General features: G+C 59.2%; 53 protein-coding genes and 2 pseudogenes (1 of these 55 running past the window's edge). 26 read left to right on the forward strand and 29 right to left on the reverse strand.

Annotated features, from left to right (window positions below; all coding sequences use genetic code 11):
* From CLV41_RS03770 to CLV41_RS03795, 6 genes are all read left to right on the forward strand, one after another.
* Nucleotides 1–433, forward strand: the 3' portion of a protein-coding gene (locus CLV41_RS03770; RefSeq protein ID WP_103220898.1) for a cytochrome b. It extends 98 nt beyond the left edge of the window; only the last 433 of its 531 coding nucleotides appear in the window; the start codon falls outside the window, past its left edge; its stop codon occupies nt 431–433.
* Between the two features lie 246 nt (nt 434–679).
* A complete protein-coding gene (locus CLV41_RS03775; RefSeq protein ID WP_103220899.1) occupies nt 680–928 on the forward strand; it encodes an acyl carrier protein in 249 nt (82 codons plus the stop codon).
* Between the two features lie 3 nt (nt 929–931).
* The gene (locus CLV41_RS03780; protein ID WP_103220900.1) at nt 932–2,113 is read left to right on the forward strand and encodes an acyl-CoA dehydrogenase family protein; all 1,182 of its coding nucleotides are present in this window, start codon (nt 932–934) and stop codon (nt 2,111–2,113) included.
* Nucleotides 2,114–2,116: 3 nt separating this feature from the next.
* Entirely contained in the window at nt 2,117–3,025 is a 909-nt protein-coding gene (locus tag CLV41_RS03785; protein WP_103221521.1) for an amino acid--[acyl-carrier-protein] ligase, read from the forward strand.
* Between the two features lie 16 nt (nt 3,026–3,041).
* Nucleotides 3,042–4,067: a DUF1839 family protein gene (locus tag CLV41_RS03790; protein WP_103220901.1), complete on the forward strand. Its 1,026-nt coding sequence runs from the start codon at nt 3,042–3,044 to the stop codon at nt 4,065–4,067.
* Entirely contained in the window at nt 4,068–6,509 is a 2,442-nt protein-coding gene (locus CLV41_RS03795; RefSeq protein WP_103220902.1) for a glycoside hydrolase family 2 protein, read from the forward strand.
* On the opposite strand, the gene CLV41_RS03800 is transcribed toward CLV41_RS03795, so the two are convergent.
* The gene (locus CLV41_RS03800) at nt 6,506–8,602 is read right to left on the reverse strand and encodes a GumC family protein (RefSeq protein WP_103220903.1); all 2,097 of its coding nucleotides are present in this window, start codon (nt 8,600–8,602) and stop codon (nt 6,506–6,508) included. The genes CLV41_RS03795 and CLV41_RS03800 overlap by 4 nt on opposite strands.
* Nucleotides 8,603–8,970: 368 nt before the next feature.
* On the opposite strand from CLV41_RS03800, the gene CLV41_RS03805 reads away from it, so the two are divergent.
* Nucleotides 8,971–9,771, forward strand: a complete 801-nt coding sequence (locus CLV41_RS03805) for a WecB/TagA/CpsF family glycosyltransferase (RefSeq protein WP_103220904.1) — start codon at nt 8,971–8,973, stop codon at nt 9,769–9,771.
* Between the two features lie 22 nt (nt 9,772–9,793).
* Here the strand turns inward: CLV41_RS03805 and CLV41_RS03810 are convergent, their stop codons facing one another.
* Nucleotides 9,794–10,885 carry a glycosyltransferase gene (locus CLV41_RS03810; protein WP_103220905.1) on the reverse strand — a complete coding sequence of 364 codons (1,092 nt, stop codon included), beginning with the start codon at nt 10,883–10,885 and terminating at the stop codon, nt 9,794–9,796.
* A 316-nt stretch (nt 10,886–11,201) separates the two neighbouring features.
* On the opposite strand from CLV41_RS03810, the gene CLV41_RS03815 reads away from it, so the two are divergent.
* Nucleotides 11,202–12,089, forward strand: a complete 888-nt coding sequence (locus CLV41_RS03815) for a DUF6492 family protein (protein ID WP_103220906.1) — start codon at nt 11,202–11,204, stop codon at nt 12,087–12,089.
* Here CLV41_RS03815 and CLV41_RS03820 read toward each other — a convergent pair.
* Together CLV41_RS03820 and CLV41_RS03825 are read right to left on the reverse strand one after the other, a co-directional pair.
* Nucleotides 12,075–13,010 carry a glycosyltransferase family 2 protein gene (locus CLV41_RS03820; protein WP_103220907.1) on the reverse strand — a complete coding sequence of 312 codons (936 nt, stop codon included), beginning with the start codon at nt 13,008–13,010 and terminating at the stop codon, nt 12,075–12,077. The two genes, CLV41_RS03815 and CLV41_RS03820, sit on opposite strands and share 15 nt — an antisense overlap.
* A 40-nt stretch (nt 13,011–13,050) precedes the next feature.
* The gene (locus CLV41_RS03825; protein WP_235867046.1) at nt 13,051–14,427 is read right to left on the reverse strand and encodes an O-antigen ligase family protein; all 1,377 of its coding nucleotides are present in this window, start codon (nt 14,425–14,427) and stop codon (nt 13,051–13,053) included.
* 303 nt (nt 14,428–14,730) lie between these two features.
* Here CLV41_RS03825 and CLV41_RS03830 point away from each other — a divergent pair, with 303 nt between their 5' ends.
* From CLV41_RS03830 to CLV41_RS03840, 3 genes are all read left to right on the forward strand, one after another.
* Nucleotides 14,731–15,813 (forward strand): endo-1,4-beta-xylanase, encoded by a 1,083-nt coding sequence (locus CLV41_RS03830; RefSeq protein WP_103220909.1) that lies wholly within the window; start codon nt 14,731–14,733, stop codon nt 15,811–15,813.
* Nucleotides 15,813–17,228: an oligosaccharide flippase family protein gene (locus tag CLV41_RS03835; protein ID WP_268952598.1), complete on the forward strand. Its 1,416-nt coding sequence runs from the start codon at nt 15,813–15,815 to the stop codon at nt 17,226–17,228. Before CLV41_RS03830 ends, CLV41_RS03835 begins: the two co-directional genes overlap by 1 nt.
* Before the next feature lie 155 nt (nt 17,229–17,383).
* Complete coding sequence (locus CLV41_RS03840; RefSeq protein ID WP_170107105.1) at nt 17,384–19,156, forward strand: serine aminopeptidase domain-containing protein; 1,773 nt, start codon at nt 17,384–17,386, stop codon at nt 19,154–19,156.
* A 50-nt stretch (nt 19,157–19,206) separates the two neighbouring features.
* On the opposite strand, the gene CLV41_RS03845 is transcribed toward CLV41_RS03840, so the two are convergent.
* The gene (locus tag CLV41_RS03845) at nt 19,207–19,962 is read right to left on the reverse strand and encodes a cobalt-precorrin-6A reductase (protein ID WP_103220912.1); all 756 of its coding nucleotides are present in this window, start codon (nt 19,960–19,962) and stop codon (nt 19,207–19,209) included.
* Complete coding sequence (locus CLV41_RS03850) at nt 19,946–21,046, reverse strand: cobalt-precorrin-5B (C(1))-methyltransferase (protein WP_103220913.1); 1,101 nt, start codon at nt 21,044–21,046, stop codon at nt 19,946–19,948. Before CLV41_RS03850 ends, CLV41_RS03845 begins: the two co-directional genes overlap by 17 nt.
* Nucleotides 21,047–21,156: 110 nt before the next feature.
* On the opposite strand from CLV41_RS03850, the gene cobA reads away from it, so the two are divergent.
* Together cobA and CLV41_RS03860 are read left to right on the forward strand one after the other, a co-directional pair.
* Nucleotides 21,157–22,023 (forward strand): uroporphyrinogen-III C-methyltransferase, encoded by an 867-nt coding sequence (cobA, locus tag CLV41_RS03855; RefSeq protein WP_103220914.1) that lies wholly within the window; start codon nt 21,157–21,159, stop codon nt 22,021–22,023.
* Nucleotides 22,013–23,353: a cobyrinate a,c-diamide synthase gene (locus CLV41_RS03860; RefSeq protein WP_103220915.1), complete on the forward strand. Its 1,341-nt coding sequence runs from the start codon at nt 22,013–22,015 to the stop codon at nt 23,351–23,353. The genes cobA and CLV41_RS03860 overlap by 11 nt, the downstream gene beginning before the upstream one ends.
* On the opposite strand, the gene CLV41_RS03865 is transcribed toward CLV41_RS03860, so the two are convergent.
* The 11 genes and pseudogenes from CLV41_RS03865 to CLV41_RS28050 all read right to left on the reverse strand — a co-directional run.
* Entirely contained in the window at nt 23,350–23,979 is a 630-nt protein-coding gene (locus CLV41_RS03865; RefSeq protein WP_103220916.1) for a class I SAM-dependent DNA methyltransferase, read from the reverse strand. The two genes, CLV41_RS03860 and CLV41_RS03865, sit on opposite strands and share 4 nt — an antisense overlap.
* A 146-nt stretch (nt 23,980–24,125) precedes the next feature.
* Nucleotides 24,126–24,899, reverse strand: coding sequence for a precorrin-4 C(11)-methyltransferase (gene cobM, locus CLV41_RS03870; RefSeq protein ID WP_103220917.1), 774 nt, complete (start codon nt 24,897–24,899; stop codon nt 24,126–24,128).
* The gene (cobJ, locus tag CLV41_RS03875) at nt 24,896–26,782 is read right to left on the reverse strand and encodes a precorrin-3B C(17)-methyltransferase (RefSeq protein WP_103220918.1); all 1,887 of its coding nucleotides are present in this window, start codon (nt 26,780–26,782) and stop codon (nt 24,896–24,898) included. Before cobJ ends, cobM begins: the two co-directional genes overlap by 4 nt.
* Entirely contained in the window at nt 26,752–27,477 is a 726-nt protein-coding gene (gene cobI / locus CLV41_RS03880; RefSeq protein ID WP_208987256.1) for a precorrin-2 C(20)-methyltransferase, read from the reverse strand. The genes cobJ and cobI overlap by 31 nt, the downstream gene beginning before the upstream one ends.
* Nucleotides 27,474–28,673 (reverse strand): precorrin-6y C5,15-methyltransferase (decarboxylating) subunit CbiE, encoded by a 1,200-nt coding sequence (cbiE, locus tag CLV41_RS03885; protein ID WP_103220920.1) that lies wholly within the window; start codon nt 28,671–28,673, stop codon nt 27,474–27,476. The genes cobI and cbiE overlap by 4 nt, the downstream gene beginning before the upstream one ends.
* A complete protein-coding gene (locus tag CLV41_RS03890; protein ID WP_103220921.1) occupies nt 28,670–28,930 on the reverse strand; it encodes a hypothetical protein in 261 nt (86 codons plus the stop codon). Before CLV41_RS03890 ends, cbiE begins: the two co-directional genes overlap by 4 nt.
* 1 nt (nt 28,931) lies before the next feature.
* On the reverse strand, nt 28,932–29,600 hold the full coding sequence (locus CLV41_RS03895) for a precorrin-8X methylmutase (RefSeq protein WP_103220922.1): 669 nt from the start codon (nt 29,598–29,600) through the stop codon (nt 28,932–28,934).
* On the reverse strand, nt 29,597–30,709 hold the full coding sequence (locus CLV41_RS03900) for a sirohydrochlorin chelatase (RefSeq protein ID WP_103220923.1): 1,113 nt from the start codon (nt 30,707–30,709) through the stop codon (nt 29,597–29,599). The genes CLV41_RS03895 and CLV41_RS03900 overlap by 4 nt, the downstream gene beginning before the upstream one ends.
* A complete protein-coding gene (locus CLV41_RS03905) occupies nt 30,709–30,948 on the reverse strand; it encodes a DUF6732 family protein (protein ID WP_103220924.1) in 240 nt (79 codons plus the stop codon). Before CLV41_RS03905 ends, CLV41_RS03900 begins: the two co-directional genes overlap by 1 nt.
* 267 nt (nt 30,949–31,215) lie before the next feature.
* Nucleotides 31,216–32,091: pseudogene (locus CLV41_RS03910) on the reverse strand (PP2C family protein-serine/threonine phosphatase); the annotation flags it as partial.
* 72 nt (nt 32,092–32,163) lie between these two features.
* Nucleotides 32,164–32,778 (reverse strand): annotated as a pseudogene (locus tag CLV41_RS28050) (Tll0287-like domain-containing protein); the annotation flags it as partial.
* Nucleotides 32,779–33,028: 250 nt separating this feature from the next.
* Between CLV41_RS28050 and CLV41_RS03915 the strand changes: the two are divergent.
* The gene (locus CLV41_RS03915) at nt 33,029–33,547 is read left to right on the forward strand and encodes a glycine cleavage system protein R (protein WP_103220925.1); all 519 of its coding nucleotides are present in this window, start codon (nt 33,029–33,031) and stop codon (nt 33,545–33,547) included.
* 56 nt (nt 33,548–33,603) lie between these two features.
* Here CLV41_RS03915 and CLV41_RS03920 read toward each other — a convergent pair whose 3' ends face one another.
* Nucleotides 33,604–34,896, reverse strand: coding sequence for an Hsp70 family protein (locus CLV41_RS03920; protein ID WP_103220926.1), 1,293 nt, complete (start codon nt 34,894–34,896; stop codon nt 33,604–33,606).
* A gap of 140 nt (nt 34,897–35,036) precedes the next feature.
* On the opposite strand from CLV41_RS03920, the gene CLV41_RS03925 reads away from it, so the two are divergent.
* From CLV41_RS03925 to CLV41_RS03970, 11 genes are all read left to right on the forward strand, one after another.
* On the forward strand, nt 35,037–35,216 hold the full coding sequence (locus CLV41_RS03925; RefSeq protein ID WP_146048492.1) for a hypothetical protein: 180 nt from the start codon (nt 35,037–35,039) through the stop codon (nt 35,214–35,216).
* Between the two features lie 84 nt (nt 35,217–35,300).
* Nucleotides 35,301–36,098, forward strand: a complete 798-nt coding sequence (locus CLV41_RS03930) for an ABC transporter permease (protein ID WP_103220928.1) — start codon at nt 35,301–35,303, stop codon at nt 36,096–36,098.
* Nucleotides 36,095–36,754, forward strand: coding sequence for an ABC transporter ATP-binding protein (locus CLV41_RS03935; RefSeq protein ID WP_103220929.1), 660 nt, complete (start codon nt 36,095–36,097; stop codon nt 36,752–36,754). Before CLV41_RS03930 ends, CLV41_RS03935 begins: the two co-directional genes overlap by 4 nt.
* Before the next feature lie 32 nt (nt 36,755–36,786).
* The gene (locus tag CLV41_RS03940) at nt 36,787–38,112 is read left to right on the forward strand and encodes an RkpR, polysaccharide export protein (RefSeq protein WP_103220930.1); all 1,326 of its coding nucleotides are present in this window, start codon (nt 36,787–36,789) and stop codon (nt 38,110–38,112) included.
* A 52-nt stretch (nt 38,113–38,164) separates the two neighbouring features.
* A complete protein-coding gene (locus CLV41_RS03945) occupies nt 38,165–39,211 on the forward strand; it encodes a capsular polysaccharide export protein, LipB/KpsS family (protein WP_103220931.1) in 1,047 nt (348 codons plus the stop codon).
* A 170-nt stretch (nt 39,212–39,381) separates the two neighbouring features.
* A complete protein-coding gene (locus tag CLV41_RS03950; protein WP_103220932.1) occupies nt 39,382–40,311 on the forward strand; it encodes an N-acetylneuraminate synthase family protein in 930 nt (309 codons plus the stop codon).
* 1 nt (nt 40,312) lies between these two features.
* Nucleotides 40,313–41,488 carry an acylneuraminate cytidylyltransferase gene (locus tag CLV41_RS03955; RefSeq protein WP_103220933.1) on the forward strand — a complete coding sequence of 392 codons (1,176 nt, stop codon included), beginning with the start codon at nt 40,313–40,315 and terminating at the stop codon, nt 41,486–41,488.
* 6 nt (nt 41,489–41,494) lie between these two features.
* The gene (locus tag CLV41_RS03960) at nt 41,495–42,709 is read left to right on the forward strand and encodes a DUF6716 putative glycosyltransferase (protein WP_103220934.1); all 1,215 of its coding nucleotides are present in this window, start codon (nt 41,495–41,497) and stop codon (nt 42,707–42,709) included.
* A gap of 94 nt (nt 42,710–42,803) precedes the next feature.
* The gene (locus CLV41_RS27435) at nt 42,804–42,989 is read left to right on the forward strand and encodes a hypothetical protein (protein ID WP_146048493.1); all 186 of its coding nucleotides are present in this window, start codon (nt 42,804–42,806) and stop codon (nt 42,987–42,989) included.
* A complete protein-coding gene (locus CLV41_RS03965; RefSeq protein WP_103220935.1) occupies nt 42,986–44,032 on the forward strand; it encodes a DUF6716 putative glycosyltransferase in 1,047 nt (348 codons plus the stop codon). Before CLV41_RS27435 ends, CLV41_RS03965 begins: the two co-directional genes overlap by 4 nt.
* 168 nt (nt 44,033–44,200) lie before the next feature.
* Nucleotides 44,201–44,764 (forward strand): D-sedoheptulose-7-phosphate isomerase, encoded by a 564-nt coding sequence (locus CLV41_RS03970; protein ID WP_208987257.1) that lies wholly within the window; start codon nt 44,201–44,203, stop codon nt 44,762–44,764.
* Here CLV41_RS03970 and CLV41_RS03975 read toward each other — a convergent pair.
* Genes CLV41_RS03975 through CLV41_RS04020 form a run of 10 tightly spaced genes read right to left on the reverse strand, consistent with a single transcriptional unit; the run spans nt 44,757 to nt 55,155 of the window.
* A complete protein-coding gene (locus CLV41_RS03975) occupies nt 44,757–45,491 on the reverse strand; it encodes a nucleotidyltransferase family protein (RefSeq protein ID WP_103220937.1) in 735 nt (244 codons plus the stop codon). The genes CLV41_RS03970 and CLV41_RS03975 overlap by 8 nt on opposite strands.
* The gene (locus CLV41_RS03980) at nt 45,491–46,999 is read right to left on the reverse strand and encodes a PfkB family carbohydrate kinase (protein WP_103220938.1); all 1,509 of its coding nucleotides are present in this window, start codon (nt 46,997–46,999) and stop codon (nt 45,491–45,493) included. The genes CLV41_RS03975 and CLV41_RS03980 overlap by 1 nt, the downstream gene beginning before the upstream one ends.
* 25 nt (nt 47,000–47,024) lie before the next feature.
* Nucleotides 47,025–48,101: a zinc-binding dehydrogenase gene (locus CLV41_RS03985; protein ID WP_103220939.1), complete on the reverse strand. Its 1,077-nt coding sequence runs from the start codon at nt 48,099–48,101 to the stop codon at nt 47,025–47,027.
* Nucleotides 48,102–48,148: 47 nt separating this feature from the next.
* Nucleotides 48,149–49,195, reverse strand: coding sequence for an alpha-ketoacid dehydrogenase subunit beta (locus CLV41_RS03990; RefSeq protein WP_235867048.1), 1,047 nt, complete (start codon nt 49,193–49,195; stop codon nt 48,149–48,151).
* Nucleotides 49,196–49,210: 15 nt separating this feature from the next.
* Nucleotides 49,211–50,182 (reverse strand): thiamine pyrophosphate-dependent dehydrogenase E1 component subunit alpha, encoded by a 972-nt coding sequence (locus CLV41_RS03995; RefSeq protein ID WP_103220940.1) that lies wholly within the window; start codon nt 50,180–50,182, stop codon nt 49,211–49,213.
* Nucleotides 50,179–50,838, reverse strand: a complete 660-nt coding sequence (locus tag CLV41_RS04000) for a class I SAM-dependent methyltransferase (RefSeq protein ID WP_103220941.1) — start codon at nt 50,836–50,838, stop codon at nt 50,179–50,181. Before CLV41_RS04000 ends, CLV41_RS03995 begins: the two co-directional genes overlap by 4 nt.
* A 37-nt stretch (nt 50,839–50,875) precedes the next feature.
* Nucleotides 50,876–51,982, reverse strand: coding sequence for a DegT/DnrJ/EryC1/StrS family aminotransferase (locus tag CLV41_RS04005; protein ID WP_103220942.1), 1,107 nt, complete (start codon nt 51,980–51,982; stop codon nt 50,876–50,878).
* Nucleotides 51,979–53,127 (reverse strand): DegT/DnrJ/EryC1/StrS family aminotransferase, encoded by a 1,149-nt coding sequence (locus CLV41_RS04010; RefSeq protein ID WP_170107106.1) that lies wholly within the window; start codon nt 53,125–53,127, stop codon nt 51,979–51,981. The genes CLV41_RS04005 and CLV41_RS04010 overlap by 4 nt, the downstream gene beginning before the upstream one ends.
* A 45-nt stretch (nt 53,128–53,172) precedes the next feature.
* The gene (locus CLV41_RS04015) at nt 53,173–54,162 is read right to left on the reverse strand and encodes a GDP-mannose 4,6-dehydratase (protein WP_103220944.1); all 990 of its coding nucleotides are present in this window, start codon (nt 54,160–54,162) and stop codon (nt 53,173–53,175) included.
* 42 nt (nt 54,163–54,204) lie between these two features.
* Nucleotides 54,205–55,155, reverse strand: coding sequence for an NAD-dependent epimerase/dehydratase family protein (locus CLV41_RS04020; RefSeq protein WP_103220945.1), 951 nt, complete (start codon nt 55,153–55,155; stop codon nt 54,205–54,207).
* Between the two features lie 160 nt (nt 55,156–55,315).
* On the opposite strand from CLV41_RS04020, the gene CLV41_RS04025 reads away from it, so the two are divergent.
* On the forward strand, nt 55,316–55,870 hold the full coding sequence (locus CLV41_RS04025; protein ID WP_103220946.1) for a D-glycero-alpha-D-manno-heptose-1,7-bisphosphate 7-phosphatase: 555 nt from the start codon (nt 55,316–55,318) through the stop codon (nt 55,868–55,870).
* Here CLV41_RS04025 and CLV41_RS04030 read toward each other — a convergent pair.
* Nucleotides 55,867–56,766 carry an NAD-dependent epimerase/dehydratase family protein gene (locus tag CLV41_RS04030; protein WP_103220947.1) on the reverse strand — a complete coding sequence of 300 codons (900 nt, stop codon included), beginning with the start codon at nt 56,764–56,766 and terminating at the stop codon, nt 55,867–55,869. The two genes, CLV41_RS04025 and CLV41_RS04030, sit on opposite strands and share 4 nt — an antisense overlap.
* Nucleotides 56,767–56,838 lie beyond the last annotated feature (72 nt).

The raw sequence follows: 56,838 nt of genomic DNA on the forward strand, positions 1-56,838 counted from the left end.
GATCCGGATCGGCGGCGGCCCGCTGCAGAACCAGCTCTTCGATTTCCATCGCTCCGTCGGCGTGGTTCTGATGATCCTGACGGTCATCCGGCTCGCTTACCGGCTCACCCATCCCCCGGCGCCTCTTCCGGCCGATATTCCCCCTGTGCAGCAGTTGGCGGCCAAGGCGACCCACGTCTTTTTGTATCTCTTCCTGCTCCTCAATCCGTTCATCGGATGGGTGGCGACATCCGCCTATGGCGCCTCGATATCGGTCTTCGGCGTGTTCACCATGCCTGCCATCGTTGCGAAGGACCGCGCTCTCTCGGAACAGCTTTTCGCGGTCCATGAAGTTCTGGGCCTGCTCTTCACGGCCGCTGTCCTGATGCACATCGCCGCCGCGCTCTATCACGGTATCATCCGCCGGGACGGCGTGTTGAGTCGCATGGTTTGAGTGCCGCAAAGGCACCTGAAAACACAAGCCAATAGATACTTGTCCTGATGCGCTGGAATTAAAGGCGACTTCCAGCGTGTGGTCATGGATGTTTACACTTTATTTACTTAATAAAATTTAACCAAAGTTGATTTGTAATTTTTTACCATGCCCCTTAAGTACAGTTTATTCTTTTTTTGCGAAAAATAGTTCTTCGGAACACAGTCACCGGTTCACGGTGAACCGGCAGAAGTGGCAAGGATTAACATGAAACAGGCTATTCGGACCCTCTTGGCGAAACACGGCAACCTGCCTGTGGCGATTGAAAGCATCGATGACGGTGCGGATCTTTATGATGCCGGCCTGTCTTCCTTCGCATCGGTTCAGGTGATGCTGGCTCTGGAAGAGGAATTCGATATCGAGTTTCCCGAGCATCTGCTGAACCGCAAGTCCTTTTCGTCCGTGGAGGCGATTGCGGCCGCGCTGGCTGAAATTCGCGAAGACCAGGCAGCCTGATCCATGACCGCCGCCAGCAGGATTACCGCCATGGGTCTGACCGAGCGCGCCAAGCGGGCTGCCGGGATCGCCGCTGAATTTGCCGATAAGGTGGATGTCGGAGGACGCTTCCCGTCCGAGGGCATGGAGGCGCTCAAGACGGAACGCCTGATGGGCGTCCTGATCCGTCCGGAACTCGGCGGCGAAGGGGCGACCATGACCGAGATCGCCGATGTATGCGCGATCCTGGGCCAGGCCTGCGCATCGACCGCCATGACCTATGCCATGCACCAGATTCAGGTTGCCAGTCTTTCTGACTATGCGATCGGCAGTGCCTGGCACGAGGCCTTTCAGAAACGGATCTGCGACGAGCAGCTCCTGATCGCATCCGCGACCAGCGAGGCGGGCATCGGCGGCAATCTCCGCAATTCCCTGTGCGCCATCGAGGTTGACGGGGAGACCGCGCGGCTGACCAAGGACGCGACCGTGATTTCCTACGGCGCGGAGGCGGACGCCATCATGGTCACCTCCCGCCGTCACCCGGACGCGGCCCATTCGGACCAGGTCGCGACGGTTTTCCTGAAGGACCAGTACACGCTGGAGCGGACAAGCGTCTGGGATACGCTCGGCATGCGCGGTACCTGCTCGGAAGGGTTTGTCTTCAAGGCTGAAGCCCCGGCCGGCCAGATCCTGCCGCGTCCTTTCGCGGAAATCGCCGCCCAGTCCATGCTGGCGGTGTCCCATCTTCTGTGGGGCGCGCTCTGGTACGGAATTGCCGCCGACGCGGTGGCGCGCGCCCAGAGCTTCGTGAAGGCGGCTGCCCGGAAATCTCCCGGCCAGATGCCGCCCGGCGCCCTTCGTCTGGCGGAAGCCTCAAGCCTGCTGCAACTGGTCAAGGCCAATGTGGTTGCCGGCCTCAAGCAGTTCGCGGATTGCAAGGGCGACGGCGATGCCCTGAATGCCATGAGCTTTTCCGTCGCCATGAACAATGTGAAGATCGGCACGTCGCAGACCATCCTGACAATCATCAATCATTGCATGCTGATCTGCGGGATCGCCGGCTACAAGAACGGCACACCGTTCAGCCTCGGCCGGCATCTGCGCGATGCCCATTCCGCTCAGCTGATGATTTCCAACGACCGGATCCTGGGCAACACGTCGACGATGCTGCTGGTCAACAAACAAGACACCAGCCTTTTGGGGTAAATGATGGACGTGCAAGTCTCTTTTCTGGATCAGCTCTTCTCCGAAGGCGTGCTGTACGATAGCGGTGTCGACGGCCTTTACGCCCGCAGCGGTGAATTCGAGGAGGTGATTTCGAGGTTCGAAACCTTTGCTCTTTCCTACGGCAAGGACGAAATTTCCGAAGCCATGGTCTTCCCGCCGGGCATGACCATGCAGAACTTCGAGACCAGCGGCTACATGAAGAGTTTCCCGCAGCTTGCCGGCACGGTTCACGCATTCTGCGGCAACGATCACGACCATATGGGCCTGCTGCAATGCATCGCCGCGGGTGACGACTGGTCGAAGCATCAAAAGCCGACCCAGGTCGCGCTCACGCCTGCCGCCTGCTATCCGCTGTATCCGATCCTCTCCCGGCGTGGCCCCCTGGGCGAAGACGGGGCCTATGTCGCCCTTCAGTCCTACTGTTTCCGTCATGAGCCCTCGCGGGATCCGGCACGGATGCAGATGTTCCGGATGCGGGAATATGTGCGCGCCGGATCTGCCGAGCAGACGATGGCTTTCCGGGAAACCTGGAAGAAGCGCGGCGAGGACATGATGAAGCGGCTGGAACTGCCGCATCACGTCGACGTCGCCAACGATCCCTTCTTCGGACGCGCCGGCAAGATCATGGCCTCCGGCCAGCGCGAACAGGAACTGAAGTTCGAAATGCTGGTGCCGATCACCTCGGAGGAAAATCCGACGGCCTGCATGAGCTTCAACTATCACATGGACAATTTCGGCAAGGTCTGGGACATCCGCCAGGCGGACGGGGCGCCGGCGCACACCGCCTGCGTCGGCTTCGGCCTCGAGCGGCTTGCCCTTGCCCTGTTCCGGCATCACGGCTTCGACACCGCCCGCTGGCCCGAAGGCGTCAGATCGGCCCTTTGGGGGTGAGAGGATCGAGCACCCCATGACAGAAGCCGTTGTCTTTGAAGCCTTGAGTGCGGCCGGCTATATACGCAGCCCGCTGCACGCGCTGGAGCGGGACTGGCCGGAAACCAATTGCTATCTCGATGCCTGGATCGAGGTGCTGCCGTCCCTTGGCCTGCCGCCGGAGGCCTGTCTGGCCTATTCGCTCACGCAGGATTTCGAGGGCGACCAGTTCACCTTCTTCAAGGTGCCGCTTGAGGATCTGGAAGCGCTCTACGGCCTGAAGGTCACGGAGCTGGCAATCTACGACCGGGTCGAAAACCACATTTTCCACCAGCTCGAACGCGGCCGCCTCTCCCTGGTGGAGGTGGACAGCTACTTCCTGCCCGACACGCAGGGCGTCGGCTATCACGAGCTTCACGGCAAGACGACCATCGCCATCAACCGGATGGATTTCGAAAACCGGACGTTGGAGTATTTCCACGGCCTCGGCCTGCACCGTCTTGAGGGCGATGACTTCGACGGCGTGTTCCAGCGTGGCGCGCACGAAAAACCCGTTGCTTTCCGGCCCTATACCGAGTTTGTGAAGTTTCCTGAAAAAGTGCCGTCGCGGGAGCAAATCCTGTCGGTTTCCGAAGACCTCCTCCGCCATCATCTGAAACGCCGTCCCGCCGAAAACCCGGTCGCAAGCTTTGCCCGTGTGTTCCCGGAGCAGGTGGAACGGGTGAGCGAGCGCGATTTCGATTTCTTCCATCTCTACGCCTTCAATACGCTGCGCCAGCTCGGTGCGAATTTCGAACTGTTCTCCTCTTATCTGCAATGGCTGGCCGCTCAGGGACGAACCGGGTTCGAGGAGGCTGTTGCCGAGGCGAAGACGATTTCGTCCACTTGCAAGATGGTTCAGTTCAAGCTCGCCCGGGCGGTGATGCGCAAGAAGTTTCAGGGGCTTGACGAAAGTTTGCTTCCGGCGGTGACCGCCTGGGACAACCTGATACTGCATCTTGACCGGCACTATGGTGACGGCGAGGCAGGCTTTGCGCCCGTGGTCAGCGCAGCCGGTGCCTGAATGGCTGATTTCAACGGAGCGCATTGGACCATCGCGTTATGCGCACCCGGCTCTGCGGACGCCGGGGACAGGCGTCTCGACGGTGTCCCGGCGAAGGTTCCCGGAACAGCAGCGGGTGCCCTTGCCACTGCCGGTCTATACGACCCCGAAAATCCGCAACCGCTTCATGACAAGGACGTCTGGTATCGGACGGAATTCGACACTGATCCGGGCCGGTACCGCTTGTCTTTCGGCGGGCTTGCGACGATTGCCGAGGTCTGGCTGAACGGCAAGCGTATTCTGGACAGCCGCAATATGTTCCGCAAATACGAAGCCGAGGCCGAGCTCTCCGCGAGCAACAGGATGGAAATCTGCTTCCGGGCGCTGGAGCCGCATCTGAACGTCAGGGGACCGCGTGCCCGCTGGAAGCCGCAACTGGCAACCTCGCAGGGCTTGCGCCTGATCCGCACGACCCTTCTGGGTCATATGCCTGGCTGGTGTCCGGACATTCATGCCGTTGGTCCCTACCGGCCGATCCGGCTTGAACCGGCCGATACGCCCCGGATCACCGACACGCACATCCTTGCCGATCTTGCTCCCGACGGCAGCGCGACCCTCACGGTTTCGCTGAAGCTGGAAAACGCCGGCGGCACGCCTGAGCTGTCCTGCGCGGGAACGACCGCCGAAATGACCCGGCAGGAGGACGGCACCTGGACGGCGGTGCTGAGACCGGTCGATGTCACGCCATGGATGCCGCATACCCACGGCGATCCCGCGCTCCATGACGTCACGGTCAAGGCGGGAGAGCGGCAGTTTTCTCTCGGCAAAACCGGCTTCCGCCGCATGGAAGTGGATCACGGTGCGGACGGCCAGGGCTTCGGGCTCAAGGTCAACGGCGTGTCCGTCTTCTGCCGAGGCGCCGTGTGGACCAGTGCCGACCTTCTCAACCTGTCTGGCGATGCGCAAACCTACCGGTCACTTCTTGAGGCGGCCCGCGACGCGGGCATGAACATGCTGCGCATCGGCGGCACCATGCTCTACGAGACCAGGGCGTTTTTCGAGATTTGCGACGAACTCGGTCTGCTGGTCTGGCAGGATTTCCAGTTCGCCAACTACGACTACCCGGTCAAGGACGAGGAGTTCGTCCACGAAATCCACGCAGAAATCCGCGACCAGCTTGCGGAAACGCAGGGCTGTCCGTCGCTGGCCGTTCTGTGCGGTGGCAGCGAGATCTATCAGCAGGGCGCCATGATGGGCCTGCCGGAAGATCGCTGGAAGGGTCCGCTTTGCGAGGAAATCCTGCCGGACCTGGCGGGCAGCCTCCGCCCCGACGTGCCCTATGTGCCGAATTCGCCGTCCGGCGGTGTGCTGCCGTTCTCACCGGGGGAGGGCATTGCCCACTACTACGGTGTCGGCGCCTATCTGCGCCCGCTGGAGGACGCCCGCCGCGCCAATGTCCGCTTTGCCGGCGAATGCCTGGCCTTTTCCAACATCCCCGAACAGCGCGGCCTCGACGAAGGCCTGCCCGGCATCAGGCCCGGCCACGATCCGCGCTGGAAGGCGCGCGTGCCGCGCGACCGTGGCGCGGGCTGGGACTTCGAGGATGTCCGCGACCACTACCTGAAAACGCTCTATGGGATCGATCCCACCGCCCTGCGCTACGGCGATCCGGACCGCTATCTGGATCTTGGCCGCGCGGTGACCGGCGAGATCATGGAACAGACCTTTGCCGAATGGCGCCGCGAGGGCTCGTCCTGCCGGGGAGCCCTGGTCTGGACCTTTCAGGATCTCGCCATGGGAGCGGGATGGGGTGTGATCGACGCCGCCGGCAGACCGAAGCCGGCTTTCTACGCCCTGAAGCGGGCCTTTCGTCCTCTCCAGGTCTCGGTGACCGATGAAGGCACCGGCGGCCTTGCCATTCATGTCATCAATGACCGGCCAGAGGAAAAGACGGTCACGCTCACGCTCGACTGCCTGAAGGACGGCCGGGTGCCGGTGGTTTCAGGGCGAAAGGATCTGACCCTTGCTCCGCACAGCGCCCGGACCCTCAACGCCGTTGAACTGACCGGAGCCTTTTTCGACGTGACCTATGCCTACAGGTTCGGTCCGCCCTCGCATGATGTCACGGTGGTGCGGCTTCTTTGCAGGGAGAGCGGGGAAAGTCTGGTGGAGGCTTTTCAGTTTCCGCTTGGTCCGGATTTGGCGGCGTGTTCCGCGACACTCGATACCAATCTCCGGCAGAGCGAGGATGGCGCCTGGTGGCTGGATCTGGAAACCGACCGGATGCTCCGGTCGGTGAATATCCACGTCGATCCTTTCCGGCCTTCGGACAACTGGTTTCATCTGGCCCCGGGAAAGAAGCGCCGGATTGAACTGCGGCCAGATCCGCGAACGGAGAGCCCGGCCCGGCCCATCGGCTTCGTTTCCGCGTTGAACCGCAATGGAAAAGTTACAGTCACCTAAGCGCTGAGAGCGGCTGACCGTTCAACGGACACGATCACATGATCCGCTGCATCCCGCAGTACGGCTTCGACCTGTGGCGATGCCATGGGAGATTCCGAAATCACAATGAGGTCGAATTCGGGATCCAGACCAGACCCGTTCAGGACCTGGTAGCTGTCTTTCGTGTCTTGCTGGTATTTTCTGCGGCCATGCGTCAGGCTCAGGAAATCGATGTCGAGATTTGCCAGTTTGACGGCGTCATTGAGATCCGTCGCCGGGTGCGGCCGGTCCAGCATTTTCGGCGAAAGCCGCTCGGCCGCCGCATTGTTGTCGACAAGCAGAACCCGGAAATTCTTCAGGCTGGCCGCCGCGAAAACAACCGACAGGGCCGCCATGCTGTGCCCGCCGTCGGTGCTGGTCACGATCACGGTGCTTGCGAAACCGTCGACGCGGTCGGACTGGAGCTTTTTGAGAATGGTGAAGACGGATTTCCAGTAAGGGCGCATTTCGCGGTCGGTCGCCCCGCTCTTGAAGTCCCAAAGCGACGTCAGCAGATCTTCCGTGTCCATGTCCTCCAGGCGCCCCTGGGAGGGCGGCCGGGGCAGATAAGACACCGCCAGCGCGGCCGGGGGCGCTTGCGGGGCGAGTTGAGGTGATCTCGGAGCCGGAATTTCCGGCACGGCGGGTGTGGCAAGATCGCCTGCCGATGCGTAGGCGACATCGGATCGTGGATATAGAAGATAGCGCATGCAAAGGGAGAACGCCGAGCGGCCAATCGCCAGCAGAGTGCCGATCATGCCGCCGAGAAAAAGCCCCAGCAGCACAAGCAGTTTCTTTTTCGGCCAGACAGGAGACGACGGCGGAATCGCCGGCGAGATGATCCGCGCGTTCGGAATGCTGATCTGATCGATCTCGGTGATTTCCTTCGTCCGGCTCAGCAGATTTTCATAAAGCGTCTTGTTGGTGTCCGCGTCGATCTGCAGTTCCTGCAATTCGATGCGCGATTGCTGGTCGAGATTCGACCTCGAGCGCACCGTATCGAGTTGGATTTCAAGCTTGGCGACGCGATCGCGCAGAACATCCGCTTCAAGTTGCGCGGTACTGGCGATCCGGCGTATTTCGCTTTCGATCTGTCCGCGGATTTCCCGCGTCTGGGCACGGGCCCTGATCAGGTCCGGATGAGACGGCAGCAGTTCGGCGGAAAGGTTTGCCTCGGCGCGGGCGACGGTCGCATATTGCTGGCGCAGATTGGCAATCGTCGTGGACGCGGTCACATCGGTGAGCGCATCGAGATCCGCGCCCGAGTCGATCATCCGCCGAATTTCAGAGGCCTTTGCCTCGGCGGCGGCAAGCGCGGCCTTCTGCTCAGTGAGCTGGGTATTCAGTTCCGCCAGCTCCTGATCGGTCAACAACCCGTTCTGGTCGGTCGATTGCAGATTGTTTTTGGCCTTGAAGGCCTCGACCCTGGCTTCGGCCTCGCGAAGCTGACCTCTCAAAATCTTGAGCCTGTCCCCGACCTTCTCCTCGACCGTGCGGCCGACATTGGACACCTGACCCGCCTGGTCGGTGATATAGGTTTCGACAATGGCGTTGGACAGGATCGCGGCCTGTATCGGCGATCCCGCATCGACCGAAACGTTGATGACGAAGGTGAGGCCCTCGCGGTCGACCGACATGGCATCGCGGAGCGCTTCCACGGAACTGTTCGCGGATGCCTCCTGGGTCTCCGGAGAGCCTTTCCCGGACCCGCCGAAAAGCGAAGTCAGAATTCCCTGACTGGCCGGCTGGTCGCCGAATTCCGGATCTTCCGTCAAATTGAGGTGAGTGACGACATTCCTGAGAACGGAGGAGGACTGCAGCACGGTCACCTGGCTATCGACGACAAAGGTGTCTTCCAGATAACGTGTCGGTGCGCTCCGGTCCTCGAAGGGCTGACGCACAGACGGATCGATGAGGACCTGGGTCGTCGCCCGGTAAATCGGCTTCAGGCTGATGGAGATGGCAGCCGCTGCAACCGCGCCCGCAATCGCGCAGAGGAGCACGATACCTATCCTGCGCCGAAACTCGGCCAGAATATCCAGAATGTCCCGAAATGTAGGTGTTCTTTGCGACACTTAACCGACCCGCTTCCAGTGCGAATTTAATGCAACGCCAACCCTGTTCATTCCGGAAAAATAACAGAACATGGTTAGCAACTGCCTAATGGGGGCACTGTGAGAGGGTCCTGGAACCTTGCCGCGGGCCCTTTCGACGACAGACTGCCGGAGCTTGTTCCCACGGACGCAAAATGCCGCACGGCTGCAATCCGAAGTACAGTCCAGATGTGACTTCATCATTTCGGTTAAATCATGGCGAATGCTGCTGGAACCGGAAAACTGCGGAGCCTCGAGGATTTCCACTCAGCCCCTAACCCGTGCTTAACTACAGGTGTGGTATCGCTCTTGTCTGCCGAGTCATCTCGCTAAAAAAGTTCTGGAACTGAATGATCCTCCCCGAAGCCAAACACTGGCGGCAATCCGGTTCAACGCGCGCCCAGGCGACGACGGTGCTTGGCGGACTTCCCATTGCGAATATCGGGATGCGGGAAACGGCTGAGCAATTTGTCGAGATTGCACTCGCTGCGAGGACCGGGAACCGCCTTCCCTACTATTCCACTTCGGCGAACGGTCAGGTCATTGCCATGGCGGCGAAGGATCCGGACTTCAGAAAGCTTCTGCTGAGCGCGGACCAGATCCATGCCGATGGCATGCCAATGGTGCTGTTGTCGCGTCATGTCGCCAGAAACGCCTTGCGCGAGCGCGTGGCCACGACGGATCTTGTCCACGCGACTGCCGGCGCAGCCGAACGAGCCGGTGTCAGCTTCTATTTTCTCGGGGCGCATGAGGAGGTCAACAAGCTGGCCGTCGAGCGGATGCAGGCGCTTTACCCGGACCTGAAGTTTGCCGGACGGGGCAATGGTTATTTCTCGCCGGAGGAAGAAAAGGCCGTTGTCGAGGAAATCAGTCGTTTGAAGCCGGACATCCTGTGGGTGGGTCTTGGTGTGCCGCGCGAGCAGGATTTCGTAGTTCGAAATCTTGAGAACCTGCGTGGCGTCGGAGTGATCAAGACCAGCGGCGGCCTGTTTGATTTTCTGTCGGGGAAGAACAGCCGGGCGCCGCAGTGGATGCAGAAATGCGGCCTGGAATGGCTTTATCGGATTATGCTGGAGCCGCGCCGGCTGACCCGGAGATATCTCTTCACCAACCCGGTCGCCCTGCGCGAGATTTTACGGAACTCGAAATAGCGCGCCGGTCCCGCTTCTGAATTCAGTCTCTGAGACGTGCCTCCTCTCGGACGCAGTCGTCGATTTTCGCGATCAGGTCGCGCCAGAGCGCGTCGATTTCCCCTGTCGGATCGGTTGTTTCGATCTTCGTCCACCGTGCCTTCAGAACGGCATCGGCAGCTTCTCCCGCGTCCGCTCCGGTCGGGATCAGCTGGATTCCCCTGGTTTCGATCAGGCGCTGAAACAGCCGGTGATGCTCCAGGGCGCTGGAATTGGCCGGGGCATTCACGACGACGGGCTTGCCCGAGGCCGCGGCCGCCAGAACGCTGCCGCGCCGCGCGGTCAGCCCGCCTGGCAGCAGATAGCAAAAAACGTCGATCTCGCCAAAGATCGCGAACAGTTCCGCCTCGCTGCCGATAAACCCGCTTACGGCAACCCTGTCAGACAGCCCGAGCCGGTCCACCGCGGCGAAAAAATCCTGTTCGACGGTGTCCTGGCCCTTGATGAACGATCCGGCGAAAGCCACAAAAACATCCTCGCCCCGCGCCCGAAGGTCGGCGGCTACCGCCAGGACGGAAGCCACCTGCTTTTGCGGATAGATCGATCCGAACTGACCCAGGATCATCCGTCCCCTGGCGCGCTCTTTCGCGAGCCGGGCGGAAAAATCGCCGGGCTTCACGTTTTCAGGTGCCGTCAGGTTGGGCGGGATCGGGATGACTGTCCTGCGTCCGGTCGCAAGACGTGAGAGCCGCGATGCCGCGAACTCGTCGGCGATTTCAGGCGCTGAAAAGCAGATTTCGGTCGCCAGCAGCAAGACAGGCGCAAGCACGACCCGCCGCTTCCAGTCGAGTGACGTCCATTCGTGCAGGATTGCAACGGTGCCTTTTTTGGAAAGCCTTGCGGTCAGGGCCGCCAGGGTGGGTTCCAGCAGCTTTTTCTTCCAGGCGACGATCGGGAAATTCAGGACCAGTGCATCCGATCGCTTCAGGGACCGCAAGAGCCCGAAAGGATCGAACCCGAGCACCTGCGTGACGGCCCGCGCGCCGAGCTTGCGGGCCAGGAGCCTGGAAAACTCTTCGACGCCGCAGGTTTGCGCGGCGCTTGAGATCATGACGAGATAACGGGTGGATGGCATGTCTGAGCTTTGCGAACGGGGTCAATGAGATATCGGTACGATATTGAACTGCGATATAAAGAAGATGTTTAGGTCACGGACTCATAAATGAGGATGAAATGGCATGGAAATGGCGGAATCCAGCGAGAAAGGGTGCGCAGAGTGGGCTTTGTGCCCGGTCAAGCACGCTGACACTGCGGGGTGAAGCTATTTCCATGCCATTTCATCCTCATTTATGAGTCCGTGACCTAAAAGAAGTGTTCACATGTAAAGCCGGATCTTGTCGACCCGGAGCCCCGCTTTCCTGCGTCCGCCATCGCCTGCACTGGGAACCAATATGCAAACGCCTTCGGTCTCGATCGTTACACCGAGCTACCACAATGATCTGCGGCGGTGCGAATTGCTCTGTGAAACGATTGACCGTCTGGTGACCGGCTTCGATCACCACTTCATTGTGGTCGGAGACGAAGACCTCGAGATCTTCAGGCATCTGTCAGGTCCCAAACGGTCGATTGTGCCATCTTCGGACCTGTTGCCGCGGTTTTGGCCGCTGCCTAAATGGCGTGGTCGGCGGTACTGGTGGTCCCCGCGGATAAGATTGCCTGTATACGGCTGGCATCTGCAGCAGTTGCGCAAGTTTGCAATGACCGCGGACCAGGAAAGCGACCGTGTCTTGTTCATCGATTCGGACGGGGTTTTCTGCAGACCGACAGATTTGCGCAAGCTTGCCGGACGGCCAAAGTCACCGCTTTTTTATTCGGGCGGCGACATCAATCCCTCGCGGCCCAATCATGTGCGCTGGTGGAAGAACGCTCACAAGATCCTGGGGATCGACGTACCTGCATTACCGGGAGACGATTTCATCGGCCCCATGATTGTCTGGGAGCGGCAAACCGTCAAAGCGTTGCTTGCACGCATTGAAAGCGTATGTGGCTGTCCCTGGTGGGCAGGGCTCGCGCGCCAGCGGCATTTTTCCGAATACCTAATCTATGGCATTGCCGTTGCCAGCGACCCGGCTCTTGCCGAACGTCACGAACTGATCTCCATAAGCCATTGCCTCACCTATTGGGGCGGTCCGCAACTCGATAAAGCCGGATTGACTTCCTTTATGGACGGTCTGCAGTCTCATCATCACGCGATCACCATACAGTCCCACACAGAAACACCGCTTCAGACCATCCGCGAGGTGGTGTTGGAGCAATCGGAACGCTCAGGACGGGTCTGAAGCCTTGTAGGGCGCGGGCAGAAAACCGAGAGCCGCGTAAAAACGGCCCACCGGCAAGAGCAACGGATGACTGGCGGGAAGCAGACGCCGGGTTTGGGCAAGCACCGCGATTGAACGCAGGACACCCAATCCGAGACTTGCCAGGTTTTTGGCCCAGGCCACAGCCGGAGACATGCCGTTCGACCTGTCGACCATGTAGTTTATCGAGCCGGTCCTGACGGATCGGGTCATCAGGAATTTGGCTGAGGTCCGTTCAGAAGGCACGAATTCCTGTATCTCGGCCTTTGAGTTCCAGAAAGTCGTGAACCCGGCCAGACGGCATCGGGTGAAGAAATCCATATCGCCGCCGCCCAGGAAATTGAAGCGAAGGTCAAAAAACGGCGCACCCAGTTTATCAAAGACGCGACGCCGGATCAGGCAATTCCCTGACCCGTGAAGCTGATCGATTTGCCGTGTCGCACCGTCGATGGAAATGAACAGCTGGTGGTTGCGGACACTGTCCGGCACCGCGCCCTCGAATTTTCTGTTGACCGGTCCTCCGACGATATCTGCCGCTTCCCGTCTGGCAAGGCCGACCATTTCGGCCAGCCAAAGCGGTGCGGCGGTTTCGTCGTCGTCGATCATGAGAAAAAATTCCGCTTCGGGAAACGCATGCAGGGCTTCGCTGAAGGCCTTGTTGATCGCAAAGCAGTTTCCCTGATTTGCCTCGGTGAAGACCGAGTTCGGAATGGCATTCTTCTCAAAAAAATCCCTGGCGGCATTCTCCCCGGCTGGATTGGCGGCATCGTTGTCAACGACGACGATTGCAAAGCGGAAATCGACAGCCTGATTTGCGAGGGAAGCCAGCGTGCGGGCAAGCCACTCCGGTCTGCGAAACGTCGGTATGCAGATAACGGCTTCAATTTTCGTTTGGTCGGACATTGGAGCGTGTCTCATTGTGAACCGTTTATCGCCTTACGCTCTAATGCGGGTTTGTCGCAAGTGCGCTCTGCGCTCCGGTGGCCGCCTTGCCCGGATCCGCAGCCACCAGATGGGCATAAGCCTGCAGCCGCAGACCGAAGACACCCATAAGCATCGTGAACCAGACGGGGCCGGCATTTCCGAAAAACGGACTTTCGAGGCATGAGAAAAACAACGAAAACAACCAGATGCGAAGGAAAAGCCGGGTAAGAAGCTGATCGTTTCCACCCGCAAAAGCCTTGTTCGCATATCTGATGGGCAGAAACACCAGCCAGGTGACAACAAGCAGAAAGCCCGGGATGCCGGCATTGATGAATTGTTCCAGGTATCCGTTATGGGCGTTGGCGGCCGTCACCGCCCAGGACTGGAGCGAGTAGCCGCTGCGGAACAGCGCTTCTGTCTGCCAGAAGGACTGATACCCGTAGCCGGTAATCGGGCTCCGCTCGATCGCATTGAGTGCGATGGCCCAGATTGACGTTCTGTCGGTGAACGTCGGATCGACACCGGCGGACGCGAGCAATTGTTGAATGCTCTCCGACACGGCAGCCGACATCAACAGCGTGTTCACGACAACCAGGCCGCCAATGACGATCACCGGGCGCAGGAACCGGACCCTTTCGAAGATCCAACTCAGGAGCAGGATGAGGGGAAGCATGGCGAAAGAGGTCTTGCTACCGGACTTCCAGAGAAAGAGGGTCGCCGCGATGACGATCATGCTGCCTAAAAGCGTGGATTTTACCCTGGAAATATAGAGGCCGAAGAAGATCGCGAACACCATTGCGGCTGCTGCGACATTCTTGTGGCCCATATGGCCGCGCCAATCGCCCGCCAGTTGCTGTTCCAGAGCATCGGTGAACTGGTGAATGGCAAGATGCGGCAGAGCGACAACGCCGTAATAGGCAATCCCTATGACGGCCGTCAGCGCGATGCAGATCAGCGTCGTGAACTGTTCGCGTGATCTCGGCAGCAACAGGATTGCGCTTCCGCAACTACAGACGAGAATTGCAAATACAATCCGGCGGAATGCGGTGCCCGGATCGCCGGCGAACAGGCTCGCAAACGCAAACCATGCGAGTATGGCCAGAAGGAGCCCGTGGGGACAGAGCAGAAACCGGCGGTTTGATTTGCCAAACACCACGAAAAGCAAAATCCCTGACATCAGGGCGACAACAATCTGGTTGAACCGGTTGGAACTGCCGCCATAGGGGGTGGTCAGGTTTGCCGCATTCGGGTTCGGAAACGGGGCGAGGCCGATCCAGAAATAGAAAAATACACCGAGAAACAGGGCCGCCGTCAGAATCCAGCCACCGCTGCGGCCGCGTGTACGCACGCCAGTGTGGACGCTGTGCATTGGCGGGATCGGGGTGGTGCTGTACATCTTTCAGTATTGATTCCGTTTCCAATGCGAATCTGCGTTTCAGCAGATACCGATCCAGTTAAGCATCCGATAACCTGTCAGATAATTTAGTTTTCAGGCAACCTATAACCATGTTACGACGCCGCTAAACGCGGGTTGGCATTACGTAATCGTTGCGTATTCCCGACTTGGCGCTAGAGCGTGTCGCGTTTAAGCGGATTCGTGGATCTAGGAGGACGCCCGAGGCAGCGTTTGCATTGCAAATGCGTTCGGGCAATTTCCTGAATTCAATTCAACACGACGCGCTTCAAGGATACGAAATCGATGCATAGACGGGATTTTGTGTTAGGTGCGCTTGGGGCAGGCCTTGTCTCCACCGGCCCGATGAGTCTGCTCTTTCCGGGGGGGCAGTCAGCGAATGCGGCGGCAGCTGCAAACGCCATCCCCTATGGAGCGGCGATCCGGGCCGATAATCTGCTAAGCGACCCCGACTACGCGGCGGCAGTCCGCAAATATTGCCAGCAAGTGGTGGGTGAGGGCGGCCTCAAGTGGATTGACTTGCGTCCCACCCGCTCCAGTTTCGAATTCGACCAACCCGACCGGCTGATCGCTTTTGCGGACGCGAACGGCATGACCATGCGCGGTCATACGCTGATCTGGTACGCGGCCATGCCGGAGTGGACGAGCGAGATCGATACCAGCTCGGAGGCCGAGTTCGAGCTGATCCACCATATCGAAGTCGTCGTCGGCCGCTATCGTGGCCGCATTCCCAACTGGGACGTGGTCAACGAGCCTATCGCGGAAGATCCGGCGAAAGAGGGCGCGCTGCGCGATTCCCTCTGGCTTCAGCAACTTGGCAAGGACTACATCGAGCTCGCTTTCAGGACCGCGGCCGCGACGGATGCCGATGCCCAACTCGTCCTGAACGATTTCAACTTCGAGAAAACGACCGAAGTCTGCCGCCAGCGCCGTGTCGCTATGCTGGATTTGCTGAAAGAGCTCAAGGACCGCGACGTCCCCGTCCACGCGCTGGGCCTTCAGGGGCATCTCACGGGGGAAGCTGAAATCGACAAGGACGGCCTGTCGCGCTTTGTCGAGGAGGTAAACGGGCTCGGACTTGACATCTTCGTCACGGAACTGGACGTCATTGACAACAACCTGCCAGCGGCACAGGGAGTTCGCGATCAGATCGCGGCTATGAGAGTGAGGGACTATCTCACGGCGATCTGTGACGTGGTCGAGCCGAAGGCGATTTTGACCTGGGGAATATCGGACAAATACACCTGGGTGCCGATCTGGTTCAAACGCCGGGACGGATTGTTGAACCGGCCACTCCCGCTTGATGAAAACTTCCAGCCGAAGGCGATGATGCAGGTGCTGCAAGAATTCACGCGTGCAGGTTCATAGTGCTTCGCCAGGTTTCGTCATACATGACCGCCAATGTGGTTTCCGCGGTGTTCGGCTTTGCGCTCGTGATGCTGTTCACGCGGGTTTTGACACCGCATGAATACGGTATTTATGTTGTCGGAATGGGGATTGCATCCCTTTTTTCCTCATTGCTTTTCAACTGGATAAAGACGTCCCTGCTCCGTTTCAGCTCGGAAGGCGAAGAGATCGACATGCGGCTTACGGCGCTCGCCGCCTTTGCCGTAATCGCCGTTGTCAGCCCCTTTCTGTTCGAACTCTTTGTTCTCGTATCGGGGGAATCCGGCGGCTACGCAATGGAGGCGCTGTGCGTCGCGATCGGCGTGGGGTTGTTCGAATTCCTTCAGGAGATCTTCCGGGCCCATCAGAGAACCGGGCTTTTTGCATCTTCGATGATCGTGCGAAGCGCAACTGCCTTCGCCATTTCATGCCTGTTGGTGATCGGGTTCGATCTTGGCGGAGAGGGACTGCTGCTCGGTGTCGCGGGAGGTTATTTTCTTACACTCCTGCTTTTTGTGCCCAAGATCCTGAAACCGCCTCTGAAACCGTTCGATCCCGCCATTTTGAAAACGATGCTGCGCTTCGGACTGCCCATGACAGCTTCCGGTGCCGCATTCACGCTTCATTCCTTCTTCGACAGGATCCTGATCGTGGCTCTTCTGGGAGAAGCCGCGGCCGGCATTTATGGTGCGTCCGCGGATTTCGTCAGACAGATCATTCTCATGATGGGCGTCGCCATCGGTTCGGCCGTGGTGCCGATGGCAATCAGGTTTTATTCACGGAACGGTCTTGAAGCTACAAATCAGCACATGAGCAAGAGCTTCGAGATCCTCATGGCTCTTATTCTGCCGGCGACTGTCGGCATGGCGCTGACGTCCGGGCGTCTGGCAACTTTTATTCTCGGAGAGGATTTCCGTGACGCGGCGACGGTTCTCATTCCAGTCCTGGTGTTTGCCTGGCTGTTCCGGACGATTACCTATCAATACATTCACGTAAGTTTTCAGTTGGCGAAAAAACCGTCCCTGATGGGCGTTCAGGGGCTCTTCATTCTTGTCCTCAGTGTCAGCTGCATGGCAATTCTCGTACCCAGGTTCGAACTTGTGGGAGCGGCTGTTTCACTCGTCATTTCCGAAATCTGCGGTGTGGCGTTCGGATTTTATCTGAGTCGCTACGCGTATCGCCTGCCTGTGGTGATCTGGCCGACGGTGAAGATCTGCCTGGCAACGGTGCTTATGGCGATACCGACTTATCTTTCATTGCGCCTGCAACTGAACAACGACTTTTTGAACCTGATCGTTCCTGTCCTCACAGGAGCGGTGATCTATGTCGGCACTGCCATACTGTTCGACATCGCCGGATTGCGCAGGGTGTTTCTGACCCGCTTCGGAGCGGCGTGACCGGAGCCCCGGTTCCTTCCACCGGGGGACCGCGGTCTTTTCTCCTTCCGCATGTCCCGCTCACCTCTACAGAAACCGTTAAACTTCCAACCCTAAGAATGACCTGAACAGGGCGAGCGATGCACATGCAAGGCACCGGTCAGGAGGATGGGAAAGTGGAGGCGGCCGTTGAAGGGCACGACTTGCGCGAAGGTGTCGGACTTTCGGCGTCCCAACCGGTTGTCTATGAAGGCCTGACCGGTTGCTTCACAGCCGCCTGCGGGGCGGGCGATCCGCGGGGCATGGCCGTGCTGTTTCTCAGTCCCTGGGGTCTTGAGGAGTTACTCACCCGAAAATTCTACCGGTACCTGGCTGAACGGTTCGCGGCAAATGGCATCGCCAGCCTGAGGTTTGATTTTCCCGGGACGGCGAATGCGCTCGATGAGCCGGCCGGGTGCGGCCTCGCCTCCTGGCGGGACGCAATCGAAAGCTCTGCTGACGAACTGCGGGCACTTTGCGGGGTTTCGCGGATCGTTGTCCTCGGCCAGGGACTGGGAGCCGGACTGGCTTACGAATTCGCGGCCGGGTCCAGGGATACTGCCGCGCTGGCCCTGCTTGCTCCGGTCTTCAAGGGACGAGGGTATTTGAGGGAGTTGAAGCTCTGGTCGAAATTTGTCGATGACGGCCTCGGTCTGCGGCCCGAAGACCGGGACAGCGAACCGGGCACGATTGCCGGGATCGGCATGCCGGAGAAACTGGCCTCCGACCTCAAGGGCTTCAATGCCACCGAGCGGGATTTTCGTCCTCAAATACCGGTGCTGCTGGCTCCCCGGCCGGAGCTGGAGATCGACCCTGCGGTAACGGAAAAACTCAAGTCTTCGGGCTGTGCTCTCCAAAACGCGGTTTACCGGGACTACAACGTCCTGCTGACCGACGCCTCACCGCCGGTACTGCCCGTTGCGTTCGCAGATGCTCTTGTCGAATGGCTGAAATCCCTGCCTGAATGGCATACACAAGCCGCAAAGCCTTCCAGAGCGCCGGATGTTGTCCCGCTTGTGTGCGGGTCTTTCAGGGAAACGCCGCTTCGGTTTGGCGAAAACAACAGACTTGCCGGAATCCTTTGCGAGCCGGTCGATCGCTTCATCGGCGTAACGGTGGTGATCCTCTCGACCTCCTATGACTATCAGATTGGCTGGGGCCGGATGAATGTTCAGTTGGCGCGCAGGCTGGCTGAAGCGGGTGTCGCGACCCTTCGCTTTGACAGCGCCGGCATCGGTGACAGCCCGCCGGTTCCCGGGCGCAAGGCACAGGTGCTCTATGACGACAGCCAGATTGAAGATGCCGAATTGGCCTACGAAGCGCTCAAGTCACTTGGCCTTGCTGAAAAGGTTATGGTCGTCGGCAGGTGCAGCGGAGCCTATACCGCTTTCCAGGCAGCCCTCAGGGGCCCGCACTGGAAAGGCTGCATTTCAATCAACCCATACGCCTTCCATTGGCGTTTCATCGGCCTGCCCCATCCCCTGAAAGAATATTGGACCAAATTTACGGAGCCCGGGCTGGTGGCGAGGATCCGCGACGGCCGGATCGACCTGAAGGCGGCCGCGGTGAATATCCTCGTCCGTCTGATCGACCGGGCGGCGCAGTATTGTGGTGGAATTTTTCCCGGGTTACCGAAAATCACCCGTCGGAACCGCAAGGTTCATCAGGCCTTCCGCAAGCTCGCCGATATGGGAACCCGGCTGACCATCGTCTATTCCGAGGGTGACGAGGCGATGGACACATTCCTGATCAATTTCGGCAGCAACGCGGAAGGACTTGCGACTTTCCCGAACACCAGGTTGCACTTCATTCCGAACGCCGATCACAACCTGACGCCATCGCCCGCCCGGGAAAAACTGTTCGGGATTGTTGAAGAGGAAGCTCTGGCCCTGGCCGGGACGGAAAGCTGATCGGTTTTTTGCTGTCAGCGCATCCCGCGTTCGGCCGAACGCCGGTGCCTCTAAATTGCTGTTTTCTGTTGGATCGCCTTGAGAAGGTCCGCAATCCCGCCGAAGGTCCGGGCTTCCGGCAGGTCCGGACGCCGGACCATGACGACCGGCAGCCCGAGATGTCTGGCCGCCTTGATCTTGGCGCTGGAGCGTTTGCCGCCGCTGTTCTTGGTGACGACATGCGTGATCCGCCGGTCCCTGAAGAGCGCGATTTCCTCTTCCGCCGTCTGCGGCGGGCGGGACAGGATCAGCTCCCAGTGATCCGGCAGCACCGCCTCGGGCGGTTCGATCATGCGGGCAACGGCATGGATATCCGTTCGCCGCGTGAAACAGTCGATGTCCTTCCGGCCGATCGCCAGAAATGCACGGGCACCGGACGGCAGGGCCGCGGCAGCTTCTTCCATGGAACCGGCATCCACCCAGTTGTCTCCCTCGACCGGGGCCCAGGCCGGGCGCTCCAGCCGGAGCAGGGGAATCCCGGTGGCCGCTGCCGCCGCTACCGCGTTGCGGCTCATCTGCGCTGCAAACGGATGGGTGGCATCGACAACGACCGAAACCGCTTCCACGACCAGATAGGCGGTCAGGCCTTCGGTTCCGCCAAAGCCGCCGACACGGACCGGCACGCCGGGATCGGGCAGGTCGCTCACCACGCCCGCATAGGAAGCGGTGATCCGTACCTTCGGGAAAGCTTTTGCAAGCTCTCCGGCAAGCAGACGTGCCTCCTGCGTGCCCGAAAGCAGAAGGATATGATCAGGCTTCGCTGTCAAAACCGCATTCTCCAAGCACCTTGCCTTCCCGGTCCGTGATCAGAATCTCCACCGCGACCGGTGCGTCCTTGAGGATCTGCCGGACGGCGTGTTTCGTGCGCCGGGCCAGTGCCGTGCTAAGGCCGATCCCCGCTTCAAGCGAATGGTCGAGCACTTCCTTCGCCGTATTGGCGGAACCCGCCGCTGAAATCATCGCTGCCGGCGCATCGCATTCCCTCAGCAGCTCCTGAAGAAACGTGAAGTCGACGGAACTGCGGGCCGAATGAAGATCCAGTGCTCCCTGGGCCAGCTTGGAAAACTTGGCGAAACCGCCGGCTAGGGTCAGTTTGTCGATCGGGTGATGGCGCAGGTATTTCAGAAGCCCGCCGGCGAAATCTCCCATGTCCAGATAGGCAGGGTCCCGCAGTTTGTAGCGGGCGCGGATCGCGTCTTCCGAGGAAGCCCCCGTCGCTCCGGCAACATGGGTCAGGCCGATGGCCCGGGCGACATCGACGCCGCGATGGATCGAGGCGATCCAGGACGCGCAGGAAAACGGCCGCACGATGCCTGTGGTCCCCAGCACGGAAAGACCGCCGGCAATCCCGAGGCGCGGGTTCATTGTCTTCAAGGCAAGTGCCGCGCCTCCCTCGATGGAGATCTCGATTTCGACATCGCCGGAGGCGTCATGGGCGACCGCGACCTCGCCTATCGCTGTCCGCATCATCCGGCGCGGCACCGGATTGATCGCGGGCTCGCCCGGGGGGATAGGCAGTCCGGGAAGCGTGACGGTGCCCACGCCTTCTCCCGCCGAAAAGCGCACGCCATCGCCCTTGCCAAGCAGGCGGACGGTCGAGGTGATCAGGGCGCCATGGGTTACATCGGGGTCGTCGCCGGCGTCCTTGGTGATGGTGGCAGAGGCTTCTCCCACCGAATGGCTGTGCCGGGTCAGTACGAAAGCCGCGGTTCCACCCTTCGGCAGGGTGATTTCCACGGGATCGGGAAACGCGCCTGTCACAAGCCCGGTGTAGGCGGCCTTCGCCGCCGCTGTTGCGCAGGCGCCCGTCGTCCACCCGCGCCGAAGCTCTTTTGGCTCAACAATCGACATGATCCCTCTATAGCGAATGTCGCGCGGCTTTGCGCTGAAATGTCGTTTTCGGCGTGTTCCGCATCGCGGAATCGCTTGGCGCTTGCCGCTTCGCCGGGTAAACAGGACCCATGAACGGCAATGAAACCGACTTCACTGTGCCCGCCGGCCTGCCGGAATTCGAGCCCGGCTGGGTGTGGCTTGCTGGCGCAGGCCCGGGAGATCCGGGCCTGTTGACCCTGCATGCCCTGAACGGTCTGCGGCAGGCGGACGTGATCGTCTATGACGCGCTTGTCGACCAAAGCATTCTCGCCTGGGCGAAACCCGGCGCGGTGACCGACTATGCCGGCAAGCGTGGCGGCAAGCCGAGCCCTCAGCAGCGCGACATCACCCTGAAGCTGATCGACCATGCCCGCGCGGGCAAGCGGGTTCTGCGTCTCAAGGGCGGCGATCCGTTCGTGTTCGGCCGGGGCGGCGAAGAAGCGCTGGGCCTGGTCGCGGCAGGCGTGCCGTTTCGGGTCATCCCCGGGATCACCGCCGGCATTGGCGGCCTTGCCTATGCGGGCATTCCGGCAACCCACCGGGACTGCAACCAGGCGGTCACCTTTCTCACCGGCCATGACCAGACCGGTCTGACGCCGGACGCGGTCAATTGGGACGGCATTGCAAAGGGGTCGCCGGTGATCGTCATGTACATGGCGATGAAGCATCTGGAAGCCATAGCCGGCAAACTGATTGCCGGTGGACGGTCTGTGGATGAGCCTGTGGGCATCGTGTGCAATGCGTCTCTCGCCGGCCAACGGGTTCTGGAGACGACCCTTGGCCGCTGTTTCGAAGACGCTGCCGCCGCAAAGCTCGAGCCACCGGCAATCGTCTGTGTCGGCGAAGTCGTCCGCCTGCGCAGTGGGCTCGACTGGCTCGGCGCGCTCTCCGGAAAGGTGCTGGTCTCTGATCCGCTCGGGCTTCGGGCAGACCGGCAGACGGCTGATGCCGGATAACCGGAACTTCAACGAAGCAAAGGGATTGCTGATTGCCGCGCCTTGCTCGGGAGCCGGCAAGACGACGCTGACGCTTGCGCTGCTCCGGGCGCTGAAAAATGCGGGCCGGTCCGTCGCCTCCGCCAAGTCCGGCCCGGACTACATCGATCCGAAATTTCACGAGGCGGCCAACGGCGCTCCCTGCGTCAATGTCGATGCCTGGGCAATGACGGGGGGAACGCTGCACGCGCTCGCCGGCCGTCAGGCGCGCGGATGTGATCTTCTGCTTGTCGAGGGGGCCATGGGCCTGTTCGACGGTGCCGCCAATGGCACCGGCTCGGCGGCGGATCTCGCGGTGGCACTGGGTTTGCCCGTGGTGCTGGTCGTCGATTGCGCCAGACAGGCGCAATCCGTCGCGGCTCTGGTCCACGGCTTCGCCAGTTTCAGAAAAGACGTGAAGCTCGCCGGTGTGATCCTCAACCGGGTCGGCAGTGCGCGGCACGAAAAGATGCTGCGCTCCGCCCTCGAGCCACTGGGTACGTCAGTTCTGGGATCGCTGCCGCGCTCGAATGACCTGATCCTGCCGGAACGCCATCTCGGTCTGGTCCAGGCGGGCGAACATCCGGATCTGGAGGTCTTTCTGGATCGCGCGGCCGAACTCTGCGCGCGGCATGTCGATCTCGCGCGGCTGGCGGAGATTGCGGGCGGGCTGACGCCGGCGAAGGGCGAGGGCCTGTGTCTTCCCGCGCCGCCGGGACAGAAAATCGCCGTCGCCCGCGACGTGGCGTTCGCCTTTGCCTATCCGCATCTTCTGGAGTTCTGGCGCCGTGAAGGCGCTGGACTTTCCTTCTTCTCCCCGCTAGCCGACGAAGCTCCGGCCCCGGACGCCGACGCAATTTATCTGCCCGGAGGCTATCCCGAACTTCATGCCGGCCGTCTTTCCGCAGCCGGGCGTTTCAGGGCCGGAATGAAGGGCGCGGCGGACGCCGGAAAGCTGATCTACGGCGAGTGCGGTGGCTACATGACCCTTGGTGCCGGCCTCGTCGATGCGGACGGCGCCCGCCACGAAATGCTCGGTCTGCTGTCGCTTGAAACGTCCTTCAAGACCCGCAAACGCCATCTCGGCTACCGCAGGCTCGAAGCGCTGGGCGGATTGCCCTGGAACGGCGCATTGACGGCGCATGAATTCCACTATGCGTCCATCGTGTCCGAAGGGGCGGCGGACCGGCTCTTTCGCGCCAAGGACGCGGAAGGGACCGGACTTGCGGAGATGGGTCTGCGCCGGGGAAACGTCATGGGGTCGTTTGCGCATGTGATCGCGGCTGCCGCGGATCAGGTGCAATCCGGTTAGACGACCTCCAGCACCACAAGCTGGCAGAAGATGTCTTCCTTGGTGTGATACGGGCTGTGGGTGATCTCCACCGTCTTCGTTCGGCCTTGCGTTTCCAGTTGGCCGACCTTGCCCTTGAATCCGTCGGCCTCCCAGGCGCTGTCACGTACGGTCAGAACGACCGGAGCGCCGGGCTTGGCGATACGGATGAGTTCATCGATCCCTTCGGGACCGACATGGCCGTTGGTGAAGACGCCGGCGCTGACCACCCCGTCATAAATATTATCGTCGATGTCACGGAGGGGCCCTTCCATATCCGCCTCATTCAGTAGGCGGTAAGCGCCCTTCTGGCGTGCGGCCACCAGCATGGCGGGCGTCAGGTCGATCCCGTCGACGGTAAGGCCGGGCTTTCTCTTGATGAGCTCGATCCCCACCAGACCGGTACCGCAACCGGCGTCCAGGATCAGCGCCGTATCGGACACCCGCTTGCAGAGGGCTTCTGCAGCAATTTCCGCGCCGACATAGCCGATGGAAAGCAGCATGTCGCTGTCGTAGCTGTCCGACCAGTTCTTGTAGAAGTCCCGGATGGCATCGGGATCGCCTCCAAGAGAAACTGCCTGTTTCAGCAGCGGATTTTCAACGCTCATGCCTGCCTCGTTCTGGTGATGGTCAGGTCAGGATAGGCGTATCCGGTGCTGCGATGCAAATTCGCTCACGTTGGCGAGGGAATGCCCGCTCACGCCTGCCGAGACACCTGTCGGTGAGATAGGCCCTTGTTCCTGGCGGCGCGGAATCAGCCCTTCGCCTTCTTCTTCGGCCTGAGCACATGCACGTGATCGGCGTCGTAAAGCGCGCTGTCGCGGAAGTCCTTGCCCGGCTTGAGGGCATGGCCGACAAAGATCAGCGCCGTGCGGGTGATCTTCGAGGCGCGGACCTTGCCGGCGATGGTCGATAGCGTGCCGTGGATGAAGGCCTGGTCCGGCCAGCCGACGCGGTAGGCGACGATCACCGGGCAATCCGGACCGTAATGAGGCACGAGCTGGCGCTCGACCTCGCGCAGGTTGCGGATCGACAGGTGAATGGCGAGGGTCGCACCGCTTTTGCCGAGCGTGTCCAGATCCTCGTTGTTGGGCATGGCCGAGGACTGCATGGCGGTGCGGGTGACGATGATCGTCTGCGCGACTTCCGGAATGGTCAGCTCGGTCTTGAGCGCCGCGGCGGCGGCGGCAAAGGCCGGCACGCCGGGCGTGACGTCATAGCCGATCCCGAGCGCATCCAGACGGCGCATCTGTTCCGCCGTGGCGCCGTAGATGGAGGGATCGCCGGAATGGACCCGGGCGACATCCTGCCCTTTTGCGTGGGCGGTTTCGATCTCGCCAATGATCTCGTCCAGCGTCATCGGTGCGGTATCGATGACGCGCGCGCCGTCCGGGGCCGCGGCGACGATCTGTTCCGGCACCAGCGAGCCGGCATAAAGGCAGACGGGGCAGGACTGGATGAGCCGCAGGCCCCGTACGGTGATGAGGTCCGGATCGCCCGGTCCCGCGCCGATGAAATGAACGGTCATTGAGTGTCTTTCGGGGTCTGCGGATCGCTCTGATCCGTGGATTGAGGCTTGACGTCCCGCTGCGCTTTCGGCGCGTCGATGCGTTTGGCATAGCCGCGCGGCGTATAGACGAAAGGCTTGCCGTCGCCTTTCATCACTCTCCTTGTGTTCGACGAGCCGACGAGAACCGTGGTCAGCATGTCGACGTCATCGACACTGAGCGCTTCCAGGGTGGTCACGCGCAGGGTCTCTTCCGGCCGCCCGAGATTGACGCCGAGAACGACGGGCGTGGCGGCCGAGCGGTGTTGCAGCAGTATCTCGCGCGCTTCCGCCAACTGGGTCCTGCGGCGTCTGGACACCGGATTGTAGAAGGCGATGACGAAATCGCCTTCGGCGGCTGCCTTCAGCCGCTTCTCGATCACTTCCCAGGGGGTCAGCAGGTCGGACAGGGATATGGCGCAGAAATCGTGGCCGAGCGGCGCGCCGATGCGGGCCGAACAGGCCTGAAGGGCGGAGATCCCGGGCGCATTGGTGATGCTAACACGCTTTGCCGCGTCCGAAACCCCGCCGAACGCCTCCTCGCGGTGAAGCAACTCGTAGACCAGCGTGCCCATCGCATAGATGCCGGCATCCCCGGAGGAGATCAGCGCGACAGTCTTGCCCTTGCCCGCCTCTTCGAGGGCGAAGCGCACCCGGTCTTCTTCCGCGCCGAGCGGGAAGTTATGGAGGGTTTTGCCGGAGATATGGCGTTCGACGAGGTCCAGATAAAGCGAATAGCCGACGACGTCGGTCGCCTGCGTAAGCAGTGTGGTTGCTTCGGGTGTCCGCCAGTCGTCCTTGCCCGGTCCGATGCCGATGACCGAAAGGTGCCCGCGCGCACGGCCGACATTTTCCGCGTCAATGAACTTGGGTGAGCGGGCGATGGCGCATGTGGCGTTGTCGGTCTTCTGCTTTTCGACGGTGAGCGTTCCGAAGGCGCCGGAAGCCGCAAGGGCTGCCCCTTCCGACACGCCATGGCAGCCGACTTCCGCGAAAACCACGTTGGACGGGTTTTTCAGCCGCGGCGTCTCGCGCTGCAATTCGACCGCGGAAAAGACCCGCAGCGGCACATCGAGATGCTCCGCAAGCGCGGTGACAGCGGCTTCGTCGGCTTTCAGGTCGATGGAGGCGACGCAGGCGACGGCACCTTTCGCGATATTCGCCGAGGCAAGGTTCTGCTCGACCAGGCCGATCAGCTCTTCAGGGCCGCACCCGCGGGCGCAGCCGACGCCAATGGCATATTTCAGCGGGTTGTAGACGAGCCGCGTCGGACTGCCGTCCAGGGGATGTTCCGTCACGGCCAGGGTGATGGCAGCATCCTCTGCCTGCGGCAACCTTGCCTCGTTCAGCCAGTCGGCCTTGCCCTCGATACGTACGGACGCGCCGGAAAGCAGTTCCGCCATCACCGGTTTGGCGTCGTCCGGGTTCGCGAGACGCCAGCCTTTCGGCGGCGCATCGAGGGCGATCCCGAGCTTGGTGTCGCCGGCGGTGGTGATCGCCGCATGGCCGCCAAGTGCCTTGGCCAGCAGACGCGCCAGTTCGTTGGCGCCTCGATGACCGCCGAGCAGCGGCACGATGCTCGAGCCGTCCTCGGAGACGGCGATCACCGGCGGCTCGTTGCGTTTGTCGGCCAGGATCGGCGCGAGGGCGCGGATCAGGATGCCGCTGGCGCAGAACCCGACGATCGGATGACCCGCCTTGAACAGCAGCTGCAGATGCTCCAACGTTTCATTGAACTGGGTGTCCGCCGTCGGCACGCGGCCGGCAAGGCCGTGAATGCGCGCGGTTGAAAACCGGCCCGCGATGTCCTGGGCGGTGTCGAGGCCGGCCTGGTTCAGGACGAATAGGATGGGGGAAGCGTCCACGCTTCTTCTCCCTTGTATATGAGGATCATGGAAAAATAGGGGGCGGTTTCCGCATCGAGGTCAATGAGGCGGTGCACCTTTTGCTCAGGTAAACTGGCGCGCTCCACATAACCGGCCTTGTCGATCAGACCCATCTCGGCAAGCAGCGCCTTGAGACGGGCGAGATGGCGGCCGACCTTCATGATGGCGACCGCCTGGGCCTGATCGATCTTCTGGCGGATCTGCGTATCGGGCAGAGGGCCGGGAATAACCGTCATGACATCGTTTCGAGAGGTCAACGGCCGGCGGAGCTGCGCCGCGCAGGCGGTCAGCGACGTGACGCCGGGCACGATTTCAATGGGGAACCGGTCAGAAAGGCGCTCGAACAGATACATGAAGGACCCGTAGAAAAACGGATCGCCCTCGCAGAGGGTGACCACATCCTGCCCGGTTTCCAGAACCGCCGCGATCTCTTTCGCGGCGCCGTCATAAATCTCCCGCGCCGGAAACCTGTCGGTGCGCATCGGCACGACGATGGGGATCTCGCGCACGCCGGAGGGCAGGGCGCTGGCGGCAATCGAGCGGGCGAAGCTTTCACCGCTGTCGGGCGCCGGATAGGCGACCACATTGGCGGTGGATATCAGCCGGTGGGCTTTCAGGGTCATCAGCTCCGGATCGCCGGGGCCGAGACCGATGCCGTAAAGGGTTCCGCTCATGCTTTGGTGAGGCTCCATTGGGTGACCGGCATCGACGGGCGCCAGCCGGTCAGCCCGCCGACGGCGCTTGCCCGGTGAACGGAAAGCTTTTTCAGACTGCCGCCAAGGCTATGGTAGGCCGACATGAGGATCGCCTCGCTTTCCAGCGTGACGGCGTTGGCCACAAGCCGCCCGCCGGGTTCAAGCCCATTGAGGGCCGTCTCGACGATCCCGGAGGAAGTCAGCCCGCCGCCGATGAAGATCGCATCGGGCCGCGGCAGACCTTCCAGTCCCTCCGGCGCCTGAGCTTCCTTCAGCTCAAGCTGCGGCACGCCGAGAGCAACCGCGTTTTCAGCCGCCATCTGGCGGCGCTCCGCGTGGGGCTCCAGTCCGATGGCCCTTGTCCGGTCCGCCGCGCGCAGCCACTCGATGGCAACGGAGCCGCAGCCGGCGCCGATATCCCACAGGAGAGCGCCTGGAAACGGTTTCAGTTCTGCCAGCGTCACGGCGCGAATGTCCTGTTTGGTCATCTTGCCGTCATGGCGGAAAGCTTCATCGGGCAGGCCGGGTGTTCGGGCGCGAAGGCGCAGGCCAGGATCGGCAACGGCTTCAAGCGCCAGCGTATGGAAATCGGCAACTTCTCCGGCCCAGTCTTCCGCCGTCGCCGTGACGATCCGTTCCTTTTCTCCGCCGAGATGCTCCAGAACCGTCATCCGTGTCCGGCCGTATCCCTCATCCGCAAGCAGATCCGCCACCTGGCGCGGTGTATCCGCGTTGCTGGTGAGCGCCAGAATGCGCGCGCGCGGAAAAAGCGCGGCGCGCAAAAGATCGACGGAGCGGCCGTGCACGGACAGGCACTCGGTGTCCTGCAAGGCCCAGCCGAGGCGGGATGCCGCGAGCTGGAAAGCGGAAAGGGACGGCAGCACCGTCATCTCTTCCGCACTGAAGTGTTTGAGGAGCGAAGCGCCGATCCCGTACCACATCGGATCTCCGGTCGCGAGCACGGCAACCTTGCTGTTCGAGCAGGTTTTCAGATCCTCAAAGACAGATGAGAACGGGCTCGGCCACGGTCTCTTTTCAGCCTTCAGGGGGCCGGCCAGCTCAAGATGCCGGGCGCCGCCATAGACGATATCGGCCGAAGACAGGGCATCCGCGCCGCCCGGCGCGGGCATGCCGTCCTCGGCTATGCCGATCAGCGTGAGCCAGGGGAAACTCATTTGTCCTCCAGCGTGTAGGGCTTGACCGGCGCTTTGACCGGTAGCGTTCGGGGCTTGCCGTCCGAAGTGACGGAAACCGGGCGCGAGCCCCGGGAGCGGTGATGTTCCCGCTGGTCTTCGCTTTCACCCCGACCACTCGGGGCAGCCTTTACCTGACTGCCGGGCTGCGACAGGAAGCCGAGCGAGCGCAGGGGCTTGTTGCCTGCGCGCGATTTCAGTCCCTGTTTCCGCCCCAATTTCCGATTGTCTTCCGCCATCTCACTTTTCCTCCGGCAGACCGGCGGCAAGCGCATTGACAGCGGCAGCGGCCATGGCGGACCCGCCCCGGCGGCCCCTGACGGCCAGAAAGGGAATACCGAACGGGTTGGCGATCAGCGCGTCCTTGGATTCCGCCGCACCGACAAACCCGACGGGAAACCCGAGAATGAACGCCGGTTTCGGACCGCCCGCAGCAATCAATTCAAGAAGATGGAACAGCGCGGTCGGCGCGTTTCCGATTGCCACCACGGCCCCTTCGAGCCGGCTTCGCCACAATTCCACCGCCGCGGCGGAGCGGGTCGTGCCCAGCTTCGCCGCGAGACCGGGAACCGCGTCGTCGTTCAAGGTGCACCGGACATCGGTGCCTTCCGGCAGGCGGGAGCCGATGATGCCATGCGCCACCATTTCCACATCGCAGAAAACCGCTGCCCCCTTTGCGAAGGCATCGAGAGCGGCGGCGGTCACGCCATCGGACCAGGCAAGATCCCGCGGCAGATCCGTCATGCCGCAGGCATGGATCAGGCGGATCGCAACCGGATGCAGGTCTTGCGGAAGATGCGAAAGATCGGCTTCCGCCCGCACAGTCGAAAAGGACTGCCGGTAGATCGCCGAGGGGTCCTTTTCATAGGCGTAGGGCGGGCACGGGTCGCTGCTCACGGTTTTCCTCATCCCTCCCGGTTCAGCGATTTAGGCCCATGCGGATGGTCCGCATGCGGATAGGGATGGTGGTGATGGCCATGATCGTGATCATGCGCATGGTCGTGATCATGTGTGTGGCCATGCCCGTGCTCATGCGTGTGCCCGTGATCGTGCGGGTGATCATGATGGTGATGACCGGCGGCCTGTACCTGCTTCTCGCAGGCACCTGTGCAGATTTCCTCGCAAAGCCGGCATTCGGCTTCCGCGCCGAGCCCTTCCACATGATGGTGGTGGCTTTCCTGCGCGAGACCCACTTCCGCCTCGAACCCGAGCACCTGTTCGCGGTACTTGCACAACTGGCAGTTCATCAGGTTGGCGCCCTGCAGGATTTCCCGCACCCGGTCGGCCATGGTGTCGATCACCTGGGGATGATCGTTCAGGTAACCGGCTTTCAGAAACTCGATATCGGGATGTCCGGCGGCGATCTCGTCCGTCGTGCCGTAAATCCGTTGCACCAGGACGCCGGTGAAGAGGAAATAGGGAAACACGATGACGCGCTTGTAGCCGAGCTTCGCCGCATGCTCCAGGCCGGGGCCGACCAGCGGGAAGGTCACGCCCGAATAACAGGTCTCCGCCCAGCCGAAGCCGAAGCCTTCCCACAGCATGCGCGTGATCTTGGCGACATTGGAATTGGCGTCCGGATCGGACGCGCCGCGCCCGACCACCATCAGCAGTGTGTCATGCAGCGGGACGTCGCTGTCGGCCGCATCGATCGCTTCCTGGATGCGGGCGGCGGCGGCCTTCACCATGCGCGTGTCGACGGCAAGTTCCCGGCCATAGGAGATCGTCATCTCCGGATGCTTGGCCTGGTAGGTGTTGAGCACGGAGGGAATGTCGTTCTTGGCGTGACCGGCGGCAAACAGCATGCCCGGCACGGCAAGAACGCGCGTGCATCCCGCTTCCCGCAGCCTGTTCAGGCCGTCATGGATGACCGGATTGGCGAATTCCAGATAGCCGTATTCCACCGGCCAGTCCGGGAAACGGGCCTTGAGGCCCTTCGCAAGCTGTGCGAATTGCTTGACGGCGCCCTTGTTGCGGCTGCCGTGACCGCAGATCATCAGCCCGAGTTTGTCACCCATCAGGCCGTGTCTCCGGCGGTCTCTTCCTCGGCCGCATCGGCTTCCGGGGCGTCTTCGGCCTGCTTCTTCTTGCGGCCCTGGAGCGCGACGATGCCGGCGACAAGAGCCGCACCGGCAAGCGCCGCGGCGCCGATCCAGTGGGAATGGCCCGCCAGTTCGCCCAGATGTCCGCCATGAGCGAAGGCGGACGTGGGAATGAGTATGGCGGCTAGGCCGGCAAGGATGGTCCGGTGGAACATGAGTCTCCCCCATTTGGCAGGTGCCGGGACGGCGGTTGCTGGTGCCGGCGGTAAGGGAGATGAAAGCAAACACGTGCGAAAAGCCGGCCGGAAACCAGGCTTTCGCAAATGCCCTGGACAGCTCCGGCCTTGGTCCCCTGAATGGGTCAACCGCATCCGGAATCGCTTTCAGTCCCTTGCAAGGACGCCGTCAGATCGCGGCACCTTAGGGGAGGCGTTCGGGCGGATCAAGCGTGAATGCGACATCGGTTGACGGGATTGGACTGTCTATTTGTGGCGGATCACCAGGAGGGTGATGTCGTCATGCACTGTCTGGGTGGAGATATGGGCCTTGAGGTCGCCGAGTACGCCTTCAAGGACCCTGGACGCTTTGGGCGCATGATGCTTGCGGACGCTGTCCACCAGCCGGTCCAGTCCGTAGAGTTGGCCGTCCGGGCTTTCGGCTTCGGTCACGCCGTCCGTATAGAGGATGATCATGTCGCCGGGACCGAAGGGCAGTTCCCTGGTTTTGATGAAGGGTTCGATATCCTCGTCAAGGCCGATCGGAAAGCCGAGATCGACCGTATCGACGATTTCGCAATGGCCGTTTTCCTTCAGGATGATCAGTTCTTCGTGCTGGCCGGACAGGGTGACCTTGTTTGCCTCGAAATCCAGAAAGGACAGGGTCAGGTGCTTGTCGGTTTTCGTGCGCTTGATGTTGCGGCAGACCGCGGTGTTGAGCGCGACGAGGAATTGCCTTGGATCGGACGGCCCGCGCTCCTGGAGCGCGACGGCGATGGATTGCACCATGAGCATCAGCACGCCGCTTTCCAGGCCGTGCCCGGTAACGTCGCCGATACCGATCTTGACCCGGTCATCGAGCTGCAGGACATCGTAGTAATCGCCGCCGACTTCATCGGCCGGCTCCATGAAGGCGGCGATTTCCAGTTCATGAATGCCGCCGAGTTCGTCCTTGGTCGGCAGGACCATCATCTGGATCCGGCGGGCGACCTCGATCTCCGCCCCCAGGCGCAGGTTTTCCGAGGTGAGCTGCTCGTTCAGCTTGGCGATTTCCGTGTTCGCCTGTCCCAGGTTGATGTTCATCTTGTGGAAGCGGGTGGCCTGATGCCATTGCAGGCCGGTCACGGCCGCGCCGACCGCGCCCGCGCCGGCAAAATAAAGCAGCAGGAACTTGAAGGACCACAGGTTCGCGGCAATCGGCTGGCTGATGGTGATGGCCTGAATGCCGCGCACATCGCCGAGCGTCCAGTCCGTCTTGGGACTTTGCGGATGGCTGTTGTGGCAGGAAACGCAGGCTTCCCCCATCATGACGGGGGAGGCGATCTGGATCTTCCGGTCGAAAAACGAACCCGCGTATCCGATGACGACGTCTTCCGGATCCCGGCTCTTGCGGAAATCGGCGAGCGCGGTCTGTTCAAACGTACTGAGATCGTGGGACTGGCGTTCCTTGAAGGGCAGGTCCGAGACGAAGCGGTATTTCAGGTTGCCGGCATTGCCGCCGATCACCTCGCCCAGTTCGATGGACAGCGTTGCCGGGATCGGAATGCCGCCGGGCGTGTCGTGATATTCGTGCGTCGGCGTCACCGTGCCGGGATTGCTCAGAACGCGCGCCACGACATTTCGCGCGTAGTAGGTTCTGATCTTGCTGATCGCATGGTCCAGGTCCACGGCCTGTGATTGCAGCGAAGCGTCCGATATGGCGCGCAGGTCCAGCCAGACGGCAACCGGAAGCAGCGCCAGTCCGGCGACGACCAGAAGCAGGAACACCGCGGGGCGCTCAATCAGCGTGAGCCAGAACCTGTCTACACGGCGGCGTTTGATCTGCTGCATCGGCGAACCTGAATTTTTCAACGGGACTTGATAGGTAGAAGTAACATGAATAGCGGCAGGACCTAAAGGAGCGCTGGTTGGTGTCGGGAATATGACGCCTGCCAACTCAAGGCGCGGGACTGGCGGCAAAAGTCAGACTTGTTTTGAACGCGTTGAATTTGTCTGGTTCAACTTGTGTTCATATGAAATCATATGGAAGCGAAAAAGTTGACTCAATAAGGTCACAGCTCAGGAAACACCAAGAGGCGGCATGCAGACACATCTTGTTTTCACGGTCATAGCCCGGGACCGGCCGGGTCTTGTGGAGCGCGTGGCCGACATCATCGCAGGCATGGGCGGAAACTGGATCGAAAGCTCCATGGCCCGCCTTGGCGGCGAATTCGCCGGCATTGTGCGCATCGGCATCGCCGGCGAGAGTTCGGATGAACTGGTTGCCAAACTGCGGGCGCTGTCAGCCGACGGCATCGACATCACGCTCCGTTCCGACCAGACCGGCGCGGATGTACCCCAGGGTGCGTTCGCCCATCTCGACCTGGTGTCCCAGGATCATCCGGGCATCCTGCGCGATATTACCCGCGTCCTGAGCGAACAGGGCGTCAGCATCGAGCATCTGGAAACCGAAGTCGCGATCGGCTCCATGCAGGGCGAGGCCCTGTTCAAGGCCTCCGCCGATCTGCGTCTGCCCGCGGGGCTGGAGCCGGCGGACCTGAGCGAAGCGCTGCAGGAGACCGCCGCGGACCTGATGGCCGATGTCAAACTGATCGACTGAGATCCGGCGCCGGAAACGGCGACAGTCAAGCCATCGGGCCAGGAAAGTGAGTTTGATTAAGCCGCGACCGCCCAGTCGGTGGCGTCTTCGCGCGCGCCGATCAGCGCCAGGCCGTTGGCGACGGACGTCAGCTCGTTGCCCCCGGAGGTTTTCTCCGCACCGAAGCGGTTGGCGAATTGCCGGCGGACCGCCGGGACGAAGGAAGTGCCGCCGGTCATGAACACCCGGTCGATATCCGTTTCCCGCAATCCGGCCCTTTTCAGGGCAACGTCCAGTGCATTGTCCATCTTTTGAAGGTCCGGCGCGATCCAGCTCTCGAAGTCCCGACGCGTGACACTCGCCCTGAAATCCTTGCCAAGCGGCGCGAAGACGAGTTCCGTCTCGTCTTCAAAGGACAGCGCCGCCTTCGTCTCGGAGACGGACTTGTAGAGCGGATAACCCTGGTCTTCCTCGACAAGGTCGACGAAGAGTTCGATTTTCTCCGGTGCAAGGCACCAGCGCAGCAGCTTTTTCATTTCCCGGAAATCGTCGGACGTCTTGAAGATCGACAGAAGGTGCCAGCGGGCGAAATTGGAAAACAGGTTCGGCGGGATTTCCAGCACCTTGCCCATGCTCTTGTACATGGATCCCTTGCCCAGCCTCGGCAGGACCACATTGTCGATGATGCGGTAGTCGAACGTGTCGCCGGCAATGCCTATGCCGCCGCGGCCGAGCGGCGTGGCCGACAGATGACCGGCATGGGTATGAAAGCGCATCAGGGAATAGTCGGTCGTGCCGCCGCCGAGATCGGCGACCAGGATCGTGGTGTCTTTGTCCAGCGATTGCGCATAGGAGAAGGCCGCCCCGACGGGTTCCATCACGAAGAGGATGTCCTCAAAACCGAGTTTGCGGAACGCCGAGCGGTAGCGCGCCATGGCAAGCGCCTCGTTCGGATTATATCCGGCAAATTCCACCGGCCGCCCGACGACCAGCCGCACCGAAGACGGCTCGACGGCTGTGCCGGCCCGCTCGAAAGCACACCTCAGGAAGGTCGCCATCAGGTCTTCGAACTCGAATCTGCTGCCATAGATGCCGGTGCCCTTGAACGCTGCACTGGCCGCGAAGGTTTTCAGCGACTGAATGAAACGCACATCGCCGTAACTTTCCAGGAACTGCCGGATCGCCCATGGCCCCACCTCCGGATGCGGCCGTTTCGCCGGCCCCATGTCCAGAAAGCTCAGCACCGTCGGCAACGACGCAAACGCCTCCTCCCCGTCCCGAAACCCCATGGCCCGCGTCCCCGCCACCCCGTCCGCCGAGACCGCAACGGTGTTCGAGGTTCCAAAATCAAGGCCGATGGTGCGGGTCATGGCAGCTATCCTCTGTAAAAAAACAGGTCGCCGGACATCGCCCGTGAAGGGACGGGCCCGGCAGAGAAAAAGTCTCGGTCTACGGAATGGCCGTGCGGGATACGCGGGATTGGGGGCAAAGGCAAGGGGAGAGGGCAATCATGGCGTACAAACGTGGGTTTTGTCAGCCGGATGACGGCGAGTTTTTTGCCTCCAGCAAAAGAAATGATCCCCGGATGAGCGATTATGCCCACGCAGGCCAAAGTTTGCCCGATGTTGTCTTTGAAGCCGCTTCTGTGCTAGTTCAGCCGCAGGCTTGGCAGGATATCGAACGAACCTGATATCTGGCGCGGCACTCATTATATTCACCGTCTGTTTTGAAAAGCGGGTCACCGTGGATTACATCGCAAGAACCTGATCCAGCCATGGCGCAAATATATTCCGACCCGTTGCACAAGAGCCTGAAGCGGCAATTCGCCATCGTCTTCGCGCTCGTTGTTCGAGAAATGACCACCCGCTACGGCAACAAGTTCGGCGGTTATCTGTGGGCCATTCTGGATCCAGTGCTTACTATCTTTATTCTGACGGCAGTCTTTTCTACAATCGCAAGGGTTCCACCTCTTGGAAGAAGTTTCACGCTATTCTTCACGACAGGTTATGCGTTGTTCTACATGTACAGATCGACTTCCGAGCAGGTTGGTTCTGCAGTAGAGGCAAATAGAGCGCTTTTGAACTATCCAGTTGTACGGCCTTACGACGCGATTATTGGGCGAGTTCTGCTGCAAGTGGCGACACTCTTTGTGGTGAACTTGCTTCTGTTCGGAGGGCTTTATTTTGTAGTGCCGTTTGAAAAGATGGATATCGGCCCTATTCTGCTAGCCTCACTGATCGCAATCGTGCTGGGGGCAGGCGTCGGCGCCGCCAATATCGTCTGGTTTCACCTGAGCAGCACCTATCAGCAAGTCTGGGGAATCATCAATCGGCCTGCCTTCATGGTGTCGGGGGTGTTTTTTCTGCCCGAATCTGTCCCGCACCCCTTCCAGAATTATCTGCTCTGGAATCCACTCGTTCATATCGTCGGGTTGTTTCGCACCGGTTTCTATCCGACTTACCGTGCGGAGTATATCAACATGCCCTACATCGTTGGCCTTGCCATCTTTTCGATCGTTTTTGGTTTTTTTCTAGTGTGGCTTTATGACGCCCAGCTGCGGGAACCGAAATGATCCGGCTCGACCATATGACGAAGATTTTTCGGCTCAAGGGCGAAACGCGCTACATAGCCAAGGACGTTTCCTTCACAGTTCCCAGAGGAGACAGCATCGGCCTTCTCGGCCGCAATGGCGCGGGTAAGTCCACGCTGCTGAGATTGATAGCCGGAACGATAAAACCGACCTCGGGAAAGATCATCCGTCTCGCCAATGTGTCCTTTCCTCTCGGCTTCCAGGGCAGCTTCAACGGATCTCTGACCGGTGAGCAGAATGTGCGCTTCGTCGCACGGATCTATGGTCACGACACCGAGGAGCTGGTGGATTATGTTCAGGATTTTGCTGAGCTTGGGAGATCCTATTACATGCCGGTGAAGAGCTATTCGTCGGGAATGAAGGCGCGGCTTGCATTTGGCGTTAGTATGGGCATCGATTTTGATTATTACCTGGTTGATGAGATTACCGCAGTCGGTGACTCGAATTTCAAGAAAAAATGCAAACGCGTTTTTGAAGAAAAACTCCAGAATTCCGACATCATCATGGTGTCCCATTCCAATAGTGCATTGAAGGACTACTGCACGACGGGAATTGTGTTAGAAGATGGTTCGTTAACGTATTTCGCCAACATTGATGATGCCATCAAGATGCATGATGAGAATATGGCGCGCCGCTAGATCGGTCACCTTCGTTCCAAGGTTTGAACAAAATGTCTTCAGAAAACAAATTACCTGAGACAGAGGTCCAGGCTGATCCAAAGGGGGCTGCTTTCGCGCTTCCGGCCAAGAAGGGCGGCTCCGTGGCGAAAACCTCCAGTCGTGATGGAAAGCTTGTTACTCGCCTCAAGAAGTCTGGCCTCGACCCACAGAAGCTACTCGATCTCGCGCTTCCTGGCACGACCGCCAAATCGGTGGCGAAAACCCGGCACCGGCTTATTCTGATCGGTTTCTTTTTGTTTGTAGCGCTGCCCTCGGCCTTGTTTTCGGCCTATATGTTCTTTTGGGCAAGCGATCAGTATCACAGCACCGCCGCCTTCGCGGTGCGTAGTTCTGAGTCGGTGGCTGCCACGGAAATCCTTGGAATGGTGATGGGCGGGGGGGGATCTGAGTCCACGACCTCCAACAGTTACATTGTCACGGACTATATCCAGAGCCAGGCGATCCTGGAGGACCTGTCCAAGGACGTTGACCTGCAGGCGATCTTCAACCGTGAAGGCGCCGACCCGTTGTTTTCGATGGGCACTGACCTTCCGATTGAGACGCAATTGGACTACTGGAACAAGATGGTCGATGTCAGTTTTGACGCGACTTCCAGCGTGATTTATCTCGAGGTACGCTCGTTCCGGCCGGAGGATTCGGTAAAGATTGCCGAGGCGGTGCTTGAGCGTAGTGAGGTCCTGGTCAACAAGTTGTCTGAAGCGAACCGGCGGCAGACTGTCCGCTATGCCGAGGAAGCCGTCGCCCGGGCTGAAGCGCGGCTCAAGGCCATCCGCAAGCAGATGCTGGCTTATCGACAGGAAACTCAGGAAGTCGATCCGGAAGCGAATGCGGAAATCGCTGCTGAAATGATTGCCGAACTGGACAGCGAGCGGGCGAGCCGCGAGGCCGAAAAGGCAACTCTCATGGGATACCTGGATGAAGAATCCCCGCGCATCCGAATGCTGGATCAGCAGATCGCTGCACTGGAAGGCGAGATTGCCACGGTGCGTCAGCGTCTCGGTTCAGGCAGTGCGTCCGTAGACGAAACTGGCGATCGCCGCGACAACCTGTCGCTGAGGCTGGCCGACTATTCCGATCTGGCGGTGGAAGAGGAATTCGCGCAGCAACTCTATGTCACTTCTCTGGCGAGCCTGGAAAAAGCGCGTCAGGAAGCCGACAACAAGAGTCTTTATCTGGCGACCTTCATTCAGCCGACCTTGTCCGAACAAGCGCAGTATCCGGGCAGGTTCCTCTATTCCCTCGCTGTATTCCTGATGCTGGCCGGGCTCTGGTCCGTTGCCGTTCTACTCTACTACAATGTTCGGGACAGGACCTGACCGCTTGGCTGAGGCTGTCGAATACTATAATTCAGTATCGGGTTGAACGCGCATGAGGATCGGTGTTGCCACATCCGGCTTATGGCGACTTCGGGGCGCGGTCGAGATGCTCGCAGGCTTTTCAGCCTGTCGGTTTCCACACTATGGGTTAGGCGTTGACGCAATCGCCGGATGGGGCCACAAGCCAACCTCTGCCAAAGCCCGGCAGTTGGCCCGCCGGCGATGCATTCCCTATGTTGCCTTTGAAGACGGCTTCCTGCGTTCCGTGCTGCCGGGAGATACGGAAAAGCCTTTAGGCATGGTCATGGACCGGACCGGCATCTACTATGACGCTTCACAGCCGAGCGACATGGAAGCCTATATCAATCGGCGGCGGTCCGTTGGCAGTAGCCCTGAGGTCCGGGTGGCGATCGAACAACTGCGCTGCAGCCGGCTGTCGAAATACAATAATGCGACGATCGACGATCTGTCCGGGCTTGGACTATTGTCTGCCGACAGGCGGGAACGGGTGCTGGTAATCGATCAGACCGCCGGGGATGCAGCAATTGTTGGCGCCGGCGCAGATTCGGAAAGCTTTGACATAATGCTCAGGACTGCTGCAGCGGAAAATCCAGCTGCGGAAATCCTGCTGCGCGTTCATCCCGAGACTATGCTTGGCCGCAAAGCGGGACATTTTGACAGCGACCGTCTCAAAAGTCTTGTGAATACTGATGCAACGCTGGAGCGCTGCCAAGCGGAAGGCCGGTTGCGGCTGATCCCAGAGCCGGTTAATCCATGGGCGCTGCTGGAGGGATGCGCGAAGGTATATTGCGTCTCCAGCCAGTTGGGCTTCGAGGCCGTACTTGCCGGCTGTGAAGTCCACTGTTTTGGCATGCCTTTCTATGGCGGGTGGGGGATCACACGAGATCGTAGAGTTCCGGCACCGCCGCGACGGGGGATCGCAACCGTCGAGGCAGTGTTTGCCGGCGCCTATCTCGATTACAGTTTTTACGTAGATCATGCGGCCAAGTCGTTTCTGGATTTTTGTGAAGTCATCGACTTTCTGTCACTAAGTCGAAATAGTTTGCTCTCCGTCACCAGTCTAGGTGGCGGCAATTGATTGCTTCGGCCGCAGCACGGGTTAGGCTACAATAAAAGTTTGGCTCTGGCCTTGTCCTACTAGGAGGGATGTGGGAATAGAGCGTCGAAGGAGGCTCGGCGCGGTAGACGAAGCCTGCCTTGCGTTTTTCAGGCCAGCTACGGTTCAGGTTCGGCTAAGAAGGTATAAAGATGGTTGAAGTCAAGGTTATTGCAGAAATCGGTTGTAACCATAAGGGCGACATGGATATCGCCAAGGAACTGATCCAGGTTGCGAGCAAGATCTGCGGTGCGGATGTGGCCAAGTTTCAGAAAAGGCACAACCGCGAGCTTCTAACAGCAGAAGAATACTCAACACCGCATCCAGTGCCGGAAAATGCCTATGGAGCAACCTATGGCGAGCACCGCGAGTATCTTGAATTATCCGTTGGCCAGCACAAAGAATTGCAGGAAGAGTGCCGTCTTGCCGGCATCGATTATTCGACTTCTGTCTGGGACCTGACTTCGGCACAGGAGATCGTGTCTCTGAAACCAAACCTGATAAAGCTCCCCTCGGCGACAAATCAGCATTTCGTTTTGCAGGAATATCTCTGCAAAAATTATGATGGCGAGATCCACGTTTCGACGGGCATGACCACGCGCGATGAAATCGAGAAGGTCATTGCGTTCTACGAAAAACATGGTCGCGCCAAGGATCTTGTGGTCTATGCGTGCACCTCTGGCTACCCGGTTGCGTTCGAAGATCTCTGCCTGATGGAGATCAACACTCTTCAGGAAAAATACGGGGACCGCGTCAAGTCCATTGGTTTTTCTGGGCATCATCTCGGCATTTCCGCCGACGTCGCTGCGATGGCAATCGGCGCTGTGGGCTACGAGCGCTACGGCAAGGGCAAGTTCGAATATATCGAGCGCCACTTCACGCTCGACCGGACATGGAAGGGTACGGATCACGCCGCAAGCCTTGAACCGGACGGCCTGCGTCGTATGTGCCGTGACCTACGCAACGTCGCCAAGGCACTTGAGTACAAACAGTCGGACCTGCTCGACGTCGAGCTTGTTCAGCGTGACAAGCTGAAGTGGCGCGAAGAAAAACACGGAGCAAATATCCGAGAAGTTTCCTGAGATGGATTCGATTGCGGTCATTCCCGCCCGGGGTGGGTCGGTCGGCCTTCCGGGAAAAAACGTGCGGCCCCTTCTTGGGGTGCCGCTTGTGGCGCGCTGTATTGAAGCCGCGCGGTATTCTCGGCACCTTAGAGCCGTCTATGTTTCGACAGACGATCCCGGGATTGCTCAAGTGTCGAAAGCCGCCGGTGCAGAAGTGATCATCCGGCCGGACGATCTCAGCAACAGCACCGCCAGTTCGGAATCGGCATTGCTTCATGCCCTTGAATGGCTCGGGCAATCCGGCCAGGCTGTTCCCGAGTATCTTGTCTTCTTGCAGTGCACGTCGCCTTTCATTTGTGCGCAAGACATCGACTCCGTTCTTGAGAAAATGGTTCAGAAAGGCGCGGCGGCTGCGTTTTCGGTTGTCGAGGACCATGGATTTATTTGGCAGGAAGACGACGCCGGTTTTGCCTTGGGCATCACGCATGACGCCGAGAAGCCGCGGCCCAGACGGCAGGACATGAAACCCCGCTACAGGGAAAACGGCGCGATATACGCGATGCGCGTCGCCGATTTTCTCAAAAAGCGGGAGCGTTTTTGTGGGCCGACAGTGATGGTTCCAGTCGCAGGACCAGCTTTCGAAATTGATGACCAGAGCGATTGGGACATTGTCGAAGCATTTCTGAAAGCGCGTCCTAGGGCCACTCTCCGGGAGGTCGTCAAGGCGACCATAAAAGCCGTGGTCATGGATTTCGACGGTGTTCACACGGACGATTGTGTAACGGTGGATCAGGACGGCCGCGAAATGGTCAAGTGCAGCCGCCGAGATGGGCTTGGCCTTGAAACGCTCCGCAAGCGGGGCGTCAAGATGATGATCCTCTCCAAGGAGAGCAACCCGGTGGTGCGGGCGAGGGCTGACAAGCTGAAGATGCCGGTCCAAAACCAGATCGACGACAAGTTGCCGGTTCTCGATAGCTGGCGCCAGGAACAAGGTCTGGACTGGTCCGAAGTCGCGTTTATCGGCAACGACGTGAATGATTTGGAATGCATGAAGGCCTGCGCGCTGTCGTTTGCGCCCGCAGACGCCCATGATACTGCCAAGGCGGTTGCGACCTGTGTTCTGACCAAGGGGGGAGGGAATGGTGCCCTTCGTGAGATGTGCGACATGCTGGTTGCCGAATCCCTGTTGGGGTGATTTGGTATGAAGGTTCTCGCGCTTGCGGGATACGATTCCTTTCTCAATACCGCGCGCCTGATTGCGCCGTATTTCGAGAAACACGGTGCCAGCGTTGAGTTTGGTATCGTCAAAGCGCGCAGCAAGACACAGATCACCGAGCGACAAGTCGCCGAAATGGGCATTGAGCGGCTCGTTCAAAATATCGATATTCGGCGTTTCTGCGAGGAAGGTCGGTTTCGGGACTATGACATCATTCTGTCGTGTCTGGAGGGGCTCTCAAGCCGTCGGATTTTCTACTATCTGGCGCAGCACGATGAAAAAAGGCCATTTGTGATCAGCCTGTATCCCGGACTTCTGCTGCGCAATGCCTATGAAGGGCATGCCGCAAGGGCTCCGGCGGACCGGATCTGGCTGAATTGCCGGAGAGACTTGCAGGCTTACCAGGCCATGTGCCGGTCCTTCGGCATGGATGGCTCCAACGCGCGCTTGTTTGGGCTGGCGTCGGTGCTCGAAAAAGTCGAGCGCATGCCCGTAGTTGACAGGAACGGACCCGTCGTGTTCTTCGAGCAGGCTGTAATTCCGCGCTTTTACGAAGAGCGAAAATACATGGTTGAAGCTCTTTGCGATCTGGCGAGGCGTTACCCGGACAGGTCGTTCCTCATAAAGGCACGCGCTTCGGGCAAACAGGCGACCTTGCACAGCGCCTGGCATGCAATCGACAAGCTGCTGGATGAAGTAGCCAGTGAGGAAAAGGGTGTTCCTGACAATATTCAGATGACCGGAGAAACGGCCACGCAACTCTTGTCCTGTGCAAGCTGCTGCCTCACGGTCACTTCGACGGTAGCTGTCGAGGCGATCCATGCAGGCGTTCCGACCGCGCTGGTGTCCGATATCGGCGCCAGCGATGATTACGGGCTGCAGTATTTCTACGGTTCGAATCTTCTGACCGGTTTGGAACAGCTCGACCTGGACAATGTAAGTGCGCCGGATCCGGATTGGTTGCTGACCCATACACATGATCCCTATAAGGTGATCGAGGATCTTGTGCAGGATTGCATCGAAAACGCGAAAACTGGGCAACTAGACCACTGGAGCCGGAGTATCGCAATGGGATCCATGGGGATTCAGAAAACGTTGCTCCAGCCAGACCCGGAATATTTCCTTTCGCAAGGATACAAGAAACGCAGATCCATTTTCTCTACCATCAGGCTCCGTATAGCCAAATGGTTGGGCCACTGATGGACGCGTTCAGGACACGACGGCTGGCGGCAATGCCTGCAGCGACTGTTGCCGAAACCAATTTAGAACCGACAAGTCTGCAAGGAGGCTGGATTTGAACAGCTGGGCAGAAAGACTGATGTCGATGATCTCCCTGCTCGAGCGGCTTGTGCGGCAAAAGCACCAGCAAACCAGCGCCGGGATGAACGTTGAGCAGGAGCAGGAACTGCGGGCGCAATACCGGGCGCATGACCTCAAGCAGGCCCAAATTCTCGAAGACTTTCTGAAGAACCTGAAATGAGAGCGCTTCTTCATTTCAATGATGATTCTACCCTGTTTTTTGTCTCCCGGGTCAAGCGGGATCTCAAAGACCGCGGAATTGAATGCATGACATTCTACCTCGCCAAGCGCGGAAAAGAGGGACTTGTCACGCAAAGGCAGATGCAACTGTTTCTGCCCGAGGGACCGGATATTGTCTCCTCGGATTTCAGTGCCAGGATGTTGGGTGCGTTCGATGCGTTCATAACCTGCAAACCGACCAAAGAGATACGGCAGCTGGTCGCGAACAGAAACTATATGAAACGGGATCAGCGTCCCTGTTTTGTCACTTTCCAACCCGGTCTGGAATTCTCGCCGGAAAAGGGAATTGAAAACCGCAAAAACTTCGACGCAATTTTTGTAAATCGGTTTGCCGATGTCGCGACAAGTAGAAACAAACAGACTTCCCGGCGCCCGCAATTTGTTTCCTGGGGGCATCCTTACTTCGCCCCGCCGTCAGGGTACCGAGAAGACGCAGGTGGGCCGGTGTACTTTTTTGCACAGGCGATCAGCCCGAGAACATTCGCCGCGCGGCTGCATGTGCTGGAAGCTCTTCGTGCAATTGCGCTCGCCAACCCTCACCGTAAAGTTGTCATCAAGCTCAGGCATCTGCCGGGTGAAAATGCCGAACATGTGCACAAAGAAGATCACAGCTACCCTGAGCTTCTCGGCCATCTGGAGACGTGTCCCCCCAATCTGCTGGTGTCGGCCTGCTCACTTGAAGAGGCTTTGGAAAAGGCATCGGTGGCACTCACCTGTACGTCGACCGCTGCTATGGATGCAATCAGCGCAGGCCTGCCGACCCTCGCGTATACCGACTATGTCGAGAATTACCTCGACCCGATGTCTGGAGCCATGGCCGAGTTGTTTAGCGGCAGTGGTATCGTGTCGCCACTGGAGCGTTTTCTCGATCTGGAAACCCGACGACCGGACGCGGAATGGATCGAAGAAAATTTCCGCGATCCCAGTTTGATTTATTCGGAATTGGAAAAGACGGTCCAGGTGCTCAAGAAAGGGGGCAGATAAGGCTTTCAAACGCGCGCGCCATGTGCGAGAGAAAACACGTTTTGCCTCAGAAATGTGCGAATTGGCCTTGGAATATCCTCTAATGTTCGCTGGGCAAATGACGAATGAGTTGCGCATCCCCGCCGGGAATACGTATCTGAAATAACGATGCAAAATAGGAGCTTGTCTGTGAACGACTGGAACAATTGGCTAGACGAGTATTATGCAAAGTTCAAACCTGCATTCGATCCAGCGGTATATGCAAACCTTGTTGCGTTTCGAGATCTGGCCGTCGATGTACGAGAACGGAAGGCAAAGCTGATCTTTGCCGGCAACGGTGCCAGCGCTTCCATCTCCTCGCATGGACGCGTGGATTTTACCAAGCAGGGCAAGGTTCGCTCGCTCGATTTCAACGAGCCCAATCTGATTACGGCTTTCTCGAACGACTATGGCTATGAAAACTGGGTCGCGCGCGCTCTGGAGGCTTTTGCCGACGAAGGGGATGTTTGCGTCTTCATCTCTGTCAGCGGAACGTCGCCGAATATTGTCAAGGCTGCTGAATATGCCAAGTCAAACGGTTTGCAGGTAGTGACGTTCACCGGGAAATCGCTGGATAATCCCCTGAAGGCCTTGGGCGATATCAATTTTTGGATGGATTCGTCCGCCTACAACGTCGTCGAGGCTGTCCACATGATGTGGTTGACAACGGTGGTCGACATGCTGATCGGCAAGGCCGAATATTCGGTCAGCTGAACCAGTTCTGGGCCTTCATGAAGGTGCGCTGTTCACGTATATCCAGTTGCGCCAAGCCATAGGTCTGCAAGGTTCCGATATCCATGTGATAGCGGTCATTGTGCCATGCGAAAATGCGGCCAAGGAATTTGGGAATCACATCTATGCTCAGGTCAGGCGACTCAAGGTCCATCTGGTCTATAAATCTGACGACCTCGGGTTCCATGATGTAGACAGCGGCGCTGGCCCGCGTGCCGGGCGGGTTCGGAACTTTTTCGTGAAACTCCCGCACCAGCCCGTCCTCATCGCAAATGACAATTCCGCACTGGGTTGGATCCGGAGCTTCGAAGGTCATCATCGTCATTGCAGCAGATGCAGGCCGGTTTTCATGCCCGGCCTTAAAAGCATTGAAATCGCAAATGCAGAGATTGTCAGCATGGGCGACGATGCAGGGGCCGTCTATGCAGAAGTCCGCGTTTTGACGGATCGTTCCGGCGGTTCCCAGAAGTGTTTTTTCGTGCACAACGACGATACGGTCGCGGAAGGAGGAACGTGCGACAAGCTCATTCACCTGGTCAGCGAGGTAATGCGTGTTGATCAGGATTTCCTCAATTCCGGAGTTGAACAGGGAATGCAGCCAGTACTCGAGCAGCGGTCGTCCATCAATTGGTACGAGAGCTTTCGGAACATGGTCGGTCACCGGCTGTAACCGCGTCCCAAAGCCTGCAGCGAGCAATATCGCGCGCATCACACATGTTCCTCATGCTTCAGTTCCCGGACAATTTCCTCAGGCTTCAACGGGATGTTGCCGACCCGTCCCACCTGGCAGGCTGAGGCAATCGACCCGAGATAGGCCGCTTCCCATATCGTGCCCCCTCCGGCAAGAACGAGCGTGGACATCACAAGCATGGCATCTCCCGCGCCTGCCGGATCCTTGGGACTCTGATTCATGGCCGGCAGGCGATCATTGTTCCAAGCTTCATCTGAGCCTTCCGGCACGTCTGTCGTGTGGATCAGGAGGCCTTCGCCGCCCAGTGTGATGTAGATATGCTGAGCTTGGGTCTTTTGCCGCAGCTGTTCAGCCACGTTGACAATGCCATCTTCACTGTTTTGCAGCGCAACTCTGGCTTCCCGCTCCGTCGGTGTTAAGAGCCACGTGTTGCGGTAGCGGGAAATGTCACCGATTTGGGATGAAGTCTGGCTGTCCGCCGCCACCAGAATATTGTGGCGTTGAGCAATTCTTGTGATTGTCTCAACGAGACTTTGCGGCAGGATGCCGTAGTTGAAATCGGAAAAAATCACCGCGTCGATGGAGGCAGCTTTTTTCTCAAATGCAGCGACGATCTGCTGCTGTGCCTCTTCTTCAATTGCCTGTTCTGTAAAATTGTTCACGCGCAACATGGTTTTGCCTTCTGCGCGGTACCGTTTCTTGTGTGTTGTCTTTCGGAACTCGTCACGGATTACAATTCCATTGATGTCGAGTTTCTTGAGCGCGTCTTCAGCGAAATTTGCAGGTTCGTCCTTTCCCGTGACCGTGGCAAATGTCACTTTCGCGCCTAGACTGCGCGCGTGGCCGGCAACGATACCTGCCCCCCCGAGAAAGAAATTGGACTTCAACGGCCGCACGACGATCGTTGGGTCCTCGCGAGACATGCCAACCGCATCACAGAAGGCGTATTCGTCAATGATCGTGTCACCGATGACCCAGAGATTAAGATCCTTGAACCCACAGATATAGCGGCGGAGTTGCTCGAGGGTCACTTGATGACGGTCCAGATATCCAATCGGCTTGAGAATGTTCGACCGGTATGTGCCACTGTCTGAGCCGTTTTCCCCGTTTGGCGCGAGCGGTGCGCTTGCGCCTGAGCTGTACACCACGTGACCGCCATAGCTCTCGACAAGTCTCTCTTCAGCCGGGTTCTTTCCCCGATGCTCCGGACCCATGACAACGACTTCGGGTTTGAGGTCGTTCAGCAGGGCGTCAAGGCCATGCCACATGACGATGACATCGTCGACGCAGCTTATGCTTTGAAGCGCTATCTTGCGATCGTTGTCCGGCAAAGTGGAAGAGGGGTGGTCCTTGGGTTTTGCGATCAATCCAATGACGAGACGGTCTCCCTGCTCTGCGGCGTAGTAGATCATTCGCAGGTGCCCGGGATGCAGGATATTGAAATAGCCGGACACGAAAACGATTTTGCCGTTCTTCGGCAACTGCTCGCGAATGCGGTCTGCCTCGCTTCTATAGGAGCTGGACATCTTTTGGACGTTCCCGAAAGTGTTCTTAGGCGGCGTCTGCCGGCGGTTCGTTGATCTTTATGAGCGCCCGGATGATTTTCCTGTTTTCAAGATCTTCCAGGGCTTCATTGATGGTGTGCAGCGTATAGGTATTGCTCAGGAGGCGCTCGAGCGGCAGATGCCCCTTGCGGAAAAGATCAGCCAGAATTTCCAGATCGCGATCCGGCTTTGAACTGCCACCCCAGCTCCCCCTGATTTTCTTGCCTTTGATCAGCTCGAACGGATCCAGCCGGATCATGTCGCCGGCTTTCGGATGGGATGCGAATACCAGTTCACCGCCACCGGGACGGATGACATTGAACGATCGTTCGATCATCTCGGCAAGTCCCGTTGCTTCAACGGCATGGTCAACGCCCTTGCCGTCGGTCAGCGCAAGGATCTCGGCTTCCCAGTCGTCTTTGCTGGCATGGAAGACATGGGTGGCGCCGAATTCCCTGGCAAGGTCAAGTTTGCTTTGCTCAATGTCGACGGCAATCAGCACGGTAGGGTCAAAGGTCGTTGCGGCGAGCAGCGCGCTGATACCGATACCACCCAGGCCGATCACGGCAATCTTGGCGCCCTTTGCGGGTTTGATGTCATTCAGGACGATGCCGGCTCCGGTCGGCAGCGCGCAGCCAAGAAGGACACCGAGGTCAAACGGAATACCGTCCGGTTTCCGGACCAGGCGATTTTCGGAAACAACGGCGTATTCTCCGAACGTTGTGACACCGCCCGAGTTGATGGTCTCCCCGGACGGACCGGCATAACAACATCCGCCGGCTTCTTGCCCGGTGCCCTTGATCCAGGTCATGACCACGTAGTCACCTGGTGCAACCTTGGTGACACCGTCTCCCACGGCGACGACTTCGCCTGTTCCCTCGTGCCCGAGCATATGCGGCAAATAAGGATCCTTGCCACGATGTCCGCGTGCTTCCATGACCTGGCTGTGGCAAAGGCCCGCGTAGAAAATCTTGATCAGGGTTTGTCCCGACTTCAGTGCGGGAAACTGGATGCCCTTGATCAGTTCCAGCGGTTTGTTCAGCTCCTTGAGCACAACCGCATCAAAGGTGGAATTTTCCGACATGACACTTTCCCATGTTCAGGCTGGGGTCAGACTGACCCGGTTTTTGCTTAGAACGGTCCGTTGAACCAGGTTCCCGGGACGTCATGTGCCCAGGTCTGTTGGGCCTGCAAGCTTTCTTTTTCGAGGTCTCTTCCGATCAGTGAGGAAATTGCACCAACAACTTCCCCGGAACCGGGATAGAAGTTCTTCGTCAGTGCCGGGCTGGTCGGCTGGCTGTGATCGGGCAGGCACAGCCGCTGAGGCGGTGCTTTCAGGACACCGGGCATTTCCATGGCCACACGGGCAATGATCTCGGAAGACACCGACGCCATCGGTGCGCCGATGTCCAGCACCAGCAGGCGTCCCGTGCGTTTGACCGAGCTGAACACGGCGTCCCAGTCAAGGGGACGAACGGTGCGCAAGTCGATGACGTCGCAGCCAACACCCTGAGCCTTGACGTGCTCGGCTGCATGGAGAGCCTCAACGGTCATGAAGGAGTTTGACACAATTGTCACGTCGTCGCCCTGGTGTGCAAGACGGGCCTTGCCCAGGGGAATTCTGAAGTCGCCCTCGGAGACCTCGCCTTCCATGTTGTGCAGCCAGCGGTGCTCAAGGAAGACCACCGGGTTGTTGTCGAAAATGCTTTCCAGCAACAGACCTTTCGCATCTTCGGCGTTTGTAGGCATGACGACCTTCAGTCCGGGAATATGGGCAAACCAGGAATGGAGCGCCTGGGAATGGGTCGGGCCTTGCCCCCAGCCACGTCCGATCACGAGTCGAATGGTGATCGGCACAGAATTTTGCCCGCCGAACATGTAATGCCATTTCGCGGCCGAGTTCACCAGCTGGTCCATGGCCAGGAGGAAGAAATCGACCCGTTGATGAACACACACGGACCGGTAACCGGCTAGGGCGGCCCCTACGGCAACCCCGGTCATTGCGTTTTCAGCCGTTGGCATGTCGAACACGCGATCGGGACCGAATTCCTCAATGAGTCCCTCTGTGGTGCCGAAAATGCGTTTCGGATCGTCGACGCCCAAGCCGTAGCATAGCACCTTGGGATCCTGCCGCATGGCGACTTTCATCGCGTCATTGATGGCGTCCGAAAATTTCACAATAAAATCCCTCAGTTAAGCCATGTATTCGTCGATATAGGCTTCGCTCTCATCGGGGAAGGGAGACTCATTCGCGAACTTGAACGCAGCTTCGACTTCATGTTCGACGTCCTGGTTTATGGACGCAATCCGTTCGGCGCTGATTGTGCCACGTTCCAGGAGACGCCGCTCGAGTTCGGGCAGCGGATCGCGCTCTTTCCAGTTTTCGAATTCGTCCTCGTCCCGGTATGGCAGATGGTTGTCCCAGTTGGGACCGCAGTGTTCGCGCCAACGATAGGTGGTGATCTCGATAAACGCGGGTCCGGCACCGCTCCGCACCTTGTCGACCGCCTTTTGAAGCTCGTCGGTTGTTGCTTCCGGGTCGTCCCCTTCAACGAAATAGGTGTCCAGACCGCCATAGGCGGCGACCATCTCGTGGATCACACGGTTTTTCGGCTGACGAACATTCAGCGGCGAATAAACCGAGTAAAGATTGTTTTCGCAAATGAAGATCACAGGTAATTTCCGGACAGCGGCGATTGTGGCCGACTCGTAAAACGAACCTTCCTCCGTCGCGCCGTCACCGAGGAAAATAGCACTTACCTGTTCCTTTCCGTCAAGCTTTGCAGCCAGGCCGAGACCCACGCCGACCGGAATGGAATTGCCGACGATTGCGGTCGTTCCCATAAAGCCGACGCTCTCGTCGATCAGATGCATGCTGCCGCCACGGCCCCGGCTGCAACCGGTAACCTTGCCGTATATTTCCGCGAGCATTCTTCCGATGTCCCCGCCCTTGCCAATGTAGTGCGCATGACCTCTATGCGAGCTGACCGCATAGTCGCTCGGTTTCAATGCAAGCCCGGCAAGGGCGCCGACCAACTCCTGCCCGATGGACAGATGGGTTGGGCAGCGCATCTGCTGCGGCTGTACCATGTAGCGGTCGGCAATTCCTTGTTCCACGGCACGAATGCGCTTCATGCCGCGCAACAGCTCAATCAGATCTGTCATGGAATAAACCAGTAGTAGTCGCCTGTGTAACCTACCTTGTCGAAGAACTCTTTCCATTCGTCGACATGCATCATTGTCAGGGCTGTCAGGTTCCAGGCCTCCATACGCTCGCGCTCTTCGTCATTGCGATAGGCATCTAGCGTGATGAAGCTTCCGCATTTCGTGACACGTTCGATTTCGCGCAGCGCGGTCGCCAGGTCGTCTTTCTCAAGATTGTGCAGGGTCGTGATCGATATCGATACATCGACGCTGTTGTCTTCGAACGGCAGATCCAGCGCGCTGGCAACCTGCATGTGGGGTTTCATCTCCTCCATGCCGTTTTCAATGGCATATTCTGAAACATCGATCCCCTTCACGACAAGGCCCGGGATCAGGCGGGCCGCGTCATACATCATGAAGCCCTTGGCACAGCCGATGTCGAGAAGAACGTCGCCGGACTTCAGGCCGAAATGCTCCTGGAAAGTCGGAATGACCGGTTCCCAGAACCGGGACATGTAGGAAAACCCGCCGTAGCCGACGTCGCGAGAGCCATCGAAAAACTCCTTGCCGAACTGACGGGCAATCGCCTGCTGCTCGGGCGTCTTGTCCGCACCGCGCGCCGCGGGGTCGCGTTTTGTGCGCGGGTAGTTGACCATCAAGTCGATTTCTTGTCCCATATTTCCTCACACTGACGGCAGACCGTCTTCCAATGTCTCAGGCGGAATAGAAATTCCGAATTTCTTCGATAACACGCTGAATTTCGCCTGGTTGCAGCTCCGGATAAATAGGCAGGCTAACCATTTTCGTCACCTGATCCTCCGCAATCGGGAATGCACCCTCGGAAAGACCCAGATGCTTGGCCGCCGGTTGCCGGTGAAGCAGAATTGGATAGTGAATCTTGGTATCGATCCCTTTGGTATCCAGGTGGTGCATCAGTTCATCCCGGCGATCCGCTAAGATCACGAAATTGTGGTAAACGGAATACTCATGATTGAGCTCGCCCGGAACGCTAACGACGTCCTTCAAGCCTTCGCGATACTGGGCGGCGATGGACCGAAACCGGTCGGTCCAGGCATCGAGCCGTTTTAACTGTACCAGCCCAAGCGCCGCCTGAAGCGTGTCGAGCCGTGAGTTCAAGCCCCATTCCGCACTCGTATTGCGATCGACCAGACCATGATTGCGCAACTGGTTCATGCGCTCATACAGGTGTTTGCACGACGTTGACAGGAAACCGGCATCTCCGAAGACCTGCAGGTTCTTCAGCGGATGCAGACTGAAGCTGGCGATGTCGCCAAGACTTCCGACGGGTTTGCCCTTGTATTTGGCGCCAATGGCCTGTGCGGCGTCTTCTATGACAAAAAGACCGTGACGCTTCGCGATTTCGTTGATCTCGTCCATCGGTGCGGGGCGGCCCGTCAGGTGAACCGGCATGATTGCCTTGGTCCTGGCGGTTATCGCATCTTCAATTCTGACGGGATCGAGATTGTAGTCCGGTCCGACATCGGCGAACCGGACTTCCGCGCCAGTCATCTGAATAGCGCCGGCGGAAGCGATGAAGGAGTTCGGTGCGGTTATGACTTCATCGCCGGGCCCGATGTTCAGGGCCCGCAGGGCGATGATCAGGCCGTCGGTTCCGTTACCTACGCCAAGCACGTAGTCGACACCGCAATAGGCCGCAAGTTTTTTTTCGAATTCCGCGACCTCCGGCCCCATGATGTAAGCGCCGGATCGCAGGACCTTCAAAAAGGCTTCTACGAGTTCGTCTTCATAATCCTTGATCCGCAAGGGCAGGTTTACGAAGGCGACGCGGTCGGTGCTCATCTGTAGAACTCCTTGATCAGGTATACAACTCTGTCCTGCTGCTCCCGGGTTACGAATTCGTGGACTGGAAGCGACATGGTGGTTGCGCAGCAGGCTTCCGCGACCGGGAAGTCGCCAGGCTTGTATCCCCAGTCGGCCGCACCCGGCTGCAGATGCATCGGGATCGGGTAATGCACTTTCGCATCCACACCGCGGGCCTCGAGATAAGCCTGCAATTCGTCTCGCCGCTCGTAACGCAACGAGTAGATATGGAAGACCTGCTTGACTTCGCCGCTGTCGCGTTGCGGGATTGTGATCCCGGAGATACCGGAGAGCTGGGAGTCGAAATACAAAGAGTTTGCGATCCGGCTTTCGGTGATATGGTCGATTTTCTGCAGAACATGGCTTGCGACCACGGCCTGAATGGTGTCCAGGCGCGAATTATAGGCGAACATCGCACAGCGATTGCGGTCGATCAGCCCGTGATTGCGCATCAGGCGCATCTTTTCGGCGAGTTCGTCGGAGTTCGTGCAGGCGAGGCCGCCGTCGCCCCAGACGTTGAGGTTCTTCAGCGGATGCATGGAAAACGCACCGAACTCGCCGAAGGAGCCGGCGCCCTTGCCCTTGTATTTGGCCTGGATACCGTGGCAGCTGTCTTCGACGACCTTGAGACCATGCCGGTTTGCAATCGCCAGGATGTCGTCCATGCGGCACGGTTTGCCCGACCAGTGAACCGGTAGGATCGCCTTCGTTTTCGGGGTGATCGCGGCTTCGATGTTGTCCGGGTTGATGTTGAAATCATCGAGAACATCGACAAATACCGGTCGTGCCCCGGCCGTAACAATGGCGCCGATCGTCGCGTAGAACGTGAAAGGTGTCGTGATGACCTCGTCGCCTTCGCTGACGCCGAGAGCCTTGAGGCTCAGGAAGAGCGCATCGGTTCCGCTGCCGACCCCGATCGCGTGCTTCACTCCGACAACTTCGGCAAAGTCCCGCTCGAACTGATCCACCGCACGACCGAGCGTGAAGTCCCCCTTGCGGACGACCTCACCCACTTTCGCGAGGATCTCCTCATAATCTGCGAACTGGTCGGGCAGGTAATTGTGATTGATGTCGAGTGCATCCGTGCGATCATATTGATCCGGAAGAAAGTTCTGATTGGCCAAAAGTCTTTCCCTTCCATGAAAAGCGGAGCCGGTGGACAGGGGCCCTCAGGCCTTGTGTACGTAGTTTTGTTCCATGGTCTTGATCGTCTCCAGGTTGTCGCGAACCCAGTTGATACACTCTTCAAGACCTTGATCGAGCGTGTATTCCGGTTTCCAGCCGAGCTCTCGCTCTGCCTTGGCAGCCGTCATCAAATACGCCTTGTCCTTACCCGGACGGTCCTCGGTTTCCTGTGCGAAATCAGACAACTGACGATCAAGCAACACGGCAATCTTCTCCACCAGTTCACGGATCGTCACAAACGGATCGGTGGTGAAATGATAGGCCTCGCCGTTCTTGCCGAGCGTCAGCGCCTTGAAGATGCCGCTGGCAACATCATGCCCGTGAATGAAGGCCCTGGTCGAGTGGCCTCCGCCATGCAGCATCAGGGTCTGGTCGGACAAGGCACATATAATCGTCTTGGGGACAATGCGGTAGAGCTGCTGTCCCGGGCCATAGAAATTGGCGAAGCGGGTCAGGACCACCGGGAACTCCCACTGCCGGTAAAACGCCATCAAGCTCATGTCGATAGCCGCATGGGAGACCGCGTAGGGCGTCGAAGGATTATAGGCTTGGGTTTCGTCGATCAAACCGTCGCAATCGCCGAACACTTCCGGTGTCGAGACACGCACATAACGTTTCAGGGACTTCAGATCGCGCAACGCGTTGTGCAGTTTCACCTTCGAGACAATATTGGTCTCGTACCACTGTTCCGGCCAGTTCCAGCTTGGGGCGACCATACCCTGTCCGGCAAAGTCGGCGACATAATCAGGCTGGAAGGCATTGATCGCGCCAAGGATCGCGTCGAGATCATTGTTCACGTCCATCTGCTGGTAGGTGAACGTGCCGATGTTCTGGTTGGTGAGGTAGGGCCTGCAGACCGGGTGAACTTCTTCCGATCTGCTGACGCCATAGACTTCCCATCCCTGCTTCATTGCATAGTTAACAAATGACGCACCTCCAAACGAGTTGCTGCCAAGTACGAATACGCGCGTCATGAAAGTCCCTTAGCAATGACAGGTTTGTTGGATCCGCGGAATTCAGGCCGCGTTCGCCAGAACCGTTTTCTGCATCCAGCGGAGGTTGTGGAACCGATCCTCATCCTTCAGAGCACCAGAATCGTGAGCTTCAATGATTTCGGCGATTGCGTCGTCAACCGACTTGATCGGCTTGAAACCAGTCGCCAGGAGCTTGTCGGAGTTGACCCGGTAGGATCTCGGGTCGTTCGACTCCGTGACGACGATTTCCGCACCGATGCGCTTCGCAGCCATCTCGGCGATGCTCATGATCGAGATGTTTTCAAATCCCGCGTTGAACACGCCCTGGATCTTGCTGCCCTGCTCCAGCATGTAGAGGTAAACGCGGCAGATATCCTGCATGTGGATGTTCGGCCGAACCTGATTGCCACCGAAGACTGTGATGCGCTTGTTGGTCAGGGCTTGCATGGTCAGCAAGTTGACCGAGACATCGAGTCGCATGCGCGGGGAAAGCCCGCAAACGGTGGCCGGACGCACGATCTGAACCAGCATGTCGTCCGCGTAGCTCAGCAGAACCCGCTCGGCGACCATCTTGGTCTTGTTGTATTCACTGATTGGCTCAAGCGTGAGGTCCTCGGTGACCTGATCTTCTTCCTTGACGCCATAAACGCTGCCGGAGGACGCGTAGATGAAGTGTTCGATTCCCAACCGGCGGGCGCGGTCGGCAAGCTGCATCGTTGCAAGAGCGCTCACTTCCCAGGTCAGTTTGGGATTGAGATCACCACAGGGATCGTTGGCGATCGAAGCGAGGTGAATGATTGCATCGATCCCATCGAGATCGATAGCGTCCGAATCCCGCACATCCGCCTGTACAACTTCCAGCGCCGGGTGCTGCGGCAGGAAATTGCCGAACCACTGGGTGTCCACGGCACGAACCTCATATCCGGCTTCCAGCAACATAGGTGTGAGAACAGTACCCTTATAACCGCAAGCGCCGGTAACCAAGATCTTCATGAGAAAAATGAACCCCTAAAGCTAAAAAAAGAGATCGTTTGTACGATGATCTCGCCCGGCGAATTTCCCTTGCGCCGGGCGCCATATCCTTAATACAGCTTGGTTTGGAATTCCAGTGGCTAGGAACTTGATTCTGCATTGCGGCACCGAGGCATCACATATGAACAATCCTGATGACGGACAACTGCCTCCTGTCGCGATCTTCGACAGGGACGACACCCTGCTCGTCGACCGGCATTACATGTGTGATCCGGCAGATATCGAGTGGGTTTCCGGCGCGATCGAAGCCATCTCGCTGCTGAACAAAAAGGGCTACAAGGTCTGTGTCGCCACGAACCAGTCCGGTATCGCGCGCGGGTATTTCACTGAAAAGCAGATGTACGCTTTTCACGAGGCCATGCGAAGCCAGCTTGCAGCGGAAGGCGCCGTGATCGACGGGTTCTTCCACTGTCCGCATCATCCGGGGGGGACAGTTGCTGAGTTCACTCGGACATGCGATTGCCGCAAGCCCTTGCCGGGTCTTATCGGGCAGATCGACCGGGCTTTTCCAATGGACCGGCAGCGTTCGTTTCTGGTCGGGGACAAGCCGAGGGATATCCAGGCGGCGGAAGCATTCGGTATTCCAGGGCACCTGTTCGAAGGCGGATCACTCCTCGACCGGGTGCTCGAGATCTTGGATACGCTGCAAAACGTCAACTCGGTGGGTCTTCCCTAGGAGCCTGCCCCGGCTTCGTCTGCATAACGCGTGACTGCGTCGCCAACCGTCATCGGACTGAAACCGTATTGGTGCTGCGCCTTGCCGATATCTATGGTGACCGGCGACCCGGCGGGGCCTCCGTCGACGATTTCGCTCTGGCTCGAAACCTCTCGTACGATCGTCTCTACTACGTCTCTAACAGCGAGCGGTTTTCGTGCCGCCAGATTGACGATATCCATGCAGGCATCGGTCGTCTTCGAGCCGAGCACGGAGAGCACGAAATTGCAGTAATCGGCGACATGCAGTGTGCTGTTGAACGGAGCGTCCGCGTTGTGGATCCTGACGGGTTCATGTCTACGGGCTTTGTCGACGAGCGACGTGATCCAGTTCGGGTTCGCGCCGGGGCCGATTATCCCGGGGGTTCTCGGGACGACAATCCTCATCGAATCGGCGAAGTCCCGGGCCGCAAGCTCACAAACATACTTCGAAGCGCCATAAGGGGCGGGTGCGGTCGAAAGCGTCGCCTCCGTCCAGTTCCTTGACGGTGCTTGACCATAGACCGAAATCGACGAATGCATGATCACCGTTTTAACACTCAGCAACTGCGCGAGTTCGAACATACCCAGTGTCGACAGGATGTTTCCACGCGCGAACTGGGACGCGGTGATGCCGGGAAAAACGACCTGCGCCGCCAGGTGGACAATGGTTTCAACCGGATAGGGGCACGTAACGCGCTGTGTGAGATCGCCCTCGATGCGCTTGAAGGTGTTGGTGTCGCCGGAAGGCAGGCCTGCGCCGGGTTTCGGACTGCGTAGCAGCGCTATGACCTTATGGCCGGCTTCCAGCAGGCGCTGGACGCAATGCCCCCCCACGAAACCACCCGCACCGGTTACCAGAACCCAGCCTTGTGTCATTTGACATCCTTCAATTCGTTTGAAACCTGAGTGCGATCTGGAAAAGTTCCACGGGACTAGATTGTGCTTGAA

Origin of the sequence: Roseibium marinum (assembly GCF_002906165.1) — a bacterium.
GTDB classification, from domain to species: domain Bacteria; phylum Pseudomonadota; class Alphaproteobacteria; order Rhizobiales; family Stappiaceae; genus Roseibium; species Roseibium marinum.

Excerpts from the sequence above, each read along its gene's own strand:
- CLV41_RS03775 (WP_103220899.1), top strand. The coding sequence starts at position 680 with ATGAAACAGGCTATTCGGACCCTCTTGGCGAAACACGGCAACCTGCCT.
- CLV41_RS03780 (WP_103220900.1), top strand. The coding sequence starts at position 932 with ATGACCGCCGCCAGCAGGATTACCGCCATGGGTCTGACCGAGCGCGCC.
- CLV41_RS03785 (WP_103221521.1), top strand. The coding sequence starts at position 2,117 with ATGGACGTGCAAGTCTCTTTTCTGGATCAGCTCTTCTCCGAAGGCGTG.
- CLV41_RS03790 (WP_103220901.1), top strand. The coding sequence starts at position 3,042 with ATGACAGAAGCCGTTGTCTTTGAAGCCTTGAGTGCGGCCGGCTATATA.
- CLV41_RS03795 (WP_103220902.1), top strand. The coding sequence starts at position 4,068 with ATGGCTGATTTCAACGGAGCGCATTGGACCATCGCGTTATGCGCACCC.
- CLV41_RS03805 (WP_103220904.1), top strand. The coding sequence starts at position 8,971 with ATGATCCTCCCCGAAGCCAAACACTGGCGGCAATCCGGTTCAACGCGC.
- CLV41_RS03810 (WP_103220905.1), bottom strand. The coding sequence starts at position 10,885 with ATGCCATCCACCCGTTATCTCGTCATGATCTCAAGCGCCGCGCAAACC.
- CLV41_RS03815 (WP_103220906.1), top strand. The coding sequence starts at position 11,202 with ATGCAAACGCCTTCGGTCTCGATCGTTACACCGAGCTACCACAATGAT.
- CLV41_RS03820 (WP_103220907.1), bottom strand. The coding sequence starts at position 13,010 with ATGTCCGACCAAACGAAAATTGAAGCCGTTATCTGCATACCGACGTTT.
- CLV41_RS03825 (WP_235867046.1), bottom strand. The coding sequence starts at position 14,427 with ATGTACAGCACCACCCCGATCCCGCCAATGCACAGCGTCCACACTGGC.
- CLV41_RS03830 (WP_103220909.1), top strand. The coding sequence starts at position 14,731 with ATGCATAGACGGGATTTTGTGTTAGGTGCGCTTGGGGCAGGCCTTGTC.
- CLV41_RS03850 (WP_103220913.1), bottom strand. The coding sequence starts at position 21,046 with ATGTCGATTGTTGAGCCAAAAGAGCTTCGGCGCGGGTGGACGACGGGC.
- cobA (WP_103220914.1), top strand. The coding sequence starts at position 21,157 with ATGAACGGCAATGAAACCGACTTCACTGTGCCCGCCGGCCTGCCGGAA.
- CLV41_RS03860 (WP_103220915.1), top strand. The coding sequence starts at position 22,013 with ATGCCGGATAACCGGAACTTCAACGAAGCAAAGGGATTGCTGATTGCC.
- CLV41_RS03865 (WP_103220916.1), bottom strand. The coding sequence starts at position 23,979 with ATGAGCGTTGAAAATCCGCTGCTGAAACAGGCAGTTTCTCTTGGAGGC.
- cobM (WP_103220917.1), bottom strand. The coding sequence starts at position 24,899 with ATGACCGTTCATTTCATCGGCGCGGGACCGGGCGATCCGGACCTCATC.
- cobI (WP_208987256.1), bottom strand. The coding sequence starts at position 27,477 with ATGAGCGGAACCCTTTACGGCATCGGTCTCGGCCCCGGCGATCCGGAG.
- cbiE (WP_103220920.1), bottom strand. The coding sequence starts at position 28,673 with ATGAGTTTCCCCTGGCTCACGCTGATCGGCATAGCCGAGGACGGCATG.
- CLV41_RS03890 (WP_103220921.1), bottom strand. The coding sequence starts at position 28,930 with ATGGCGGAAGACAATCGGAAATTGGGGCGGAAACAGGGACTGAAATCG.
- CLV41_RS03895 (WP_103220922.1), bottom strand. The coding sequence starts at position 29,600 with ATGAGGAAAACCGTGAGCAGCGACCCGTGCCCGCCCTACGCCTATGAA.
- CLV41_RS03900 (WP_103220923.1), bottom strand. The coding sequence starts at position 30,709 with ATGGGTGACAAACTCGGGCTGATGATCTGCGGTCACGGCAGCCGCAAC.
- CLV41_RS03905 (WP_103220924.1), bottom strand. The coding sequence starts at position 30,948 with ATGTTCCACCGGACCATCCTTGCCGGCCTAGCCGCCATACTCATTCCC.
- CLV41_RS03915 (WP_103220925.1), top strand. The coding sequence starts at position 33,029 with ATGCAGACACATCTTGTTTTCACGGTCATAGCCCGGGACCGGCCGGGT.
- CLV41_RS03920 (WP_103220926.1), bottom strand. The coding sequence starts at position 34,896 with ATGACCCGCACCATCGGCCTTGATTTTGGAACCTCGAACACCGTTGCG.
- CLV41_RS03925 (WP_146048492.1), top strand. The coding sequence starts at position 35,037 with ATGGCGTACAAACGTGGGTTTTGTCAGCCGGATGACGGCGAGTTTTTT.
- CLV41_RS03930 (WP_103220928.1), top strand. The coding sequence starts at position 35,301 with ATGGCGCAAATATATTCCGACCCGTTGCACAAGAGCCTGAAGCGGCAA.
- CLV41_RS03935 (WP_103220929.1), top strand. The coding sequence starts at position 36,095 with ATGATCCGGCTCGACCATATGACGAAGATTTTTCGGCTCAAGGGCGAA.
- CLV41_RS03940 (WP_103220930.1), top strand. The coding sequence starts at position 36,787 with ATGTCTTCAGAAAACAAATTACCTGAGACAGAGGTCCAGGCTGATCCA.
- CLV41_RS03945 (WP_103220931.1), top strand. The coding sequence starts at position 38,165 with ATGAGGATCGGTGTTGCCACATCCGGCTTATGGCGACTTCGGGGCGCG.
- CLV41_RS03950 (WP_103220932.1), top strand. The coding sequence starts at position 39,382 with ATGGTTGAAGTCAAGGTTATTGCAGAAATCGGTTGTAACCATAAGGGC.
- CLV41_RS03955 (WP_103220933.1), top strand. The coding sequence starts at position 40,313 with ATGGATTCGATTGCGGTCATTCCCGCCCGGGGTGGGTCGGTCGGCCTT.
- CLV41_RS03960 (WP_103220934.1), top strand. The coding sequence starts at position 41,495 with ATGAAGGTTCTCGCGCTTGCGGGATACGATTCCTTTCTCAATACCGCG.
- CLV41_RS03965 (WP_103220935.1), top strand. The coding sequence starts at position 42,986 with ATGAGAGCGCTTCTTCATTTCAATGATGATTCTACCCTGTTTTTTGTC.
- CLV41_RS03975 (WP_103220937.1), bottom strand. The coding sequence starts at position 45,491 with ATGCGCGCGATATTGCTCGCTGCAGGCTTTGGGACGCGGTTACAGCCG.
- CLV41_RS03980 (WP_103220938.1), bottom strand. The coding sequence starts at position 46,999 with ATGTCCAGCTCCTATAGAAGCGAGGCAGACCGCATTCGCGAGCAGTTG.
- CLV41_RS03985 (WP_103220939.1), bottom strand. The coding sequence starts at position 48,101 with ATGTCGGAAAATTCCACCTTTGATGCGGTTGTGCTCAAGGAGCTGAAC.
- CLV41_RS03995 (WP_103220940.1), bottom strand. The coding sequence starts at position 50,182 with ATGACAGATCTGATTGAGCTGTTGCGCGGCATGAAGCGCATTCGTGCC.
- CLV41_RS04000 (WP_103220941.1), bottom strand. The coding sequence starts at position 50,838 with ATGGGACAAGAAATCGACTTGATGGTCAACTACCCGCGCACAAAACGC.
- CLV41_RS04005 (WP_103220942.1), bottom strand. The coding sequence starts at position 51,982 with ATGAGCACCGACCGCGTCGCCTTCGTAAACCTGCCCTTGCGGATCAAG.
- CLV41_RS04015 (WP_103220944.1), bottom strand. The coding sequence starts at position 54,162 with ATGACGCGCGTATTCGTACTTGGCAGCAACTCGTTTGGAGGTGCGTCA.
- CLV41_RS04020 (WP_103220945.1), bottom strand. The coding sequence starts at position 55,155 with ATGAAGATCTTGGTTACCGGCGCTTGCGGTTATAAGGGTACTGTTCTC.
- CLV41_RS04025 (WP_103220946.1), top strand. The coding sequence starts at position 55,316 with ATGAACAATCCTGATGACGGACAACTGCCTCCTGTCGCGATCTTCGAC.
- CLV41_RS04030 (WP_103220947.1), bottom strand. The coding sequence starts at position 56,766 with ATGACACAAGGCTGGGTTCTGGTAACCGGTGCGGGTGGTTTCGTGGGG.